This window comes from Streptomyces sp. NPDC007983, from assembly GCF_042958345.1.
In the GTDB taxonomy this organism is placed as follows: Bacteria; Actinomycetota; Actinomycetes; order Streptomycetales; family Streptomycetaceae; genus Streptomyces.
In genome coordinates this window covers 720,008-777,678 of record NZ_JBIBJI010000004.1, presented here as the reverse complement: position 1 = coordinate 777,678, position 57,671 = coordinate 720,008, and the positions used below count along the sequence as shown (strand labels likewise).

24 protein-coding genes (2 of these 24 running past the window's edge) are annotated in these 57,671 nt (G+C 73.5%); 11 read left to right on the top strand and 13 right to left on the bottom strand.

The genetic code is table 11. The features are described from left to right. Both ACFZCY_RS16915 and ACFZCY_RS16910 read left to right on the top strand, forming a co-directional pair. Window positions 1-437: the 3' portion of a DUF4442 domain-containing protein gene (locus ACFZCY_RS16915; protein ID WP_391173594.1), read on the top strand. It extends 16 nt beyond the left edge of the window; only the last 437 of its 453 coding nucleotides appear in the window; the start codon falls outside the window, past its left edge; the stop codon is at window positions 435-437. A gap of 193 nt (window positions 438-630) precedes the next feature. After that, window positions 631-1,335 (top strand): VTT domain-containing protein, encoded by a 705-nt coding sequence (locus ACFZCY_RS16910; protein WP_391173591.1) that lies wholly within the window; start codon window positions 631-633, stop codon window positions 1,333-1,335. Between the two features lie 10 nt (window positions 1,336-1,345). On the opposite strand, the gene ACFZCY_RS16905 is transcribed toward ACFZCY_RS16910, so the two are convergent. Both ACFZCY_RS16905 and ACFZCY_RS16900 read right to left on the bottom strand, forming a co-directional pair. Continuing rightward, entirely contained in the window at window positions 1,346-1,894 is a 549-nt protein-coding gene (locus ACFZCY_RS16905; RefSeq protein WP_391173588.1) for a DapH/DapD/GlmU-related protein, read from the bottom strand. A 42-nt stretch (window positions 1,895-1,936) separates the two neighbouring features. Next, the gene (locus tag ACFZCY_RS16900; protein ID WP_391173586.1) at window positions 1,937-2,803 is read right to left on the bottom strand and encodes an EamA family transporter; all 867 of its coding nucleotides are present in this window, start codon (window positions 2,801-2,803) and stop codon (window positions 1,937-1,939) included. Window positions 2,804-2,900: 97 nt separating this feature from the next. On the opposite strand from ACFZCY_RS16900, the gene ACFZCY_RS16895 reads away from it, so the two are divergent. Both ACFZCY_RS16895 and ACFZCY_RS16890 read left to right on the top strand, forming a co-directional pair. Further along, window positions 2,901-3,473 (top strand): cupin domain-containing protein, encoded by a 573-nt coding sequence (locus ACFZCY_RS16895; RefSeq protein WP_391173584.1) that lies wholly within the window; start codon window positions 2,901-2,903, stop codon window positions 3,471-3,473. A 41-nt stretch (window positions 3,474-3,514) separates the two neighbouring features. Continuing rightward, a complete protein-coding gene (locus ACFZCY_RS16890) occupies window positions 3,515-4,069 on the top strand; it encodes a YbaK/EbsC family protein (protein WP_391173582.1) in 555 nt (184 codons plus the stop codon). Window positions 4,070-4,072: 3 nt separating this feature from the next. Here the strand turns inward: ACFZCY_RS16890 and ACFZCY_RS16885 are convergent, their stop codons facing one another. From ACFZCY_RS16885 to ACFZCY_RS16845, 9 genes are all read right to left on the bottom strand, one after another. Beyond that, window positions 4,073-4,558, bottom strand: a complete 486-nt coding sequence (locus ACFZCY_RS16885; RefSeq protein WP_391173579.1) for a GNAT family N-acetyltransferase — start codon at window positions 4,556-4,558, stop codon at window positions 4,073-4,075. Between the two features lie 31 nt (window positions 4,559-4,589). Continuing rightward, window positions 4,590-5,027, bottom strand: a complete 438-nt coding sequence (locus ACFZCY_RS16880) for a CoA-binding protein (RefSeq protein ID WP_391173577.1) — start codon at window positions 5,025-5,027, stop codon at window positions 4,590-4,592. A gap of 95 nt (window positions 5,028-5,122) precedes the next feature. Beyond that, a complete protein-coding gene (locus ACFZCY_RS16875) occupies window positions 5,123-5,326 on the bottom strand; it encodes an MbtH family NRPS accessory protein (RefSeq protein ID WP_391173574.1) in 204 nt (67 codons plus the stop codon). Window positions 5,327-5,372: 46 nt separating this feature from the next. Then, complete coding sequence (locus ACFZCY_RS16870) at window positions 5,373-6,671, bottom strand: MFS transporter (protein WP_391173570.1); 1,299 nt, start codon at window positions 6,669-6,671, stop codon at window positions 5,373-5,375. Further along, complete coding sequence (locus ACFZCY_RS16865; protein WP_391173566.1) at window positions 6,668-26,626, bottom strand: non-ribosomal peptide synthase/polyketide synthase; 19,959 nt, start codon at window positions 26,624-26,626, stop codon at window positions 6,668-6,670. Before ACFZCY_RS16865 ends, ACFZCY_RS16870 begins: the two co-directional genes overlap by 4 nt. An 11-nt stretch (window positions 26,627-26,637) precedes the next feature. Further along, a complete protein-coding gene (locus ACFZCY_RS16860) occupies window positions 26,638-45,300 on the bottom strand; it encodes a non-ribosomal peptide synthase/polyketide synthase (RefSeq protein WP_391173562.1) in 18,663 nt (6,220 codons plus the stop codon). A gap of 114 nt (window positions 45,301-45,414) precedes the next feature. Next, complete coding sequence (locus tag ACFZCY_RS16855; protein ID WP_391173559.1) at window positions 45,415-46,800, bottom strand: serine hydrolase; 1,386 nt, start codon at window positions 46,798-46,800, stop codon at window positions 45,415-45,417. Window positions 46,801-46,855: 55 nt separating this feature from the next. Further along, entirely contained in the window at window positions 46,856-48,055 is a 1,200-nt protein-coding gene (locus tag ACFZCY_RS16850) for a copper amine oxidase (RefSeq protein ID WP_391173557.1), read from the bottom strand. Window positions 48,056-48,069: 14 nt separating this feature from the next. Continuing rightward, window positions 48,070-48,840, bottom strand: coding sequence for a hypothetical protein (locus tag ACFZCY_RS16845; RefSeq protein WP_391173554.1), 771 nt, complete (start codon window positions 48,838-48,840; stop codon window positions 48,070-48,072). 482 nt (window positions 48,841-49,322) lie between these two features. Between ACFZCY_RS16845 and ACFZCY_RS16840 the strand changes: the two genes are divergently transcribed. The 3 genes from ACFZCY_RS16840 (at window position 49,323) to ACFZCY_RS16830 (ending at window position 50,810) form a co-directional block, all read left to right on the top strand. Further along, window positions 49,323-49,730 carry a helix-hairpin-helix domain-containing protein gene (locus ACFZCY_RS16840; protein ID WP_391173551.1) on the top strand — a complete coding sequence of 136 codons (408 nt, stop codon included), beginning with the start codon at window positions 49,323-49,325 and terminating at the stop codon, window positions 49,728-49,730. 123 nt (window positions 49,731-49,853) lie between these two features. Then, entirely contained in the window at window positions 49,854-50,171 is a 318-nt protein-coding gene (locus tag ACFZCY_RS16835; RefSeq protein WP_391173548.1) for a hypothetical protein, read from the top strand. Between the two features lie 9 nt (window positions 50,172-50,180). Then, window positions 50,181-50,810, top strand: a complete 630-nt coding sequence (locus tag ACFZCY_RS16830) for a YigZ family protein (RefSeq protein ID WP_391173545.1) — start codon at window positions 50,181-50,183, stop codon at window positions 50,808-50,810. Window positions 50,811-50,817: 7 nt separating this feature from the next. On the opposite strand, the gene ACFZCY_RS16825 is transcribed toward ACFZCY_RS16830, so the two are convergent. Together ACFZCY_RS16825 and ACFZCY_RS16820 are read right to left on the bottom strand one after the other, a co-directional pair. Beyond that, entirely contained in the window at window positions 50,818-52,311 is a 1,494-nt protein-coding gene (locus tag ACFZCY_RS16825) for an ATP-binding protein (RefSeq protein ID WP_391173542.1), read from the bottom strand. Next, entirely contained in the window at window positions 52,308-53,096 is a 789-nt protein-coding gene (locus tag ACFZCY_RS16820; RefSeq protein ID WP_391173539.1) for a winged helix-turn-helix domain-containing protein, read from the bottom strand. The genes ACFZCY_RS16825 and ACFZCY_RS16820 overlap by 4 nt, the downstream gene beginning before the upstream one ends. A gap of 175 nt (window positions 53,097-53,271) precedes the next feature. Here ACFZCY_RS16820 and ACFZCY_RS16815 point away from each other — a divergent pair, with 175 nt between their 5' ends. The 4 genes from ACFZCY_RS16815 to ACFZCY_RS16800 all read left to right on the top strand — a co-directional run. Then, a complete protein-coding gene (locus ACFZCY_RS16815) occupies window positions 53,272-53,874 on the top strand; it encodes a carbonic anhydrase (protein ID WP_391173692.1) in 603 nt (200 codons plus the stop codon). Window positions 53,875-54,044: 170 nt separating this feature from the next. Continuing rightward, on the top strand, window positions 54,045-55,904 hold the full coding sequence (locus ACFZCY_RS16810; RefSeq protein ID WP_391173537.1) for a SulP family inorganic anion transporter: 1,860 nt from the start codon (window positions 54,045-54,047) through the stop codon (window positions 55,902-55,904). Between the two features lie 142 nt (window positions 55,905-56,046). After that, window positions 56,047-57,207 (top strand): exonuclease SbcCD subunit D C-terminal domain-containing protein, encoded by a 1,161-nt coding sequence (locus ACFZCY_RS16805; RefSeq protein WP_391173535.1) that lies wholly within the window; start codon window positions 56,047-56,049, stop codon window positions 57,205-57,207. Beyond that, window positions 57,204-57,671 carry the beginning of an AAA family ATPase gene (locus ACFZCY_RS16800; protein ID WP_391173532.1) on the top strand. 3,246 nt of this gene lie beyond the right edge of the window, so 468 of the gene's 3,714 nt are visible here — the first part of the coding sequence; it begins with the start codon at window positions 57,204-57,206; its stop codon lies beyond the right edge, outside the window. Before ACFZCY_RS16805 ends, ACFZCY_RS16800 begins: the two co-directional genes overlap by 4 nt.

Genomic DNA, 57,671 nt, shown 5'->3' with positions numbered 1-57,671 from the left:
CGTCCATCGGCGACATGCTCGCGGCCACCGTGCCCATGGTGCGCACCCTGAACCTGGAGTTCGTCGAGGCGTCGGCCGAACGCGCCGTGGTGCGCCTGCCCGACCAGCCCGATCTGCACAACCACGTCGGCGGACCGCACGCGGGGGCGATGTTCACCCTGGCCGAATCAGCGTCCGGCGCGGTCGTCCTCGCCGCCTTCGGCGACCAGCTCCAGCGCGCCGTACCGCTGGCCGTGCGCGCCGAGATCGAGTACAAGAAGCTCGCCAAGGGGCCGGTCACCGCCACCGCCCGGCTCGGCCGGCCGGTGGCCGAGGTGGTGGCCGGACTCGACGCGGGCGAGCGCCCCGAATTCCCCGTAAAGATCGAGATCACACGCGAGGACGGAGCGGTCACCGGGGAGATGTCCGTCACCTGGACGCTGCGGCCGCAGGACTGAGCGGCGGCCTCCCTCCCCGCACGGGCCGCTCGTACGGGGGTGTCTCCCCCTCGTACGGGGCCGCCCGGCGCGCCGATGTGGCCGGGACCACGCATCGTGGAATGTGGCGGACGCGCCGATTGAGTACGCTTCCCGAAGTGCGCTCGATCGGGCGTGCGCCGACCATGGATCGGCATACGGGAGGGAACCGGCGTTGCACATCGAGGAATGGCTCGACACCGTACCCGCGATCAGTGTGTATCTGCTCGTCGGCCTGGTCATCGGCCTCGAAAGCCTGGGCATCCCGCTCCCCGGAGAGATCATCCTCGTCAGCGCCTCGCTGCTGGCGGCCTCCCAGGACCACATCAACCCCTACATCCTCGGTGGCTGCGCCATCGCGGGGGCGGTGATCGGCGACTCGATCGGCTATCTGATCGGCCGCAAGGGCGGTAAGCCCCTGCTCGCCTGGCTGGGCCGTAAATTCCCCAAGCACTTCGGCGCCGATCATGTGGCGTCCGCCGAGCGGTCCTTCCAGAAGTGGGGCATGTGGGCGGTCTTCGTGGGCCGCTTCATCGCGCTGCTGCGCATCTTCGCGGGCCCGCTGGCCGGGGTGCTGCGCATGCCGTACTGGAAGTTCGCCATCGCCAACGTGCTCGGCGGCATCGTCTGGGCGGGCGGCACCACCGCGGTCATCTACTCCGTCGGGAAGGTCGCCGAGGACTGGCTCAAGCGCTTCTCCTACCTCGGGCTCGTGGCCGCGCTGTGCTTCGGCCTCGGCTCGATGCTGGTGATGAAGTGGCGTACGAAGAAGGCGCAGGAGAAGGCTCGGCGGCGGGCCGCCGAGCAGTCGGTCGCGGCCGGCGGTTCCGGAGCCGGAGCGGAGGCGGCCGAGCCGGAGCCCGTCCCAGCCGCCGAGTAGCCGCTTGGCGTCACTCCGCCTCGCCGGCCCGCCCCTCCGCCGCAGCGCGGTGATGGCGGGCCAGTTCCACATAGCCCTCGGCGTTCAGCCGGACGTGCTCCCGCTCCTCCTCGGTCAGCTCGCGCCTGACCTTCGCCGGAACGCCCGCCACCAGCGAGCCCGGCGGCACCCGCATCCCCTGCGGCACCAGTGCCTGGGCGGCGATCAGTGAGCCCGCGCCGATGTGCGCGCCGTTCAGCACCGTGGCGCCCATGCCGACCAGGACGTCGTCCTCGACGGTGCAGCCGTGCAGCACCGCGTTGTGGCCCACCGTGACCCGCTCGCCGACGGTGGCCGGGAAGCCGGGGTCGGCGTGCACGGTGCAGTTGTCCTGGATGTTGCTGTGCGCGCCCACGCTGATCGACTCGGCGTCGCCGCGCAGCACGGCGTGGTACCAGACGCTCGCTCCCGCGGCCACCGACACATCGCCGATCACCACGGAGGTCGGGGCGGTGAACGCCTCCGGATCGACCTTCGGCTCCTTGCCGCCCACTCCCGCGATCAGCGCCCGCTCCGCCACTGCCGTCTCCTTCGGTCCGCGTTTCCTGCCGTTCCCGGCACGTTAGCCCGTCGTCAGCAGCACCGTGCCCACCAGGGCGAGCCCGGCGCCGGTCGCCTGCACCGCGCGCAGCCGCTCGCCCAGCAGCCCGCGGGCGGCGAGCGCGGTCACCACCGGGTACAGCGAGGCGAGCACGGCGGCGATGGTGACCGGCCCGTGGTGGGCGGCCAGGTTGTAGGTGCCGTTGGCGGCGACGTCGGCCAGGCCCACGAAGGCGAGCGCGGGCAGGGTCGCCGCGACGGCGCGCAGGCCGCCCTCGGGCAGCGCGCGGGCGCCGCGCCGTACGGAGACCAGCAGCGCGGTGCCGCCGACCACCACGTTGCACACCCGCTGCACGAACAGCGCGAGGAAGAGCCCGGTCAGGGTGGAGGACGCCTCGGCGATCAGCGCCATCACCGAGCCGAAGCCCAGCGCGGCGACCAGGGTGAGCAGCAGGGTCTGCCGCTGTACGGGGGCGCCGCCGGTCTGCGGCCCGCCGGCCAGGACCACCCCGGCCACCGCCACCACGACCCCGGCCAGCTGGAGCAGCCCGGGCCGCTCGCCGAGTACGATCGCGACCGCGAGCGGCACCATGACCCCGCCCAGGGCGCCGAGCGGGGAGACGACACCCATCGGGCCGAGCGCGAGCGCCCGGTAGAAGCAGAGCATGGCGGCCGGGCCCACCACGCCCGCCGCCGCGGCGAACCACAGCTGCGGCCCGGCCTCGGACCAGCCGCCGGTGGCGACCACGATCGCGCCGAGCACGGTCACCGCGATGATCTGCGAGACGACGACCACCGTGAGCGCGGGGGTGCGCCGGGTGAGCAGCCCTCCGCCGAAGTCGGCCAGCCCCCACATGAGGCTGGTGGCCAGAGCGAAGAGTGCGGACATGGGGAAACCTCGCCGTACAGTGAGATGGACGCTGGAGTACACCCCACCGTAGTTCAATCTGTTCGACTATGCCATTTACAATATTGGACTGGAATCCGTGACGGACCTCGATCAGCTCACACAGTCGCTCGCCCGCAATCTCAAGCGCTGGCGCAACGAACGCGCCTACACCCTGGACGCCCTCGCCACCCGCGCCGGGGTCAGCCGGGGCATGATCATCCAGATCGAGCAGGCCCGTACGAACCCGAGCGTCGGCACCACCGTGAAGCTCGCCGATGCGCTCGGCGTGAGCATCACCACCCTGCTCGACTACGAGCAGGAAGCGCGGGTGCGGCTCGTGCCGCCCGAGCAGGCGGTGCGGATGTGGTCCACGGAGGCGGGCAGCCACACCGTGCTGCTCGTCGGTACGGAGGCGCGGGGGCCGCTGGAGCTGTGGGACTGGCGGCTGATGCCGGGCGACGGCAGCGACTCGGATCCGCACCCGCCCGGCACCGTCGAGATGCTGCACGTCCGCGACGGTGAGCTCACGCTCGTGGTCGACGACCAGGAGTACGCCGTGCCCGCCGGCACCTCGGCGATCTTCGAGTCGAACGTGCCGCACGCCTACCGCAACGACGGCGAGGGGGCCGTCACCATGACCCTGGCGGTGTCCATCCCGCCCCCGCGCTGAGCGGGCCCGCCCCGGCCCCGTACGGCTGTTACGTTGTCGCCATGAGTACCCCGATGGACGCCTTCGACGATATCCGACCCGCCGTGGAGCGCCTCGATCTGCTGACCGCCCCCGTCGCCGGCGCGCTGCGCGCGTGGAGCGGTTCGGCCCCCGTGGAGCAGATCCTCTACGTGGACACCGACCCGGACAAGGCCGACACCGCCGTGCTCGTCGAGAACTACGGCTCCTGGCTGCTGGAGCAGTCCGCCAACTGCGTGGTGGTGGCCGGGAAGCGGGGCGGTGAGGTCACGCTCGCCGCGTGCCTGGTCCTCGCCCACACCCGCGCGGACGTCAACGGGGTCGTACGGCGCCATCTGGGCGCCCGTAAGGCGTCGTTCGCGCCGATCGAAACGGCGACAGGCGAGAGCGGCATGGAGTTCGGCGGCATCACCCCGATCGGGCTGCCCGACGGCTGGCCGCTGCTGCTGGACGCCGCCGTCGCCGACATCCCGTACGCGCTCATCGGCAGCGGCAGCCGCCGGGGCAAGCTCATCGTGCCGGGCAAGGTGCTCGCCGGGCTGCCGGGCGCGGTCGTGCTGGAGGGGCTCGGCGTATAGCCGTCACGCACGACGCCGGGACAGATCCAGCGACAGCGGGATGGAGTGCTCGGCGAAGCCCAGGCTCCGGTACAGGTGCTCGGCGTCCTCCGTGGCGTGCAGGTCGACGCGGGTGACGTCCCGCGCGGCGAACCAGTCGAGCAGGGCCTCCGTCGTCGCGCGAGCGAAGCCCCGGCCTCGGTAGCGGGGGTCGGTGCACACGTTGAAGACGAACCCGAAGCGTCCCGTGGGGTGGGCGGGCGCGGGCAGCCGCTCCTCCACCCGCCCCACCGCGCACGCCGCCAGACGCGAGTCCCCGGGCTCGTCCCCGTCCACGACGAACGCGCCGAGCACGGGCTCCGGTTCGCTCAGCTGCCGCCGCACGGCCTCCTCGGCGCTCGCCTCCCAGGGGCCCGGCTCGTCCGTGCCGTGCATCGCGTGGAACATCAGCCGCCGCAGCCGGACCAGTTCGGCGGCGTCGTCGGGGCGGGCGGCGCGTATCGGGATCATCACATGACGCTACCCGGTGGAGCGCACCGGCTCACAGCGGGTTTCCCGCCCCGGTGCTCCCCCGGCCCAGCCGGGGGATCTCGATGGCGGGGCAGCGGTCCATCACCATCTCAAGACCCGCCGCGCGGGTCCGCTCGTACGCCGCCGGATCGACGACGCCGAGCTGGAACCACACCGCCTTGGCGCCGATCTCCACCGCCTGGTCCGCGACCGGCCCGGCCAGCTCGGAATTGACGAACACATCGACCACGTCGACCGGGAACGGGATCTCGGCGAGGGTGGCGTAGCCGGGCTCGCCGAGCACCGTCTCGGCCTTCGGGTGCACGGGCACGACGCGCTTGCCGTGGCGCTGGAGCACCCCGGCCACGCCGTAGGCCGCGCGGGCCTGGTTGGAGGACAGGCCGACGACCGCCCAGGTGTCGCCCAGCTCGCCCAGGATCGTGCGGATCGTCGCTTCGTCGCCGTACATGATTGCCTCCTGCGGGTGCGGTGTCCGTCCGGCCTCCTCGGGCGGAAACGGACACCGCGCCCCGGAGATTCCCCGGCGGGCGCCGGGGCGTCGCTTCAGGAACCCGACTCGGCCATGCGCTCGCGCAGACTGCGGGGCCGCATGTCGGTCCACACCTCGTCGACGTACGCGGAGCACTCGTCCTTGGTGCCCTCCTTGCCGACGGTCTGCCAGCCGTCGGGTACGTCGAGGTCGGCGGGCCACAGGGAGTACTGGTCCTCATCGTTGCGGAGCACCTGGTAGCGGGCGTTGTCGTCCATGAGCTGTTCTCCTCCATCGTTTTGTACGGAACTTGCGTGGATGTGGTCAGGCCGCCGCCGGCCGGTTGCCGGGCGGGGGGTTCGGGGACAGCCCGCGCAGGGTCGGGCTGGCGGTGGCGAGTACGGCCGCGGCGGCCATTCCGGCCGAGCACACCAGGATCGCCCGGTCGCCCGGCAGGGCCTGGGTGAGCAGGCCGCCCAGCGCGGGGCCCGCCGCGCCCGCGGCCCCGCAGGCCAGGGCGAGGACGCTGGTGAGCCTGCCGCGCAGCTCGTCGGGGGTGCGCAGCAGCTGCTCCGTCATGATCGCGGTGTTCGCGGTGGGCGGGAACAGCGCCATCAGGGCGAACAGCACCCCGGTGAGATAGCCGCTGTGCACGAGGGCGGCGACCGGGGTGAGCACGGTCAGCGCCCAGAACACCGCCACGATGGCGCGGTAGGCGCCGAGGCGGCCGTGGAGTACGGGCGCGGCGAGCGCGCCGGCGACCCCGCCCACCCCGAGCATGGCCGCCATCACCCCGACCTCCCCCGACGGCACCCCTCGGGTTCCGGCGAGCACGATGACGACGAGGTAGAAGGCGCTGAAGAACAGGTTCAGCACGACCGCGCACAGGATGGTGACCCGGATCCGGCGCTCCTGCCACACCCACCGCAGACCGGCCAGCATCTCGTGGCCGAGCCTGCCGGGCGGGGCGGCGGGCCGCTCCCGCTTCGGCAGCCGCAGGAAGAGCAGCGCGACGAACGACAGGGTGTGCATGACGGCATCGGCCAGGAAGGGGACGAAGCGCCCCACGGCGAACAGGAACCCGCCGGTCGCGGTGCCCGAGAGCTGGCCCATCGACGCCCGCGCCGTGTTCATCGAGACCGCCGCGGGCAGCTGGGCGATGTCCACCAGCAGCGGCAGCGCGGCGTTCTCGGCCGGTTCGAAGAGGGCCGCGGCGGCGCCGAACACCGCGGCGACGGCGACCATGTGCGGCACGGTGGCCGCGTCGCTCCACACCGCGATCACCAGACTGATGGCGGACACCGCCTGGGCCGCCTCGCAGCCGAGCATGAGCGCCTTGCGGTCGTACCGGTCCACCAGAACACCCGCCGGGAGCCCGGCCACCATCTGCGCGGCGGCGATCGTGCCCATCACCAGGCCGGAGGCGGCACCGGAACCGGTGAGCGCCAGGACCAGCAGCGGAAACGCGATCATCGACGCGTGGAAGCCGAACTCCGAGAGCGCCTGGCTGCCCCACAGCAGCCGGTAGCCGCGGTTGCGCGCCAGGGGCACGGGCGGAGCGGCGCGGTCGTCGGTCGCCACGCCCGCCTCGCCGCGCGCCACTTCTCCCCGCTCCTCGCTCATGCGGCACCGCCCCGGCAGTCCTGGGCGATGCGGCGCAGCGCGTCCGCGAAGTCCGCGGCCACCGCGGCCACGGTCGACTCCTCGTGGACATCGGGACGGTAGTACCAGGTGAAGCCGAGCCGCCCGTTCTGCACCGCGCCCACGACCTCCAGCAGATGCGATCCGCCCTCGCGGGGGTCGTGGTCCTGGCCGAAGGAGCCGTGTTCGGCGTGGACGAGGCCGTCCTTGGCCTCGGCCGACCGGGCGTCCCACTGGCCGAGGTAGTTGAACACCACCTGCGGCCCGTCGCCGGTGCCGGTCAGCCGCTCCCGTACCGCGTCCGTGCCGAAGGTCCGCAGCGCCCCGAAGCCGAAGCCGTTGCCGGGGACGGCCCGCAGCCGCCGCCTGACCGACTTGACCAGGCCGCGCCAGTCGACGGACGGGGAATCCCCGGTGGCGGGCAGGTCGAAGGAGACCGGGTACATCGTGGTGAACCAGCCCACCGTACGGGAGAGATCGGCGCCCTCGATGACGTCCTCGCGCCCGTGGCCCTCCAGTTCGACGGAGACCCGCTCCCGGCCGGTCCAGCGCGACAGCGCCAGCGCGAGGGCGGCCAGCAGCACGTCGTTGATGCGGGTGCGGTACGCGGTGGGGGCCGCACGCAGCAGCGCCTCGGTGTCCGCCTCGTCGATCTCCACCGGAACCGCCCGGGTCTCGGCGCCCGGGGCGGCCGACGCGCGGTCGACCGGCAGCGGCCGCGCGTCCAGCGCCGAGGCCCAGTGGTCGACCTCGTGGTCCAGGGCGCCGTCGGCGACCTGTTCGGCGAGCTGCCGGGCCCAGTCCCGGAACGAGGTCGTCTTGGGGCCGAGGTCGACCGCCTCGCCCCGCAGGCTCTGCTGGTACGCGGTGTCCAGGTCGTCCAGCACGATCCGCCAGGACACCCCGTCGATGACCAGATGGTGGGCGGTCAGGAAGAGGAACGGCCGCCGGTCGTCGCCGAAGCGGAACAGCGCGGCCTTCAGCAGCGGTCCGCTGCCGAGGTCGAAGCCCGCGTGCAGGGCGTCGGCCGCCTTCTCCATCGCCGCGTCCGCCTCCTGCTCCGGCAGCCCGGACAGGTCGTACCGGGCGAGGACTTCCGCCGCCTCGGGTTCCGGGTTGTACTGCCGCCACTGCCCGCCGTCTTCGGTGAACCGCATCCGCAGCGCGTCATGGTGGACGAGGAGCGCGGCCAGCGCCCCCTCCAGCGCCGCTTCGTCCAGCTTCTGATCCAGCTCCAGCAGGGTGGACTGGTTGAAGTGGTGCGGGTTGACGGTGTGGGTGGCGAAGAACCAGCGCTGGATCGGGGTGAGCGGAAGGTCTCCGGTCACCGGTTCCGCCCCGCCCTCGTCGTCCCGTTCGGCCGTGACCACGGCGGCCAGGGCGGCCACCGACTGATGGGTGAAGAGGTCCTTGGTGGACAGCCGCAGCCCCGACTGGCGGGCGCGGGAGACGACCTGGATGCTCAGGATGGAATCCCCGCCGAGGTCGAAGAAGTTGTCGTTCACACCGACCCGGTCCAGGCCGAGGACATCCGCCCAGATCGCCGCGATCCGGCTCTCCATCGGGGTGCGCGGCGCGACATGGTCCGCGCCCGGGGCCGGTGCGGGATCCGGATCGGGCAGGGCGCGGCGGTCGACCTTGCCGTTGGGCGTGAGCGGCAGCTCCTCCAGGGTGGCGAACGCCGACGGCACCATGTGGGGCGGCAGGGTGCGGCCCAGGAAGTCGCGCAGCGAGGCGGTCGTCGGCGTGCCGCCGAGTGCCGGAACCACGTAGCCGACCAGGCGCTTCAGCCCGGACGGATGCTCGGCCGTGGGCCCGGTGTCCCGTACGGCCACCACCGCCTCGCCCACCTCGGGGCTGCGCCGCAGGGCGCTCTCCACCTCGCCCGGCTCGATCCGGAAGCCCCGGACCTTGACCTGGTCGTCGGCCCGGCCGACGAACCGCAGCTCGCCGTCGGCGGTCCAGCGCACCACATCGCCCGTGCGGTACATCCGCCCGCCCGCGGGACCGAACGGATCGGCCAGGAAACGGGAGGCGGTGAGCCCCGGCCGGCCCAGATAGCCGCGGGCCAGTCCGGCCCCGGCCACGTACAGCTCCCCGGCCACGCCCACCGGAACCGGGCGCAGCGCGGAGTCCAGCACATAGGCCCGGGTGTTACGGATCGGCCCGCCGATCGGCGGCGCACCCGTACCGGCGGTCAGCGGCCCGGACCAGGTGCTCACCACGGTCGCCTCGGTCGGACCGTACGAGTTGATCATCCGGCGTCCCGGGGCCCAGCGGTCCACCAGTTCGGCGGAGCACGCGTCGCCGCCGACGATCAGCGTGCGCAGCTCCGGCAGGCCCGTCTCCCGCGCCGTCTCCGGCACGGTGGCCAGCGCCGCCGGGGGGATGAGCGCATGGGTGATCCGCTGTTCCGTCAGCACCTGGGCCAGCCGCTCGCCCAGCAGTGGACCCTCCTCCACGACGACGAGCGCGGCCCCCCTCGGCAGGGATACGCACAGCTCCAGCACGGAGGCGTCGAAGCTCGGCGAGGCGAACTGCAGGACCCGGTCCCCGGCCCGGACGTCGTAGCGTGCCGCGGCGGCGGCCGAGAAGCTCGCCAGCCCCGCGTGGGTGACCATGACCGCCTTGGGAACCCCGGTGGACCCGGAGGTGTAGATGACGTACGCCGGATGGTCCGGTGTCAGCCCCCGGACGGACGGCGGGTCCGCGGGGCCGTCCCCGGCCCACGCCGACGCCACGTCGTCGAGGACGACCAGGGGCTCGGCGTCCCGCAGCATGAACGCCACCCGCTCCGCCGGATAGTGGGGGTCGACCGGCAGGAACGCGCCGCCCGCCTTCACCACCGCCAGCTGCGCCACCACCATCTCCACCGACCGCGGCAGCACCAGCGCCACCAGCTTCTCCGGGCCCACACCGCGCCCGATCAGCTCGTGCGCCAGCCGGTTGGCCGCCGTCTCCAGCTCGGCGAAGGTGAGCGCGCCCGCCCCGGACACCACGGCCGTGGCGTCCGGGGACACCGCCGCCTGCCGTTCGAACAGCTCGGCCAGCGTGGCCGGTGGTACGGGGTGCCCGGTGGCGTTCCACTCCACGAGGGTGCGGCGCAGCTCGGCCGGGGTGGCGAGCGGCAGCGCGCCCACCGCCCGCTCGGGGTCGTCGGCGATGCCGGTGAGGAGCGAACGCAGGGCCGCGCCCATCCGCTCGGCCGTCGGCGCGTCGAACAGATCGGTGCTGTAGCTGATCAGCCCGCGCAGCGCGCCCCCGTCGGCCTCGGCGAACTCCAGCGTGAGGTCGAAGCTCGCGGTGCTGGTCTCGGGGGCGATGTCCTCCAGCGCGAGTCCGGGCAGGTCCAGTGGCCCGCCGGGGATGTTCTGCAGCACCACCATCGCCTGGAACAGCGGTGTCCGGCTGGTGTCCCGGACGGGCTGCACCTCGTCCACCACTCGCTCGAACGGCACGCTCTGGTGGGCGAAGGCGTCCAGGACGGTGCCGCGCACATCGGCCAGGAAGTCGGTGAAGCCGCGCTCGGGGTCGACCGAGGAGCGCAGCACCAGCGTGTTGACGAAGAAGCCGATCAGACGCTCCGTCTCGGCGCGCTCCCGCCCCGAGGTGACCGTCCCCACGGCGATGTCCTGCCGGCCCGACAGCCGGGCCAGCAGCACCTGGGCCGCCGCCACCAGCGTCATGAAGAGGGTGGTGCCACGGGCCCGGCCGTACTCCTTGAGGCGCCGGTTCACCGCGGCGGGCACCTCGAACTCCGCCGTCGCGCCGTGTCCGCTGCGCACCGCCGGACGGGGCCGGTCGGTGGGCAGCTCCAGCGGCTCCACGTCGCGCAACTGCCGCGTCCAGTACGCCAGTTGATCCTCGGCGGACGGGCCGGACAGCTCGTTTCGCTGCCAGGCCGCGAAGTCGGCGTAACCCACGGGGAGCGGTGGCAGCGCCGCCGTGTCACCGTGCAGCGCCGCCCGGTACAGCTCGCGCAGATCGCCGAGGAGCACACCGGTGGACCAGCCGTCGGTGATGATGTGGTGCAGCGTCAGGGTGAGCGCGTGGTCATCGGCCCCCAGCCGGATCAGCCCGGCCCGCAGCAGCGGGCCGCGCCGCAGGTCGAAGGGGCGCTCCCGCTCCCGCGTCAGCAGCTCCGTCAGCTCCGCCTCCCGCCGGTCGGCGGGAAGGCCCGACAGATCGTGCCGGATGAGGCGCACCGGAGCGGGCTCGTGCACGATCTGCGTCCCGCGTCCGTCCACCGCGTCGAAGGTGGTGCGCAGCGACTCGTGCCGGGCCACCAGCGCGGTCAGCGCGTCCTCCAGCGCCCGGACATCGAGGGTGCCGCGCATCCGCAGCGCCAGCGGGGTGATGTATTCGGTGCTGTCCGGTGCGAAGGAGTCCAGGAACCACAGTCGCTGCTGGGGATACGAAAGCGGCAGCTCCGCGTCCCGGGGCACCGGTGTGATCGGCGCAGGGCCCCCTTCCGTACGGCCGCTCGCCCCGGTGAGGGCCGTGGCGAGGGCGGCCACGGTGGAGTGGGTGAACACCAGCCGGGGCGACACCTCCGCGCCGAAGGCCTCCCGCAGCCGCGAGGTGAGCCGGATGCTGAGGATGGAGTCACCGCCGAGGACGAAGAAGTCGTCCTCGGCGCCGACCCGTTCGGCCCCCAGCACCTCGGCCAGGATCCGCGCCACGCGCCGCTCGGCCTCGTCGCGCGGGGCCACATAGGCGGCCCGGTCGGGGCCGGAATCCGGGGCGGGCAGCGCCGTACGGTCCAGCTTGCCGTTGCGGCTCAGCGGCAGCGCGTCCAGCGGGACCACCGCGGAGGGCACCATGTAGTCCGGGAGCCCGGCCGCCACATGGGCGCACAACTCCGCGCCGTCCACGGCCCCGTCGCCGCCCGGCACCACATAGGCCACCAGCCGCTTCACCCCCGGGCGGTCCTCCCGGGCCACCACCGCGGCGTCCGCCACCCCGGGGTGGGCGGTCAGTACGTTCTCCACCTCGCCCGGCTCGATCCGGAAGCCCCGGACCTTCACCTGCTGGTCGGCGCGGCCGACGAACTCCACCGTGCCGTCCGGCCGCCGCCGCGCCAGGTCGCCGGTGCGGTACATCCGCTCCCCGGCGGGCCCGTACGGATCGGCGAGGAAGGCCGCCGCCGTCGCACCCGGGCGGCCCAGATAGCCGCGGGCCACGCCCTCACCGGCGACGAAGAGTTCACCGACGACACCCGGCGGGACGGTCCGCAGCCGCGCGTCCAGGACGTACACCCGCATGTTGTCCAGCGGCCCGCCGATCGGCACCACTTCGGGCACCCCGTCGGCCTCGGCCATCGGGAAGGCGGTGGCGAACGTCGTCGTCTCGGTCGGCCCGTAGCCGTCCACGACGGTCAGCCCGGGGCAGGCCGCCAGCACCCGGCGCACGGCCGCCGCGGGCACCACATCGCCACCGGTCCACACCTCGCGCAGCCCCGCGAAGCACTCCGGGTCGTCCTGCGCCAGCAGCCGGAACAGCCCGGCGGTCAGCCACAGTCCCGTCACCCCGTGCCCGGCCACCAGCCGCCGCACACCCGCCGCGTCCAGCTCGCCCGGCGGGGCCACCACCACCCGGCCGCCGCGCAGCAGCGGCACCCACACCTCGTAGGTGGCGGCGTCGAACGCCACCGGGGAGTGCAGCGGCACCCGGGCGTGGCCGCCGCTCGCGAAGGCCCGGTGGAAGGCGAGCGCCGCCACATCGCGGTGGCGCACCCCCACGGCCTTCGGCACCCCGGTCGACCCGGAGGTGAACATCACGTACGCCAGGTTGTCCCGGTCCACCGGCCCGGCGGGTGGCGTCCGCTCGCCGTCGCGCGCGGCGGCCACGTCGTCCGCCGTCAGCACGACCTTCGCGCCCGTCCGCTCCAGCAGCTCCCGCTGCCGTGCGCGCGGCGCGCGGGTGTCCACCGGTATGTACACCCCACCGGCCCTGACCACCGCGAGCTGTGCCACGACGAGTGCGGCGGACCGGTCCATGAGCAGCGCCACCGGGTCCTCGGCGCGCACCCCCGACTCGGCCAGGACCGCCGCCAGCCGGCCCGACCACGCGTCGAGGTCGCGGTAGCCGAGGGCGGTGTCGCCGTCGGTGACGGCGATGGCGTCCGGGGTCCGCGCGGCCTGCTCGGCGAACAGCTCCGCGAGGGAGCCCGTGGGCAGCGGCCGGTCGGTGTCGTTCCACTCCCGCGCCGCCAGGCGCTCCTCGGCCCCGGTCAGCAGCCGTAGATCGTCCAGGGTGCGCCCGGCGCCGTCCGCGATGCCGGTGAGGAGTGTCCCCAGGTGGCGCGCCGCCCGCTCCGCCGTCGCCGCGTCGAACAGCGCGGGATCGTAGGCGATGTCGAAGCCGAGCCGGTCGCCGAGATAGGCGCGGCAGACCAGGGGGAAGTTCGTGGCGTCCTCGGCCCGCACCTCCCGGATGGCGATCCCGGCGCCGGCCGCCGACTTCTCGTCGAAGGGATAGTTCTCGAAGACCACCATGGAGTCGAACAGCCCCTCGGCGGCGGGCAGTTCGCTCAAGGCCTGGATGCGTGAGAGGGAGAGGAAGTCGAAGCGGCGGGACTCGCTCTGCTGCTCCTGGAGTTCCCGCAGCCAGTCCGCCACATCGCGGCCGCCGTCGGCCACGGCCCGGGTGGGGACCGTGTTGATGAACATGCCGATCATCGTCTCCACCCCCGGCAGCCCGTCCGGGCGGCCCGAGGCGGTGGTGCCGAACACCACGTCCGGCTCGCCGCTGTACCGGGACAGCAGCAGCGCCCAGGCGCCCTGCACCACCGTGTTCACGGTCAGCCCACGGCTCCGGGCCGTCTCGCGCAGCCGCGCGGACACCTCCCCGGTCAGCTCCAGCCGGGTCAGCGCGCCGGAGGTGGCGCGGTGCGCCTCCCTCGGCGGCCGGTCGTACGGCAGCGGGGTCCGGGAGGTGAAGCCCGCCAGGACGTCACGCCAGTGCCGCTCGGCCCGCTCCTGGTCCTGCTCCCGCAGCCAGCGCAGGAAGTCCCGGAACGGGCGGCGCGCGGGCGGGTTCAGGTTGCGGCCCTCGGTGAGCGCCGCGTAGTGCTCGCACACCTCGGCGAAGATCTGCCCGGTGGACCAGCCGTCCAGCATCAGATGGTGCGAGGTCCACACCAGCATGATCTCGTCGTCGGTCAGCCGCGCCACCGCGATCCGGGTCAGCGGGGCCGCCGTCAGCTCCATCCCGGCCGCCCGGTCCTCGGCGAGCAGCCGCTCCAGCGCGGCCTGTTGCCCGTCCGGCCGCAGCTCCCGCCAGTCGTGCCGGGCGGTGGGCAGTACGGCATGGCGGCGCACCACCTGGACGGGCTCCTCCAGCCCCTCCCAGCGGACCTCGCTGCGCAGCACCGGTGTCCGGTCCACGACCCGCTGCCAGGCGGCGGCGAAGGCGTCCGGGTCGGCGATGCCGCCGATGCGCAGCGCGATCTGGTCGAAGTAGGCGCCGCCGGTGTCGACCAGGCCGTGGAAGAGCATGCCCGCCTGCAACGGGGTCAGCGGATAGATGTCCTCCACGTCCCTGCCGTCGCCCGCGATCAGATCCACCTGGCGCTGGTCGAGCCGGGCGAGCGGGAAGTCGGAGGGGCTGCGGCCGCCCGCGCCGGGCTCCGCGCAGTGCGCGACGATCTCCCGCAGCGCGGCGAGCACGTCCTCGGCGAGGCGGCGCACGGTCGCCTCGTCGTACATCAGCGCCGGATAGCTCCAGCCCAGCTCCAGCCGGCCGCCCTGGACCGCTCCGGTGACCTCCAGCAGGTACGTACGGGTCTCGTCGTCCGGCGCGTCCTGGCCGGTGGTGGGCAGGGCGGCCCGGTAGAGGCCAGTGGCCTCGTCGGCCGCGGCGACATCCCACTGGCCGTGGTAGTTGAACCCGATCTGCGGGGCCGGACCGCCCCGCAGCCGCTCGCCCGCGGTGGGGGAGAGGTGGCGCAGCGCCCCGTGGCTCAGCCCGCGGTGCGGGACGGCGTGCAGCTGCTCTTTGACGGACCTGAGCGTGTCCCGCCAGTCCGCGCCCGGCGCTACGGTCAGCGCGAGCGGGAACTCGGCGGTGAACCAGCCCACCGTACGGGAGAGGTCCAGCTCCTCGAACAGGTCCTCGCGGCCGTGCCCCTCCACCCCGATCAGCACGGTGTCGCCGCCGGTCCAGCGGGCCAGGCTCCGGCCGAGGGCGCTGAGCAGCACATCGTTGATCTGGGTGCGGTAGACGTCCGGGACGTCCCGCAGCAGCGCCTCGGTCTCGGCGCGGCCGAGGGCGACGGTCACCGTGGCCGCCGTCTCCTGGGTGTTGGCGCCTTGGCGGTCGACGGGCAGCGGCGCGGGCGTGGCGCGCGCGGTGCGCGTCCAGTACTCCAGGTCGCCGTCGAGCCCGCCGGAGCGCACGTGTTCCGCCAGCCGGGCCGCCCAGTGTGCGTAGGCGCTGCTCGCCGGGGGCAGAGCGGGCGCGGCTCCGGACACGGCCTGCTCGTACGCGGTCTCCAGATCGCCGAGCAGGACGCGCCAGGAGACGCCGTCGACCACCAGATGGTGGACGGTGACGACCAACTCGGGCGCCTGATGCGGACCGTAGGTGAACAGCAGGGCCTTCAGCACCGCGCCCTCGGCGATGTCCAGCCCGGTCTGCGCCGCGACCGTGGCCTCCCGTACGGCGTGTTCCGATGCCACCTCATCGAGGCCGGACAGATCGTGCCGTTCGACAACCGGCCCCGGCGCGGCGGGCAGAACCTCCTGCGCCCACTCACCGTCGATGACGAGGAACCGGGTGCGCAGCGCCGCGTGGTGCGCCACGAGGGCGTCCACCGCCCGCCGCAGCGCGGCCTCGTCGAGGTCGTCGGCGAGCCGCAGCCGGTGGGTCATGGTGAAGTGGTGCGGATCGCCGGGCCGCCGCCCGCCCAGGTACCAGTGCTGGATCGGGGTCAGCGGCGCCGGGCCCGTCGGCGGACCGGCCGGAGCCGGGTCCCGCTCCGGGGCGGACCCGATGCTCAAGCCGAGCTCCGCGATGGTCTGGTGGCGGAAGACGTCCTTGGAGGTGATCCGCAGCCCCGCCTGGCGGGCGCGGGAGACGATCTGGATGCTGAGGATCGAATCACCGCCCAGGGCGAAGAAGTTGTCCTCCACACCGATCCGCGGGGCGCGGAGGACCTCGGACCACACGCGGGCGAGCACGGTTTCGGTCTCGCTGCGGGGCGCCACATACGCGGTCTCCGCCTGCGGTTGCGCGGGCGGCGCGGGCAGCGCCCGCCGGTCGACCTTTCCGGCGTCGGTGCGGGGCATCCGGTCCAGCGGCACGAAGGCCGCCGGGACCATGTAGTCGGGCAGGGTCTCCTTGAGGCGGGTGCGCAGCTCCGCCGCGCCGGGCGCGGCCTCCGCCCCCGTGGCCACGAGGTAGCACACCAGCCGCCGGTGGCCGGTGTCCTCCCGGACCACCACCACGGCGTCCTCGACCGCCGGATGGTCCAGCACGGCGGCCTCGATCTCACCGGGCTCGACGCGGAAGCCACGGATCTTGACCTGCTCGTCGGTGCGGCCGAGGAATTCGAGCACCCCGTCCGCCGTCCAGCGGGCCCGGTCGCCGGTGCGGTACATCCGGGAGCCGGGCGGGCCGTACGGGTCGGGGACGAAGTGGCGCGCGGTCAGCCCCGGCCGGCCGAGATAGCCGCGCACGACCTGCGCACCGGCCAGGTGCAGTTCGCCGGGCACCCCCGGCGGCACCGGCCGCAGCGCCCCGTCCAGGACGTACGCCCGCAGGTTGTGGCCGGGGCGCCCGATGAGCGGACGGTCCCCGAGGTCGGTGAGGCGCCCGTACACCGCGTCGACGGCGCACTCGGTGGGCCCGTAGAAGTTGTACGCCGCCACCCCGGGCACCGCGCGCAGCTCCCGCCACAGCGCGGCCCCCAGCGCCTCGCCGCCCACCATGACGATCCGGGGCCGGTGGCGGCCGTCGAACAGCCCGGCGGCCATCAGCTCGTGCAGATACGAGGGGGTGAGGTCGAGGAAGTCCAGCCCCCGGGCGCGGATCAGCTCCACCAGGGCGGCCGGGTCGAGCCGTACCGCGTCGTCGATCAGATGCACCTCCTGGCCCGCGGCCAGGAACACGGCGCCCTCCCAGGAGGTGTCGAAGGAGAACGCCGCGGTCAGCGCCGCGCGCAGCGGTCGGCCCGCCTCGGCGGCGTGCGGCCCGATGAGCGAGGCCCGGTGGTCGTGGCAGAGGTTGACCAGCTGGCGGTGCTCGACGGCGACCCCCTTGGGGCGGCCGGTGGAACCCGAGGTGTAGTTGATGTACGCGGTGTTCGCGGGCCGCAGCGGGGAGCGCCGGTCCCGGTCGGTGGGGTCGGTGGCGGGCAGGTCGCCCAGCGGCGCGTCGCGCAGCGCCTCGGGGGTGAGGACGACCGCGGGCGCCGCGTCCTCCAGCAGGAACGTGACGCGCTCGGCGGGCAGTTCCGGATCGACGTACAGATACGTGCCGCCCGCCTTGAGGACGGCGAGCTGGGCCACCATCAGCTCGGCGGTGCGCGGCAGCCGGACCGCCACCACCGTCTCGGGACCGGCCCCGAGCGCGATCAGCTGGTGGGCCAGCCGGTTGGCGCGGGCGTTCAGCTCCGCGAAGTCGTAGGTGGCGTCGGCGGCGACCAGCGCGGTGGCGTGCGGGGTGCGGGCCGCCCGCTCCTCGAAGAGGCGCGGGAAGGTGGTGTCCGCCACCGGGAGCGCGGTGTCGTTCCACTCCTCCAGCACCGTGTGCCGCTCCCGCGCGGTCAGCAGCGGGAGTTCGCCCACCGTGCGTCCCGGGTCGTCCGCCACCGCCTCCAGCAGCAGCCGCAGCTGGTGGACCATCCGCCGTACGGTCGCGGCGTCGAACAGATCGGTGTTGTACTCCACGAAGCCGGTCAGGGCGCCCTGGTGTTCCACGAAGTCGAAGCCGAGGTCGAAGGCGGCCGTGCGGCTCGGGATGCGCACGGCCTCCACGGCGAGCCCGGGCAGGCTCGGCACCTCGCTGCCCAGGTTGTGCAGCGCCACCATCACCTGGAACAGCGGGGTGCGGCTGGTGTCCCGCTCCGGCTGGAGCGTGTCGACGATCCGCTCGAACGGCACGTCCTGGTGGGCGAAGGCGTCCGATACGGTGTCGCGCACCTCCTGGAGCAGTTCGCCGAACGGGCGGTCCGCGCGCACCCGGCCGCGCAGCACGAGCGTGTTCACGAACATCCCGACCAGGCGCTCCAGCTCCGGCCGCTCCCGGCCGGAGGTCACGGTGCCCACCGCGATGTCCTCCTGCCCCGACCAGCGCGCCAGCAGCACCTGGCAGGTGGCGAGCAGGGTCATGAAGAGGGTGCCGTCGCTCTGCCGCCCGGTCGCGCGGAGCCGGTCCACCAGCTCCGCGTCGAGGGTGAAGTCCAGCAGCGCCCCGTTCCTGGTCTGCACCGCCGGGCGCGGCCGGTCGGTCGGCAGCTCCAGCGGGGCCAGGCCGGCCAGGGTCTTCCGCCAGCGCTCCAGCTGCGGTTCCACCGTGGCGGCCCCGCCGTCCGGGTCGCGCTGCCAGGCCGCGTAGTCGGCGTACCCCAGCGGCAGCGGGGGCAGTTCGGGGCTGCGGCCCGCCACCGCCGCGGCGTACAACTCGCTCAGATCGTCGCTGAGGACGGCGGTGGACCAGCCGTCGGTGACGATGTGATGCATCGTGAGGGTGAGGACGTGTTCCTCGTCGTCCAGCCGGATCAGGGAGGCGCGCAGCAGCGGACCCGTGCCGAGGTCGAAGGCCGTGGCACCCTCTCGTACGAGCAGCCGCTCCAGCTCCCGTTCGCGCTCCTCGGCGGGGAAGGCGGTGAGGTCGTGGCGCGGCAGCTCGACCCGGTACGGGTCGTGGATCCGCTGCACACCGTGGCCGTCCACCTCGGCGAACGTGGTGCGCAGCGGCTCGTGCCGGGCCACCAGGCCGTCGAGCGCGGTGCGCAGGGCGGCGGTGTCGAGCCGCCCGCGCAGCCGCAGCGCGAACGGGGTCACGTACTCGGTGTCGCGGTCGTCGAAGCCGTCCAGGAACCACAGGCGCTGTTGCGCGTACGACAGCGGCAGGTCGCCACCCCGCTCCACGGCCGGGATCACACCGCGCGGCGCGGCGCCGTCCGGGGTGCTCAAGGCGGCGGCCAGTGCGGCGACGGTGGCATGGGTGAACAGGGTGCGTGGCGAGACGTCCGTGCCGAATGCGGTACGCAGCCGGGAGGCCACCCGGATGGCGAGGATCGAATCGCCGCCCAGGGCGAAGAAGTTGTCCTCGGCCCCCGCCTCCTCGACCCCCAGGACCTCGGCCCACACCCGGGCCACCGTGCGTTCCGCCTCGGTGCGCGGGGCGATCCGCTCGGCGCTCGTGGCGAGGCCGTCCGCGCCCGGGGCGGGCAGCGCGGCCCGGTCCAGCTTGCCGTTGACGGTCAGCGGCAGGGTGTCCAGCGGGACGTAGGCGGCCGGAATCATGTGCTCGGGCAGGGCCCGCCCGAGGAATTCCCGCAAGCATGCGGCGGACGGCGGCTCGGCCGTGGCACTGGCCACGGTGTAGGCGACCAGCCGCCGCACCCCGGGGCGGTCCTCGCGCGCGGTCACCACGGCGTGTGCCACTCCCGGATGCGCGGTCAGGGCGGCCTCGATCTCGCCGGGTTCGATCCGGAAACCGCGGATCTTGACCTGGTCGTCGGCGCGGCCCAGATACTCCAGCTCGCCGTCCGCGCTCCACCGGGCCCGGTCGCCGGTGCGGTACATCCGGCTGCCCGGCGGGCCGAACGGGTCGGCGACGAAACGGGACGCGGTCAGCCCCGGGCGGCGCAGATAGCCACGGGCCAGTCCCGCGCCCGCCACGTACAGCTCGCCGACCGCGCCCGGCGGCACCGGTTCGAGGGCGCCGTCGAGGACGTAGATCCGCAGGTCGGGGATGCCGGTGCCGATGCCGCTGCCGGTGGCGCGGGCCGCGGTGGCGCGGTCCAGGGCGGTGTGGGTGACGTGCACGGTGGTCTCGGTGATCCCGTACATGTTGACCAGCACGGGCGCGGTGTCCGCGTGCCGTGCGTACCAGCCCTCCAGGCGGCGCGGGTCGAGCGCCTCACCGCCGAAGATCACCCGGCGCAGCGAAAGCCGCGCCCCGGGGTTCTCGGCGTTTTCCTCGTCCGCGCGCATCAGCGCGTAGAAGGCCGACGGCGTCTGGTTGAGCACCGTCACCCGCTCGTCCGCCAGCAGCCGCAGGAACTCCTCCGGGGAGCGCGAGACCGCGTACGGGACGACCACGAGGCGGCCGCCGTGCAGCAGCGGCCCCCAGATCTCCCAGACGGAGAAGTCGAAGGCGTAACTGTGGAACAGCGTCCACACGTCCGAGGCGTCGAAGGAGAACCACTGACGGGTCTGCGAGAACAGCCGCACCACATTGGCGTGCGGGATGACCACGCCCTTGGGGCTACCGGTCGACCCCGAGGTGTAGATGGCGTAGGCCGGGCTGTCCGGCAGCGGCCGGGCAGCGGCCGGGAGGGTGGCCGGGCGCTGCCGCAGATCGGCGGCCACGGCCGGGTCGTCCAGGCACAGCCGGGGCACGGCGGTGTCCGCCGCGATCCGCTCGTCCAGGCCGGCGGTGGTCAGCAGCAGTACGGGTTCGGTGTCGGCGAGCATATGGGCGATCCGCCCGGCCGGCTGGTCCGGATCGATCGGCAGATACGCCGCCCCGGTCTTCAGCACGGCCACGATCGCCACGATCATGTCGAGCGAGCGGGGCAGGGCGAGTGCCACATACCCCTCCCGCGCCGCGCCCCCGGCGGCGAGCCGGTGGGCCAACCGGCCCGCACGCGCGTCGAGTTCCGCGTACGACAGCGACTCCGCGCCGCAGGTGACGGCGGTGGCGTCCGGGGTGCGGGCGGCCTGCTCCTCGAACAGGTCCACCACGGTCCGCTCCGGCACCTCCTCCGCCGAGCCGTTCCACTCCACCAGGATCCGCCGCCGCTCCTCGGCCGTCGTCCACGGCAGGGCCCGCAGTGGACGGTCGGGGTCGGCCGCGATGCCGGTCAGCAGCCGGCACAGCCGGTCGACGAGGGCTTCCGCGGTCCCGGCGTCGAACAGCTCCGGGTCGTAGCCGAGGTCGAAGCCGAGCCGGTCGGAGAGATGGGCCCGCAGGCTCAGCGGGAAGTTCGTAGCGTCCGTCGACTGGACGTCGAGGATCCGCAGCCCCGCCTCGCGCGCCGAGGAGTCGTCGAAGGGGTAGTTCTCGAAGGCCACCATGCTGTCGAACAGCGGCGTACCGGCCGGGACCTCGCTCCACGCCGACAGCTGAGCCAGCGACACGGATTCGAACCCCCGCGCCCGCGCCTGTGCCATCTGGAGTTCCCGCAGCCACTCGGCGGCGTTCCGGGCGCCGTCGACCCGTACCCGGGTGGGCAGGGTGTTGATGAACATGCCCACCATGGACTCGACCCCGGCCAGCTCGGCCGGGCGGCCCGAGACGGTGGTGCCGAACACCACGTCCGGCTCGCCGCTGTACCGGGACAGCAGCAGCGCCCACGCGCCCTGCACGATCGTGTTGACGGTCAGGCCGTGGCGCCGGGCGGCCGCGCGCAGCTCCGCCGAGACACCGGTCCCCAGCGCCACCGCCACCGTCGCCGAGGAACCGGCCCGGTGCGACTCCAGGGGCTTGCGGTCGTACGGCAGCGGAGTCGGCGCGGCGACCCCCGCGAGCAGCGCCCGCCAGTACTCCTCGGCCTCCCGCCCGTCCTGGCGGTCCAGCCAGTGCAGATAGTCGCGGAAGGGCCGCCGGGCGGTCAGCGCCGGGCGATCTCCCCGGGCCGCCGCGGCGTACCGCTCGCACACCTCGGAGAACACCTGGGCCAGGCTCCAGCCGTCCAGGATCAGATGGTGTGAGGTCCAGATCAGCTCCACCCGGTCGCCGGGCAGCCGCACGATGGTCAGCCGCATCAGCGGCGGCTCCGTCAGATCCAGGCCGAGCGCCAGGTCCCGCTCCCGCAGCCGGTCCAGCTCGGCCGCGCGCCGCTCCTCCGGCAGCTCCCGCCAGTCCACCTGGGTGATGGGCACGGCGGCCCGGTGGCGTACGAACTGCACGGGCCGCTCGACGTCCTCCCACACCACGCCGCTGCGCAGCACCGGCGTGCGGTCGACCGTCCGCTGCCAGGCGAGGGCGAGCGCCTCCGGGTCGCTCACCCCGGCCAGGGTCAGGGTGGCCTGGTCCAGATAGACGTCCGTCCCGTCGCCCACCAGGCGGTGGAAGAGCATGCCCTCCTGGAGCGGGGTCAGCGGATAGACGTCCTCGATTCCGCGCCCGTCGCCCACCAGGCGGTCCACGCCCGCCTGGTCCAGCCGGGCGAGCGGGAAGTCCGACGGCGTACGTCCGCCCGCGCCCGGCTCGGCGCAGTGGCCGACGATCTCCCGCAGCGCCGCCAGCATCCCGTCCGCGAGCCGCCGCACCGTGGCCCCGTCGTGCACGCGGTCGGAGTACAGCCAGGTCAGCTGCAGCTCCCCGGCGGCCACCACGCCCGACACATCGAGCGGATACGTCGAGGGCTCGTCGGCGGCGAGGTCCTGCCCCAGGGTCTCCCCGGTGAGGGTGAACGCGTCGTCGCCCGGTACGGAATCCCACTGGCCGTGGTAGTTGAAGCAGATGCCCGGCAGCGGGGCGTCGCGCAGCGCGCGGGCGGCGGAGCCGGGCGCGCTCAAGTGGGCCAGCGCCTCGTAGCTCAGCCCCTTGCGGGGCAGCGCCCGCAGCTGCTCCTTCACCGACTTCAAAACCGGGCCCCAGCCACCGTCGGGCAGGGTGAGTGCCACCGGGTACTGGGTGGTGAACCAGCCGACGGTCCGCGACAGTTCGACGGTGTCGTCGATCTCCTCCCGGCCGTGGCCCTCCATCGCCACCAGCACCCGGTCGGTGTGCGTCCAGTCGGCGAGCACCCGGCCGAGCGCGCTCATCAGGACGTCGTTGATCTGCGTCCGGTACACCCCGGGCACCCGGCGCAGCAGCGCGTCGGTCGTGTCGCGGTCCAGCCGCACCCGGACCGTGCGGGTGGTGCCGGCGGTGGCCCGGCCCGGGCGGTCCACCGGCAGGTCCGCGCCGCCCGCGCGCGCCACGCCCTCCCAGTACGGCAAATCGCCGTCCAGGTCGCCGGCCAGCACATGGTCGCTCAGCCGGTGGGCCCAGCGGGTGAAGGGGGTGCCGACCGGGTCCAGCTTGACGGTGTCCCCGGCCACCGCCTGCCGGTAGGCGGTCTCCAGGTCGCCGAGCAGGATGCGCCAGGAGACGCTGTCCACGGCCAGGTGGTGTGCGGTCAGGAACAGCCGCGGCCGGGTCCCGGCGCCGCGCAGGATCAGAGCGGCGCGCAGCAACGCGCCCGTGGTCAGGTCGAGTTCGGCGCGGGCGGCCCCGGCGGCCGCCTCGGCCGCGGCGTGCAGCGCGTCGCCGTCGAGCCCGGACAGGTCGTGGCGGCGGATCAGCGGCCCGGCCGCGGGAGCGTCGGCGTGCTGGCGCCACTCGCCGCTCTCGTTCACGAACCGGGTGCGCAGCGCCGGGTGGTGGGCGGCCACCGACTCCAGGGCGGTGTTCAGCGCGGTCTCGTCCACGTCGTACGGCAGGTCCACGACCATCGACATGGTGAAGTGGCGCAGCGGGCCGTGGGTGGCGAAGAACCAGTGCTGGATCGGGGTCAGCGGCGCCGGGCCCGTCGGCTCGGCGGCGGTGTCGTCGTCCGTACCGGGCGCGGCGCGCGGGGTGATGGCGGCGGCCAGGTCGGCGATGGTCTGGTGCAGGAACACATCCCGGGAGCTGAGCCGCAGCCCGGCCTGGCGCGCCCGGGAGACGGCCTGGATGCTGAGGATGGAGTCGCCGCCGAGCTCGAAGAAGTTGTCCGTCACACCGACCGTCCCGGCGCCCAGCACCTCGGCCCAGATCCGGGCCAGCTCCTCCTCCACCGGGGTGCGCGGCGCGGTGTAGGCGTGGTCCCGGCGGTCGGCGTCGGGGCGCGGGGCGGGCAGCGCGCGCCGGTCGAGCTTGCCGCTCGTGGTGAGCGGCATGGCGTCCAGGGCGACGAACGCGCCGGGCACCATGTGGCCCGGCAGCGTGCGCTTCAGGGCCGCCCGCAGCTCCTGCGCGGTGGGCGGTTCGGCGGAGGCGGCCGGTACGTAGTAGGCGGCCAGCCGCGCGTGGTCGCGGTCGTCGGTCACGGCGACCACGGCCGCCTCGGCGACGGACGGCAGGTCGAGCAACGCGGCCTCGATCTCGCCCGGTTCGACGCGGTGGCCCCGGATCTTCACCTGGTCATCGGCGCGGCCCAGGTAGTCCAGCTCCCCGGCGGCGGTCCAGCGGGCCACATCACCGGTGCGGTACATCCGGCCGCCCGCGGGCCCGAACGGATCGGCCACGAACCGCTCGGCCGTGAGGCCCGGGCGGTGCGGATAACCGCGCGCGAGCTGGTCACCGGCCAGATACAGCTCTCCCGCGACCCCGGCCGGGACCGGCTGGAGCCGGGCGTCGAGCACATAGGCGCGCAGATTGCCCAGCGGCCGCCCCACCACCGGACGCCCGCCACCGCCGATGCGGGCGGCGAGCGCGTCGATGGTGCATTCGGTCGGGCCGTAGAAGTTGTACGCCGTGGTGCCGGGGACTTCCGCCAGCTGCCGCCACAGCGACTGGCCGATGGCCTCACCGCCCAGCATCAGCACCCGGGGCCGGTGCCGGGGGTCGGTGAGCAGCCCGGCCGGGAGGAGCTGCCGCAGATACGACGGGGTGAGGTCGAGGAAGTCGATCCGGTGTCCGGCGATGTGGTCCACCAGCGCCGCCGGGTCGAGCCGGGTGGTCTCGTCGATGAGGTGCAGCTCATGGCCGTCGGCCAGCAGCAGCAGCCCCTCCAGCGAGGTGTCGAAGGAGAACGACGCGGTCAGCGCGGCGCGCAGCGGACCGCCGCCCGCCTCGGCCACGAAACCGTGGCGGTGGCCCACCAGCAGGTTCACCATGGCCCGGTGTGTCACGGCCACCCCCTTGGGGCGGCCGGTGGAGCCGGAGGTGTAGATGATGTACGCCGCGCTGTCCGGGTGCGGCGTGCCGGTCCGGTCGGCGTCGGTGGGGTCGGTCGCAGGCAGCGTGGCGGGGACCGCGCGTACGGCCTCCTCGTCCAGCACCAGCATCGGCCGGGCGTCGTCCAGGAGGAACGCGACGCGCTCCTGCGGCAGTTCGGGGTCGATGGGCAGATACACACCGCCCGCCTTGAGGACGGCGAGGATCGCCACGACCATGTCGGCGGTGCGCGGCAGCTTCACCCCGACGATCCGCTCGGGGCCCACGCCCAGCCCGATCAGCCGGTGCGCCAGCCGGTTGGCGGCCGCGTTGAGCGCCGCGAAGTCGTACGTCTCCTCCCCGGCGACCAGCGCCGTCGCCGCCGGGGTACGGGCCGCCCGCGCCTCGAACACGGCGGGGAACGTCGTCGGCTCCACGTCCAGCGCGGGACCGTGGCCCCACGCCGCCACCTGCCGCCGCTCCTCCCGCGTCAGCAGCGGAAGTTCCCGCACCGGCCGGTCCGGTTCGGCGCTCGCCGCGTCGAGCAGCACCAGCAGATGCCCCGCCATCCGCTCGGCGGTCTCCGCGTCGAACAGCTCGGTGCTGTACTCCAGCAGCCCCCGCAGCTCCTCCCCGTCCTCCACGAACTCCACGCTGAGGTCGAACGTCGAGGACTGCCGGGGCACATCGACGCCCGCCGCCGTCAGACCGGCCGGGCGCGGCGCGCCGCGCGGGGTGCTGTGGAGCAGCACCATCACGTCGAACAGCGGGTTCCGCCCGGCGTCCCGGCGTGCCCCCACGGCCTCCACCAGCCGCTCGAACGGCGTCTCGTCGTGCGCGAAGGCGTCGAGGACCGTCGTACCGGCCTCGTCGATCAGCTCGCGGTACGAACGCGCGACGTCGACCCCGGAGCGCAGCACCACGGTGTTCACGAAGAACCCGACGGCGCGCTCCAGTTCGGTGCGGCCACGGCCGGAGGTGACGGTGCCCAGCGCGATGTCGTCCTGCCCCGACCAGCGGGCGAACAGCCCCTTGCACGCGGCGACCAGCACGGTGAACAGGGTGGTGCGCCGCTCCGCCGCCAGCTCCTTCAGTCGCGCCGCGACCGCACGGTCCACGGTGAACTCGTGCACCGCGCCCGCCGAGGTGCGCACCGAGGGCCGGGGGTGGTCGGTGGGCAGCTCCAGCGGGACGGTGTCCGCGAGCCGCCCCTTCCAGTAGTCGAGCTGCTTGTCCAGGGTGGCCCCGGAAAGCCGCTCGCGCTGCCACACCGCGAAGTCCGGGTACTGCACCGGCACCGGCGGCAGCGCGTCCAGTCCCGCCCCGTCCGGCCCGGCGCCGTACAGCGCGCACAGCTCGTCCTGCAGGATGCCCATGGACCAGCCGTCGGTGACGATGTGATGGGCGGTGAGCAGCAGGACGTGCTCCTCGTCGGCCAGCCGCACCAGCAGTGCCCGCAGCAGGGGCCCGGTGCGCAGGTCGAACGGGCGGGAGTACTCGGCGAGCAGCGTGTCGTCCAGCGCCCCGGGGCCGCCGGTGAGGTCGGCCACCGGCAGCGGAACCGCGGTGGCCTCGCGCACCACCTGCGACGGCTGCCCGTCACCGTCCTCGAAGACGGTCCGCAGCGCCTCGTGGCGCTCCACCAGGGCGTCGAGCGCCCGGGAGAGCGCGGCGGTGTCCAGGGCGCCGGTCAGCCGCAGGGCGACCGCGCTGTTGTAGCCCGCCTCGTCCGGCTGGAGGGTGTGCAGGAACCACAGCCGCGCTTGCGCGAACGACAGCGGAAGGGGCCGCGTACGGTCCGCGCGGGGGATCCCGGTCCCGGAGCGTCCGGCCTTGCCCGCGAGCCGGCGGCGCAGGGCTTCCCGCATCTCCTCGGGCAGGGCGGAGGCGCGGCTGTTCCTCGAAGACGTCATGTTGTCTGTCCTCACCGTTCGTCGTGGTCGCTGCCGCCCGAAGCGGCGTCTTCGAGTTCGCGCAGGATGTATTCCTCGACCAGCTCGGCGAGGGAGGAGACCGTGTGCGCGGTCATGATGTCCCGCGGTGTCAGGTCGAGGCCGAACGCCTCACCCGCCCGGGAGGCGATCAGCAGGCTGCGGACCGAGTCACCGCCCAGGGCGAAGAAGTCGTCCTCGGCGCCGACCGGATCCACCCCCAGGACCTCGGACCAGATCTCCGCGATGACCTCCTCGGTGGGGGTGCGCGGCTCGACATGGCCGGCGGCCGGTGCCGCGGTGGCCGGGCCGGGCGCGGGCAGCGCCGCACGGTCCGTCTTGCCGTTCTCGGTGAGCGGGAGGCGGTCCAGGACGGCGAACGCCGACGGCACCATGTAGCCGGGCAGGGTACGGCCCAGCTCGGCGCGCAGCTCGGCGTCGGCCGGGGCGGTGGCACCGGGGGCGAGCACGAGATGCGCCACCAGCCTGCGGACACCGGGCTCGTCCTCCCGGACCGTCACCACGGCCTCGGCGACCGAGGGGTGGCCGACCAGGGCCGTCTCCACCTCACCGGCCTCGATGCGGTAGCCGTGCAGCTTGATCTGGTGGTCGGTGCGGCCCACGTGGTGGATCCGGCCTTCGGCGTCGTAGCGGGCCAGGTCGCCGGTGCGGTACATCCGCGATCCGGCGGGCCCGAACGGGTCCGCGAGGAAGCGGGACGCGGTCAGCCCGGGGCGGTTCAGATAGCCGCGGGCCAGCGACGGACCGCTGATCCACAGTTCGCCGGGCACCCCGGGGGGCACCGGGCGCAGCCGCGCGTCGAGCAGATACACCCGGGTGTTGGGGACGGGCCGCCCGATGGGCGGCGGGGCCCCGTCCGCGACGAGCGGGTCGGACCAGGTGGCGACCACGGTGGCCTCGGTGGGCCCATAGGAGTTGATCATGCGGTGGTGGGTGGCCCACCGGGTCGTCAGCTCCGTGCCGCAGGCGTCCCCGCCCACGATCAGCGTGCGCAGTTCGGGCAGCTCCTTCTCGGTTCCGGCGGGCAGCGTGGCCAGCGCGGCGGGCGGGATGAGGGTGTGGGTGACGCGCCGCTCGCGCAGCACGCGCGCCAAGTGCTCGCCCAGCAGCGGCCCGGGTTCCGGCACCACGAGCGCGGCGCCGGTGGGCAGTGCCATGCACAGCTCCAGTACGGAGGCGTCGAAGCTGGGTGAGGCGAACTGCAGGACGCGGTCGCCCTCCCGTACCTCGTAGTGCTCGGCCTCGGCGGCGGCGAGGTTCCCGATCCCGCGGTGGGTGACCACCACGCCCTTGGGGGTGCCGGTGGACCCGGAGGTGTAGATCACATAGGCCGGGTCGTCGGGGTCGACGGGACGCGACCGGTCCCGGTCGGTGGGCCGGTGCGCGGGGCCACCGGTGTCCTCGCCGATGTCGCGGAGGGTGAGGTGCGGGGCGGAGTCCTCCAGCATCAGGGCGACGCGCTCGGCGGGATAGCCGGGGTCGACGGGCAGATGGGCGCCGCCCGCCTTGGCCACCGCGAGCTGGGCGACGACGATCTCCACCGACCGGGGCAGCACCAGGGCGACGATCCGCCCGGGGCCCACACCTTGCGCGATGAGGCGGTGGGCGAGGCGGTTGGCCCGGGCGTCCAGCTCCGCGTAGGACAGCTCGGCCCCGGGGGCGAGGACCGCGGGCGCGTCGGGGTGACGGTCCGCGGCGGCCTCGAAGAGTTCCGCCAGGGTCGTCTGCGCGGCGGGCCGGGCGGTGTCGTTCCAGTCCACCAGAAGCCGCTCGCGCATCGCGGCGGGCAGGGTGCCGATCCGGTCCAGCGGCTGATCGTCGGGTGCCGCGGCGAGGGCGCCGAGGACGTGCGTCAGCTGGGCGGCCAGCCCCTGGGCGGTGGTCTCCTCGAAGAGCCGGGGGTCGTAGCCGAGTTCGACGGACAGCTCGGAGCCGGGCGAGACGACCACGGTCAGCGCGTAGTTGGTGGACTCCAGGGCCTGGAGTTCACGCACCCGCAGCCCGTGTTCGGCGGCGGCGGAGCTGTTGATCGGATAGTTCTCGAAGACCACCAGGCTCTCGAAGAGGTCCGCCCCGCCCGGCACCTCGCTCCAGCCCTGGAGCTGGGACAGCGGGACATGGCCGAAGCCGCGCGCGTCCGCCTGGTCGGACTGGAGCCCGCGCAGCCACGGGACCGTGAGGGCGCCCTCCGCGCCTTCGTCGGCATCGGCTACGCGCAGCCGCACCGGAAGGGTGTTGATGAAGATGCCGGTGATGCTGTCGGCGCCGGGCAGTTCGGTCGGACGTCCCGAGACGGTCGCCCCGAAGCAGACGTCCGACTCTCCGCTCAAGCGAGATACGAGCAATCCCCAAGCACCTTGGACGATCGTATTGAGAGTGAGCCGGTGCCGCCGGGCGAAGTCCTCCAGGGCTGCGGTCTCCTGCTCACCGAGCCGCTGCGACAGCCACTGCGAGGACCGGGTGGCGGCCTCCGCGGTCGGCTTGCGGTCGTAGGGGAGGGGAGTGGGTGTGGTGAACCCCGTCAATGTCTTGCGCCAGTGCGCCTCGGCCTGGGCGCGGTCCTGCCGGCCGAGCCAGGCGACATAGTCCGCGAACGGCCTGCGGGCCTGGAGCCGGGGCTGTTCACCCCCGGCCAGGGCGGCATGGGCCGTGAAGACGTCGGTCAGGACCTGGAAGACGCTCCAGCCGTCGAGCAGCACATGGTGGAAGGTCCACAGCACCTGCACCTCGGTCGGTGAGAGCCGCGCCAGGGTGACGCGGAGCAGCGGCGCCGTGGCGAGATCGAGCCCCCGCTCGCGGTCCTGGTCGAGCAGCCGCTCCAGCGCGGTCCGGCGCTCGTCCTCCGACAGTTCGCTCCAGTCCAGCTCCTCGACCGGTACGGCCGCGCCGCGGCGCACGAGCTGCAGCGGCTCGGGCACCCCCTGCATCACGACCTCGCTGCGCAGCACCGGGGTGCGGTCGACGACGTGCTGCCAGGCGGCGGCGAGGACCCGGGAGTCCCGGACGCCGTCCAGGATGAAGGTCGCCTGCTCCACATAGAGCCCCTGGCCCCGCTGGGCCAGCCCGTGGAAGACCAGCCCGCTCTGGGTGGGCGTCAGCGGATAGATGTCGGCCACGTCCCGGCCGTCGCCCGCCAGCCGGTCGACGGTCTCCTGGTCCAGGGCGGCCAGCGGGAAGTCCGAGGGCGTGCGGCCGCCCGCCTCCCCCTCCGCGCACAGCCGCATGATCGCGCGCAGCTCGTCCAGGGTCTCCTCGGCGAGCCGGAGCACCGTGTCGCGCTGGTGCCGGTCCCGCGAGTAGGACCAGGTGAGTTCCAGCTTCTTGTGCTCCACCCGGCCGACCACGTCGAGGAGATGCGGCCGGGGCGCCTCCGGGCTCATATCGCCCTCCAGCCCGCTGCGCAGGGAGTGCAGCAGCCCGCCGTCCGGCAGGTCCCAGTCGAGCTGGCCGAGGTAGTTGAAGCTGATCTGCGGGTCCTCGGTGAGATCCGGCGCGGCCGCGCCGGACAGATGGCGCAGCGCCCCGTAGCCCAGCCCGTTCCCGGGGATGGCCCGCAGCCGCTCCTTGACGGTCTTCAGCGCATCCTCGAGACCGGTTCCGGCGCCGCCGTCCAGGGCGACGGGGAACATGCTGGTGAACCAGCCGACCGTACGGGACAGATCGGTGCCCTCGAAGATCTCCTCGCGGCCGTGCCCCTCCAGGGCGACCAGCACCCGGTCCTGACCGGTCCAGCGGCTCAGCACCCGGCCCAGCGCGCACAGCAGCACGTCGTTGATCCGGGTCAGATAGGCGCCCGGCACATCCTGGAGCAGGACCCGGGTCTCCTCGGTGTCCAGCCGGACCGTCACCGTCTCCTCACTGGCGGCGGTGTTGGGGCCCTCGGCGTCCGTGGGGAGGTCCGGGCAGCCGTGCGCGGCGGTCCAGTGGCCGAGTTCGTTGTCGAAGCCCCCGGCGACGGTGTGTTCGCTCAACCGCCGCGACCACGCGCGGAACGAGGTGGTCTTCCGGCCCAGGCTTCCGGGCCGCCCGGCGCCGATCAGCCGGTAGGCGGTGTCCAGGTCCTCCAGCAGGATCCGCCAGGAGACCGCGTCCACCACCAGGTGGTGGGCGATCAGGCTGAGGACCGGGCGCTGCCCGTCGCCCCGCAGGAACAGCACGGCCTTGAACAACGGCCCCTGCTCCAGCCGGAATCCGGTGCGGACGCGCATTTCCGCATCCCGCATGGCCGCCTCTTGCGGCCCGGGGCCGGTGGCGGACAGGTCGTGGACGTCGAGCACCGGCCCGTCGCCGCCCGGCGGGACGCTGTGCTGGCGCCAGTGGCCGTTCCCGGTGGGCTCGAAGCGCAGCCGCAGCGCGTCGTGGTGGTCGAGCAGCGTGTCCAGGGCGGCGCGCAGCGCGGCCTCGTCCACCGGCCCGGCCAGCTCGGCGGAGACCGACTGGGTGAAGTGGCCGGGGCTGTCCGGGAGGGTTTCGAACAGCCAGTGCTGGACGGGGGTGAGCGGCACCTCGCCGACGACCGGCCCCTGTTCGGCCGCGACCGCCGTGGCCGGGACGTCCCGGGCGGCGGCGGCCAGGTCCGCGACGGTCTGGTGGACGAACAGATGGCGCGGGGTCAGCTCGATCCCCGCCCGGCGGGCGGAGGAGACGATCTGGATGCTGAGGATGGAGTCCCCGCCGAGGGTGAAGTAGTTGTCGTCGACGCCGACCCGCTCCACCCCCAGGACCTCGGCCCAGATCCCGGCGAGGGCCTTCTCGGTCTCCGTACGGGGCGGCACATGGCCGGCGGCGGGGGCGGCCCAGTCCGGGGCGGGCAGCGCCCGCCGGTCGAGCTTGCCGCTGGTGCCCAGCGGCAGCCGCTCCAGGGTGACGACGGCCGCGGGAACCATGTGGTCCGGCAGGCTCGTCGCGAGGAACGCGCGCATCGCGGCGGGATCGACCGCCGCCGTCCCGGGTGCCGGGACGACATAGCCCACCAGCCGTTTGTGGCCGTCGGTCTCGACCACCGCCGCGGCCGCCTCGGCGACCTCGGGGTGGCGCGCCAGCGCGGCCTCGACCTCGCCCAGTTCGATGCGGAAGCCCCGCACCTTGACCTGGTCGTCGGTCCTGCCCAGGTACTCCAGCTGCCCGTCCGCGTCCCACCGCACCAGGTCGCCGGTGCGGTACATCCGGCCGCCCGCGGGCCCGAAGGGGTCGGCCGTGAAGCGGTCCGCGGTCAGCCCGGGACGGCCGGAGTACCCCCGGGCCAGGCCCGGACCGGCCAGGTACAGCTCGCCGGGCACTCCGACGGGCACCGGCCGCAGCCGCGCGTCCAGCGCGTAGGCCCGGGTGGCGGCGACCGGGGAACCGATCGGCGGGGTCCGGCCGGGGTCGGCGGGGTCGCAACTCCAGGCGGTGGCGTAGACGGTGGCCTCGGTGGGCCCGTAGATGTTGGCCACCCGGCAGCCCGGGATGGCGTCGCGGACCTCCTGGACCGTACGGGCCGCCAGCCCCTCGCCCGCCAGCACCACCGTGTCGGCCGTGACGGAGACGCCGCCCTTGCCGAGGACCTGCGCGAGGGCCGAGGGCACGGCGCTGATCAGGGACGCCGTCCAGGGCTCCGGCCGCTCGGCCAGGGCGAGCAGATCCGCCACGATCTCCAGGGAGCCGCCGGTCAGCAGCGGGCAGATGATCTCGAAGACCGACACATCGAAGTTCAGCGAGGTGGACGCCACGACATGGGAGAGCCCCACCGCGCCGAACTCCTCCGCCGCCCAGGCGGCCAGCGCCGCCACGCCCTGGTGGGTGGCGACGACGCCCTTGGGCGTACCGGTCGACCCGGAAGTGTGGATGACGTACGCCGGATGGCCGGCGACCAGCGGCGCGACGCGCTCGGCGTCGCCGACGTCCTGGGCGGACTGTCCGGCCAGCGCACGGCCGGTCTCCGCGTCGTCCAGCAGGATCCGGTGACCCGGCCCGGCCGGGATCCGGGGAGCCGTCTCCCGCGTGGTCAGGACGATGTCCGGGGCGATGTCGCCGATCATGAACGCGATGCGCTCCGCCGGGTAGGCGGGGTCGACCGGGAGGTATCCGGCGCCGCTCTTGAGCACCGCCAGCAGCGCCACCACCAGCTCCGGCGTACGCGGCAGCGACAGCGCCACGAAGCGCTCGGGACCGGCTCCCGCGCCGATGAGCAGCCGGGCGAGCCGGTTGGCGCGCTCGTTCAGCTCCCGGTAGGTCAGCTGCGTCCCCGCGCCCCGCACGGCCACCGCGTCCGGGGTACGGGCCGCCTGCGCCTCGAACAGCTCCGGCAGGACCGCGCCCGGCGCCGGGGCGACGCGACCGCTGAACTCGTCCAGGATCCGGCGGGTTTCCGCCGCGCCGATCAGCGGCAGCTCCTCCAGCCGCCGTTCCGGATCGGCCGCCATCTCGGTCAGCAGCCCGTGCAGGCAACCGCCCAGCCGCTCGACCGTGGCGGCGTCGAAGACGGCCGGGTCGTAGTCCAGCGAGATCGACAGCCGCTCCTCGGGCGCCACCACGACGCTGAGCGCGTAGTTCGTCGGTTCGAGGTCCCGCTCCTGGTGGATGCCGAGGCCGTGCGCGGCGATGGCGTCGCTGTCGAAGGGGTAGTTCTCGAACACCACGATGCTGTCGAAGAGGCCGACCCCGCCGGGCACCTCGCTCCAGCTCTGCAGCTGCGCCAGGGACACGAACTCGAAGCGCCGGGACTCCGACTGGGCCGTCTGGAGTTCCCGCAGCCAGCTCAGCAGCGGGCTCCGGCCGTCCACCCGGACCCGGGTGGGAATGGTGTTGATGAACACCCCGACCATCGACTCGACCCCCGGCAGCGCGGCGGGCCGCCCCGAGACGGTGGTTCCGAACGCCACGTCGTCCGCCCCGCCGTAGCGGGACAGCAGCAGCCCCCAGGCGCCCTGCACCACCGTGTTCATCGTCAGCCCGTTGCGCTGGGCGACGGTACGGAGCAGCGCGGACTCCTCGGCGCCGAGCGTGACCCGGTGGGTGCCCGAGGACGCCGTACGGTGCGCCTCGGCCGCGGGCCGGTCGCGGGGCAGCTCGGTCGGGGCGGTGAAGCCCGCCAGCGCCTCGCGCCAGAACCGCTCGGCCTCCGCCGTGTCCTGCTCCCCGAGCCAGCCCAGGTACTCGCGGAAGGGCCGCCTGGCCGTCACGACGGCGCCGCGCCCGGTGGTGAGCGCCGCGTACCGCTCGCACACCTCGTCGAAGACCTGCGCCGCGCTCCAGCCGTCGAGCAGCACATGGTGGAACGTCCAGATCAGCCGCACCTCGTCGGCCGACAGCCGGATCAGGGCCAGCCGGGTCAGCGGCGCGCTGCCGAGGTCGATCCCCTCGGCCCGGTCATCGGCGAGCAGCCTGTTCAGCTCGGCCTCGCGCCACTCCCCGGACCGTCCGGTCCAGTCGTGGTGGGCGATCCGCAGGGTGGCCCGGCGCCGTACGACCTGAAGGGGTTCGGGGGTGTCCGCCCAGACCAGGTGGGTGCGCAGGATCGGGTTGGCGACCGTGGTCCGCTGCCACGCCGTGGCCAGCGCCCGCGGGTCCGTCACCCCGGTCAGCCGCAGCTGCACCTGGTTGAAGTAGGCGTCGGACGCCGGGTCCACGAGGCTGTGGAACAGCATCCCGGCCTGCATCGGGGTCAGCGGATAGATGTCCTCCACCGACCGCCCGTCGGCGGCCACCCGGTCCACCGCGGCCTGGTCCAGCCGGGCCAGCGGGAAGTCCGACGGGGTACGGCCGCCCGCGGCGGGGTCGGCGCAGTGGGCGACGATGTCCTCCAGGGCGCGGAGCATGTCCCCGGCCAGCCGGGCCACCGTCTCCTCGGAGTGCGTCCCGGAGCCGTAGTACCACGTGATCTCCAGGCGGCGCCCCTCGACCCGGCCCACGATGTCGAGCAGATGAGCCCGGAGCGACTCCGGTGCGGCGTCGCCCCCCAGACCGCCCCGCACGGTGCGGACCAGGGAGGCGGCGCTCGTCCCGCCCGCGTCCGACCAGTCGAACTGGCCGAGGTAGTTGAAGCTGATGTCGGGCTCCGCCGCGTCCGCGAGCGGCGAGTCCGGGGCCAGATGGCGCAGCGCGCCGTAGCCGATGCCCCGGGCGGGCACCGCCCGCAGCTGCTCCTTGACGGATTTCAGCGTCTCGCCCCAGCCGCCGCCCGGGACCTCCGGGATGTCCAGCGCGACCGGGAACATGGTGGTGAACCAGCCGACGGTACGGGACAGGTCCACACCGTCGAGGAGGTGTTCCTCCCGGCCGTGGCCCTCCAGGTCGACCGCGACCCGCCGCCGCCCGGTCCACTCGGCCAGCACCCGGCCCAGCGCCGAGAGCAGCACGTCGTCCACGCGGGTGCGGTAGACCTCGGGCACCTGCTGCAGCAGGGCCGTGGTCCGCTCCCGGTCCAGCGCTACGGTCACCGACCGCATGCCCGCGACGGTGTTCTCGCCCTCGCCGTCCACGGGGATCGGGACCGCGCAGTCGGCGGCCACCGCCGTCCAGTGCGGGAGTTCGGCGTCGAAGCCGCCCGCCGTGGTGTGCTCGGTGAGCCGCCGGGACCAGTCCCGTACGGAGGTGGTGCGCGCGCCGAGGCCGGCCGGGGCGGCCTCGAGCGCCTGGCGGTAGGCGGTTTCCAGGTCCTCCAGCAGCACGCGCCAGGAGACGCCGTCGACCACCAGGTGGTGCACGGTCAGGAAGAGCGTCGGCCGCAAGCCCTGGCCCGGGCGCAGCAGCCGGGCGGCCAGCAGCGGCCCGGTGTCCAGGGCGAACCCGGCGTTCGCCTCGGCCATGGCCGCCTCCTCGGCGGCCCGCCGCTCCGGCTCCGCGAGCCCGGACAGGTCCACCTCCCGCAGCGGGTCCGGGCCGGTCTCGTCCGGCGGCGGGCAGTACTGCCGTACGGTGCCGTCCGCCCGGTGCTCGTAGCGCATCCGCAGCGCGTCGTGGTGGACCAGCAGCGCCCGCAGGGCCTGACGGAGCGCCCGGGGGTCGGGGTCCCGGTCGAGCTCGACCAGGACCGACTGGTTGAAGTGCTCGGGCCGGGGGCTGCCCGTACCGAGGAACCAGTGCTGGATCGGTGTGAGCGGCACCTCGCCGCTGACCGGCCCCGCGTCGGCGGCGGGCCGGGCGGTGGCGGTGGCGACGGTGGCGAGCGAGGCGATGGTGGGGTGCCGGAACAGTTCCCTGGGCGTCACCGAAAGGCCCGCCTGCCGGGCGCGCGAGGCGACCTGGATGCTGAGGATCGAGTCCCCGCCGAGCATGAAGAAGTTGTCCTCGACGCCGATCCGCTCCCGGCCCAGCAGCGGACCCATGACCTCCGCGAGGATCCGCTCGGTGTCGGTGCGGGGCGCCACGTACTCCGCGCCGGTCGTGGCCGCCGCCCAGTCGGGCGCCGGAAGCCGGCGGCGGTCCACCTTGTCGTTGGCGGTGAGCGGCAGTTCGTCCAGGGCGATGAAGACCGCGGGCACCATGTAGCCGGGCAGCGTCCGGCCCAGCAGGGACCGCAGCTCCTCGGGTTCGGGCACCGCCTCGCCGCGCACCGGGACCAGATAGGCGGCCAGGAGCTTCCGTTCCCCGTCCCGCGCGAGGGCGACGACGGCCTCGGCGACGGACGGGTGGCGGGTGAGCGCGGCCTCGATCTCGCCGGGTTCGATGCGGAAGCCGCGGATCTTCATCTGGTCGTCCGAGCGGCCCACGAAGGCGAGTTCGCCGTCGGCGGTCCAGGACACCAGGTCCCCGGTGCGGTACATCCGGGAGCCGGGAGGCCCGAAGGGGTCGGCGACATAGCGCTCGGCCGTGGGGCCCGGCCGGTTCCGGTAGCCACGGGCGAGCCCGGCGCCCGCGATGTACAACTCGCCGGGGATGCCCGGCGGCTGCGGCTGGAGCGCGCCGTCCAGGACGTACACGCGGGTGTTGTCCATCGGGCGTCCGATGGGCAGGGTGCCGGGCAGGTCCTCACCGGCGCGGAAGAAGCGCCGGGTGGCGAAGGTCGTGGTCTCGGTGGGCCCGTAGCCGTCGACGACCATCAGGTCGGGGCAGGCGTCGAGCACCCGGCGCACCGCCGCGGGCGGCACCGCCTCGCCGCCGGTCCACACCTCCCGGGCGCCGCGCAGGCAGTCCGGCGCCTCCTGCGCCAGCAGCCGGAACAGACCGGCGGTCAGCCACAGGCAGCTCACCCCGTGCCCGGCGATCGCGTGGCGTACGGCGTCGGCGTCCACGTCGCCCACCGGCGCCAGGACGGCCGTGCCGCCGCGCAGCAGCGGCACCCACACCTCGTAGGTGGAGGCGTCGAACGCCTGCGGGGAGTGCACCAGCACCCGGTCGTGGCGCGCGAAGGCGCGGTCCTGGGCGAGGGCGGTCACATCGCGGTGCCGGACCGCGACGCCCTTGGGCCGTCCCGTGGAGCCCGAAGTGAACATCAGATAGGCCGTGTTGTCGGGGAAGATCTCCACCGCGGGCGGCCCGGACGGCTCGTCGCCGCCCTGGGCACCGGGTGCCACCAGCAGGGTGCGCCCGCCGTGCCCGAGGTCCGCGGCGGTCCGCTCCCAGGCGCGGTCGGTCAGCAGGACGTCCGCCGTCGCCTCTGCCAGCACCACCCGGAGCCGGTCCTCGGGCGCACGGGTGTCCAGCGGTACGTACACCCCGCCCGCCTTGACGATGGCCAGCTGGGCGACCACCAGCTCCACGGACCGGTCCATCAGCACGGCCACCGGCCGCTCCGGCCCGGTCCCGAGCCCGATGAGCCGGTGGGCCAGCCGGTTGGCGCGCGCGTCCAGCTCGCGGTAGCTCACCGGGCCGCCGTCCCCGTCCAGGGCGGGCGCGTCCGGCGTCCGCCGCACCTGGGCGGCGAACAGATCGGCCACCGACCCCTCGGACAGCGGGGCCGTGGTGTCGTTCCACTCCCGCAGCACCTGGGCGCGCCGGGCGTCGCCGAGCACCGGAAGGCGCGCGGGCGCCCGGTCTGCGCCGGTGGCCATGTTCGTCAGCAGCACCGACAGGTACTCGGCCATGCGCCGAATCGTCGCCGCGTCGAACAGGGACGGGTCGTAGCCGAGCCGCAGCGCCATCTCCTCGCCGGGGTAGACCACCAGGCTCAGCGGGTAGTTCGTCGTCTCGACGCCGTCGAGGTCCCGCAGCGCCAGCCCGTGCGCGGCGGCGAGGTCCCCGCCGACGGGGTAGTTCTCGAACACCACGATGCTGTCGAAGAGGTTCACCCGCTCTTCGAGCCGGGTCATGGACTGCAGCCGGGTCAGCGGTACGAAGTCGAACCGCCGGTCCTCGGTCTGCCGCTCCTGCACCTCCCGCAGCCACGACAGCAGGCTGCCGCCCGTGGGGACCGGCAGCCGGGTCGGCACGGTGGTGATGAACAGACCGGCCATCGCCAGGGCGCCCGGCAGCTCCGGCGGACGGCCCGAGACCGTGGTCCCGAAGACCACGTCCGCGCGGCCGGTGTACCGGGACAGCAGCAGCGTCCAGGCGCCCTGGAGCAGGGTGTTCATGGTGAGCCCCGCGCCCCTGGCCAGCTCCGCCAGCCCGCGCGACGCGTCCGCGGGCAGCGTGACCCGCACCTCGGCGGTGGACTCAGCGTGATGGGTCCCGGTGGGCTCCCGGTCGAAGGGCAGCGAAGTGGGCTCGGACAGATCGCCGAGCCGGGCGCGCCAGTGCTCCTCGGCCTCCGCCCAGTCGCGGTCACCCAGCCAGGCCACATAGTCGCGGAACGGGCGGCGGCTGGGCAGCGCGGCCCCCGCCCCGGCCGCATGGCAGGCGAAGACGTCGGACAGCACCTGGAACAGGCTCCAGCCGTCCAGGATCAGATGGTGGAACGTCCACACCACCTGGACCTCGGTGTCGGAGAGCCGGGCGATCGCCAGCCGCATCAGCGGCGCGACGGCCAGGTCCAGACCCCGCTCCCGGTCCTCGGCGAGGAACCGCCGCGCCTCCTCCCGGCGCTCCGCCTCCGACAGCCCGCGCCAGTCGAGCTGGGTGACCGGCACCCGGACCCCGCGCTCCACCACCTGCAGCGGCTCGGGGACCCCGTCCCACTCGGTGCGGCTGCGCAGCACCGGCGTGCGGTCGGTGACCCTCTGCCAGGCGTCGGCCAGCGCCCGGGGGTCGGACACCCCGTCGAGGACGAAGGTGAGCTGCTGGAAGTAGGCGCGCCGGTCGTCCTGGGACAGCCCGTGGAACAGCATGCCCGCCTGGGTGGGGGTGAGCGGGTAGATGTCCTCCACCGCGCCGCCGTCCCCGGCCAGCCGGTCCACCGTGGCCTGGTCGAGGGAGGCGAGCGGGAAGTCGGACGGGGTGCGGCCGCCCGCGCCGGGCGCGGCGGCGTGCCGGGCGATGGCGCGCAGCGCCCGCAGGAACTCCCCGGCCAGCTCGCCGACGGTCTCCTCCCGGTGCAGGTTCGCGGAGTAGAACCAGGTGAACGCGAGCCGCTGGTCCTCGACCCGGCCGACCACCTCCAGCGGATGCGGCCGCAAGGCCTCCGGGTCGGCGTCCAGGGCCAGTTCGCGGTGGAGGCCGCGGAAGAGCCCGTCGCCGTCGCCCGGCAGCTCGAACTGACCCAGGTAGTTGAAGCTGACCCCGGCCGTGGGACCGGCCGGAAGGCCCTCGGGGCGGGCCAGATGGCGCAGCGCCCCGTACCCCAGGCCGCGCTGCGCCACGGCCCGCAACTGCTCCTTGACGGACTTGAGTACGTCTCCCCAGGCGTCTTCCGGCAGGTCGCCCCGGCCGCTTTCGGGAAGGTCGAGCGCCACCGGGAAGCGGGTGGTGAACCAGCCGACCGTACGGGACAGATCCACCTCCTCGAAGATCTCCTCGCGGCCGTGGCCCTCCAGGTCCACCGGCACCCGGGCGCGCCCGGTCCACTGGCCCAGCACCCGGGCCAGCGCGCTCAGCAGCACGTCGTTGACCTGCGTGCGGTAGACCTCGGGCAGCGTCTGGAGCAGGGCGGTGGTCTCGTCCTGGTCGAGGGTGACGGTGACCGACCGGGCCGAGGCGTAGGTGTTCGCCCCGTCCAGATCCACCGGCAGCGACGGATCGCAGGCACCGGCCAGCTCGGTCCAGTACGCGGTCTCGGCGTCGAACCCACCGGTCCGCGCGTGGTCGTTCAGCCGCCGGGCCCACCCGCGCAGCGGGGAGGACGCGGCGGGCAGCGCCAGGCCGCGGTACGCGCTGTCCAGGTCCTCCAGCAGGATGCGCCAGGAGACCCCGTCCACGATGGCGTGGTGCACGGTGAGGTGCAGCACCGGCCGCCCCTCGGGCCCGGCGTCCGCGTCGAGCACCGCGCGCAGCAGCGGTCCGGCCGTCAGGTCGAAGCCGCCGAGGTGCGGCTCGCCGCCGCCGGTGTGGCGGTGGAGCAGGTCCGCGCTCCCGCCGCCGTCGATGCGCTGGTGCCGGCCGCCGTCCTCGCGGGGGAACCGGGAGCGCAGGGCGTCGTGGTGGGCCACGACCGTCTCCAGGGCGCCGCGCAGCGCGTCCTCGTCCACGTCCTCGGGCAGGACGAGGGAGATCGTCTGGTTGAAGTGCCCGGCCCGCTCGGGGTCGTGCTCGAACAGCCAGTGCTGGATGGGCGTCAGCGGCAGATCCCCGGTGGCCGCTTCGCCCTCCGTGGCGCCGGCTTGCGGAGCCGCGGCCGCGGTGTCCAGGTGCAGGGCGAGGGCGGCGATCGTCTGGTGGCGGTAGACATCGCGGGAGGTGACGGAGAGCCCGGCCTGCCGTGCCTGGGAGACCACCTGGATGCTGAGGATCGAATCCCCGCCGAGCGAGAAGAAGTTGTCCTCCACCCCGATGCGTTCCACATGGAGGATCCGGGCCCAGACGGCGGCGAGGGTCCGCTCGGTCGCGGTGCGCGGCGCCACGTAGCCCGGCGCCGCCGACTGGGACCAGTCCGGGTCGGGGAGACGGCCCCGGTCCAGCTTGCCGTTGGGGTTGAGCGGCATCCGCTCCATGACCAGGACCGAGGCGGGCACCATGTAGTCGGGCAGGCTGCCCTGGAGGAACGCGCGCAGCGCGGCCGGGTCCGGTGTGGCGCCCGGCGCGGGCACCACGTAGGCGATGAGCCGCTTGTGGCCGCCGGTCTCCTTCGCGACGGCGGCGGCCTCGGCGACGCCGGGGTGGCGCAGCAACGCCGTCTCGACCTCGCCCAGTTCGATGCGGAAACCGCGGATCTTCACCTGGTCATCGGCCCGGCCCATGTACTCCAGCTGGCCGTCGCCGCCCCAGCGCACCAGGTCGCCGGTGCGGTACATCCGGCTGCCGGGCGCCCCGAAGGGGTCCGCGAGAAAGCGGTCGGCGGTCAGCCCGGGCCGGTTGAGATAGCCCCGGGCGAGGCCCTGGCCGCCGAGGTACAGCTCGCCGGTCACCCCGGGCGGCACCAGCCGCAGCGTCGGGTCCAGGACGTAGGCGCGGGTGTCGGCGACGGGCCGCCCGATCGGCGGCGCCTGCCGCGGGAGCGGGCCCGAGGCGAACCAGGCGGTGGCGTACACGGTCGCCTCGGTCGGCCCGTACATGTTGACGATGCGGCAGGAGGGCAGCGTCGCCCTGATGTCCCGTACGGTCTGGGCGGGCAGGGCCTCGCCCGCCAGGACGACGGTCCCGGCGTCGATGCGCCCCGCGTCGATGTACCCGGCGTCGGTCTGCCCGGCGTCCCCGCTCAGGAGCCGGGCGAACACCGACGGCACGCCGCTGATCAGCCCGGTCGCGCGCGGCCGGTTCGCGGGGTCGGCGAGGGCCAGCAGATCCTGGACGACCTCGATGCTGCCGCCGGCCAGCAGCGGGCACAGGATCTCGAACACGGATACGTCGAAGTTGAGCGAGGTGGAGGCCACCACCCCGGTCAGCCGCTCCCGCCCCAACTCGACCTCGGCCCAGGCGGCCAGGCCCGCCACGCTCCGATGGGCGACCACCACGCCCTTGGGCGTACCGGTGGACCCGGAGGTGTAGATGACGTAGGCGGGGTGGGCCGGGTCCAGCGGTCCGGTGCGCTCGGCGTCGGTGACGTCGCCGTCCGCCCGCCGTCCCAGCTCGGCGCGGACCGCCGCGCCGTCCAGCACCAGCGGTTCGGCCCCGGCGGGCAGGCTGCCCGCCGTGTCACCGGTGGCGAGGATGGTCGAGGGTGCGGCGTCGTCCAGCATGAACGCGATGCGCTCGGCCGGGTATCCGGGGTCCACCGGCAGATAACCGGCGCCCGCCTTGAGCACCGCCAGCAGGACGACGACGAGGTCGGCCGAGCGCGGCAGGGCCAGCGCCACCAGCCCCTCTGGGCCGACGCCACGGTCGATCAGCAGCCGGGCGAGCCGGTTGGCGCGCCGGTTCACCTCGTCGTAGGAGAGCCGGGTCTCCCCGCAGGTCACGGCGGTCGCCCGCGGCTGTGAGGCCGCCCGCGCGGCGAAGAGTTCGGGCAGCGTCGCCTCGGTGGCGGCCTGGCCCGCGCCGTTCCAGGCGTCGAGCAGCTGGTGCCACTCGGCGTCGCTCAGCATCTGCAGCTCGATCAGGGTGGTGCCGGGGTCGGCCACCATCCGGGTCAGCAGCCGGTGCAGATGCCCGGCCATCTGTTCCATCGTCCGGGCGTCGAACAGATCGGAGTTGTACTCGACGGTGAGCCCCAGCGAACCGTCGTCCCGGGGCAGGAACTCCAGCACCAGGTCGAACCGCGCGGCGGGCCGCGGCAGGGAGTGCTCGGCGATCGTCAGGCCCCCGGCCTCCCGGGCGGGCACCATGGCGCTCTGCTGGACGACCAGTGCCTGCACCAGCGGGTTGCGGCTGGCGTCGCGCCCCGGCGCCAGCTCCTCGACGACGCGCTCGAACGGCAGCCGGTCGTGGCTGAAGGCATCCAGCACCGTCTCGCGCATCGCGTCCACGAACTGCTCGACGGTGCTGTCCCCGTCGACGTCGGCGCGCAGCACCAGCGTATTGACGAAGAACCCGGCGACCGACTCCAGCTCCTTGCGGTGGCGTCCGCTGGTGACGGTGCCGAAGGCCACGTCCCGCTGGCCCGAGTAGCGCGAGAACAGGACCGCGACGGACGACGCGAGCAGAGTGAACAGCGTGGTGTTCCGCTCCCGGCCGAGCCGGCCGAGGGCGGCCACCAGATCGGCGGGCAGCTCACGCCGGTGCACCGCCCCGGCGGTGGTGCGCACCGGAGGACGCGGGCGGTCGGTGGGCAGCTCCAGGGTCTGCATCCCGGAGAGCCGGTCCCGCCAGTACTTCAGATCGGTGTCCTGCCCGGGCGGGGCGGGGCAGTTCCGCTCCCACACGGCGAAGTCCGGATACTGCAGCGCGGGCCCGGGCAGGCCGGCGTCGGCGCCGGTGACCTCCGCCTCGTACAACGCGGTCAGTTCGCGGACCAGGATCCCGACCGACCAGCCGTCGGTGACGATGTGGTGCTGGGCCAGCAGCAGTACGTGGTCGTCGTCGGCGAGCCGGATGAGCAGCGCCCTGGTCAGCGGGGACTCGGCGAGGTCATAGGGGCGGTTCAGCTCGTCGGTCAGCAGCCGGTCGACGGCGGCGTCGCGCTCCGCCGCGGGCAGCTCGCCGAGGTCGGCGTGGGCCAGCGGTACCGTGCCGTGCTCGGCGACCTGCTGCACACCGTGCCCGTCCACGGTGACGAACGTGGTGCGCAGCGCGTCGTGCCGGGCGGCCAGGGCGGCCAGCGCGCGGCGCAGGGCGCCGGTGTCGAGCGGGCCGCTCAGCCGCAGCCCGGCCCCGGTGTTGTACTCGGTGCCGCCGGAGGTCAGATCGTCCAGGAACCACAGCCGCCGCTGGGCGGCGGACAGCGGCAGCGGCCGGTCGCGGGGCGCGGGCGGAATCGGCGCCTCCGGCGCGTCGGCGGTCTCCTCCGGCAGCCGCGAGGCCAGCCGCGCCACGGTCCGGGCGTCGAGCAGTTCGCGCAGCGACAGTTCCACGCCCAGCTCCGCCCGGATCCGGGACAGCAGCCGGACCCCGAGGATGGAGTCGCCGCCGAGCCCCAGGAAGTCGTCCTCGACGCCCACGGCGTCCACCGGCAGCACCTCGGTCCACACGCGGACCAGGGCGGCCTCGGCGGGGGTGCGCGGTTCGATGTGGCGGGAGTGCCCTTCGGCGGTGGCGGACGGGGCGGGCAGCGCCTGCCGGTCGATCTTGCGGTGCGGGGTGAGGGGGAACGCGTCCAGCACGACGAAGGCGGACGGCACCATGTGGGCGGGCAGCAGCCGGGCCGCCGCGGCCCGCAGCTCCGCGGCCCGGGGCTTCGACCCCCCGGCGGCGGGCACCACATAGCCGACCAGCCGCTTCAGCCCGGGCTCGTCCTCCCGGACGGTGACGACGGCGGCCTGGACGTCCGGGTGGCGGGCGAGCGCGGCCTCCACCTCGCCCAGTTCGATACGGAAGCCGCGCACCTTGACCTGGTGGTCGGTGCGGCCGAGGAACTCCACCTCACCGTCCGGGTTCCAGCGGGCCAGGTCACCGGTGCGGTACATGCGGGCGCCGGGCGGCCCGAAGGGGACCGCGACGAAGCGCTCCGCGGTCAGCCCCGGGCGGTCGAGATAGCCACGGGCCACTCCCGCGCCGCTGATGTACAGCTCCCCGACCGAGCCCACCGGCACCGGGCGCATCGCCTCGTCCAGCACGAACACCCGGGTGTTGGGCAGCGGACGGCCGATCGGCGGGTTGCCGGAGCCCGCCCCCAGCGCGTCGGTCCAGGTGGCCACGACGGTGGCCTCGGTCGGCCCGTAGGAGTTCACCATCCGGCGGCCCGGCGCCCACAGGTCCACCAGATCGGCGGGGCACGCCTCCGCCCCCACGATCAGGGTGCGGAACTCGGGCAGTCCTTCGCGTACCTCCTCCGCGGGCACCGTCGCCAGCGCCGCCGGGGGGATCAGGGCATGGGTCACCCGGTGTTCCCGCAGCACGGCGGCGAGTTCGGCGCCCAGCAGCGGCCCCTCCGGGGGCACCACCAGCGCCGCCCCGGCGAGCAGGGAGGAGCACAGCTCCAGTACGGAGGCGTCGAAGCTCGGCGAGGAGAACTGCAGCACCCGGTCGCCCGGCCGGACCCGGTAGTGGTCGGCGGTGGCGGCGGAGAAGTTGCCCAGCCCGGCGTGCGGCACCATCACGCCCTTGGGCACCCCCGTGGACCCGGAGGTGTAGATGACGTACGCCGGGTGCTCCGGCAGCAGCGGGGCGAGCCGGTCGCCGTCGCCGGGCGTGTGCTCCGGACCGGTCACGTCCCGGATGTGCGCCGGGTCGTCGAGCACCACCACCGGCCGGGCATCCGCCAGCATCATGGCCCGGCGCTCCTCGGGGTGCGCGGGGTCCACGGGCAGGAAGGCGCCACCGGCCTTGGCGACCGCCAACTCGGCCACCACCAGTTCGGCCGAGCGCGGCAGGACCAGGGCCACCACGCGCTCGGGCACCACACCGCGCCCGATGAGGTGGTGGGCCAGGCGGTTCGCCCAGGCGTCGACCTCACCGAAGGACCACGTCCGGTCCCCGGCCACCAGCGCAGCGGCCCGTGGGGTACGGGCCGCCCAGGACGCGAACAGCTCACCCAGGGGGCTGCGGGAGGCGGCCCGGGACGTGGCGTTCCACGCCGCGGGAGGCAGGCCCGGGGCGTTTTGGGGCGAGGACGCCGGATCCGATGCGTTGTCGTAGCGGTCCATCATGTCGGTGCGGCCCTTCAGAGCGGTTGAAAGGGGTGGAACTCGGGTGATGAGGCGCCGCGCGCGGCCGTGGCAAGGCGGGGGAGACGGCCGTGGTGGGGAGTGCGGTGGTGAACCTCAGACGAGGGCGCTCTTACGGGCCATCCGGCCCGAGAGCTGAATGCGGTCGACCGCTCCGGTGCGTGGGTCGCGCACGAAGCGGCCACCGGGAATCCGGCGTCCGGAGGACGGGTCCACCAGGTCGCAGGTCAGGTCCTCGTGGCAGACGAGTGGCGCGGGGACGTCACCGTCCACGGACAGGGCGAGCGTGCCGCTGTCGCTCATCGTCACCTGGTACTCGACGTCGCCGTTGAGGTAGATCCCGGTGCACTGCGCCGTCGCGGCCGTGGGGGAGGCCGGAGGCGTCATGGGGGTGGCCGGACGCGGCCGGGCCGGTGCTCCGGGGACCGGGATGCCGGTGATCTCCTCCAGCTCGCCGGTCAGTTCGTGCCACAGGTCGGCACCGCTGTTGGAGTTGCTGGTGAAGGCGACCACGGTGCCGGTGTGCGGATCGGCCCGCAGATAGCAGGAGGTGCCCTGGGCGTTTCCGTCGTGCCCGAACCAGGTGGCCGCGTCCCGCTGGAAGAGCGCGAACCCCAGCCCCCAGCCGTCGGCGAGGACACCGGGGTCGGCACCCGGCACCGGCCGCCGCATCTCCTGCGCCAGCTCCGGCGGCAGCAACCCGCCCGGGCCGTCGTGGGTATGGGCCAGGGCCAGCGCCACCAGGTCCCGGGCACTGGCCCTCAGGGCACCGGCCGCGGCCTCCGCCGGAGCGAGGTTCTGGTGCACCGGCCGGGTCCGGCCCGACGCCTTGTTGGCCGAGTGGCCGCGAGCGGCCTGCCGCCCCGGCGTACCGGGTGCGCCGATGAACGACGGCATGGTGCCCAGCGGCTCCAGCAGGATGGACCGTACGGCCTCCTGCCAGCTCATCCCGGTGACCGTCTCGATCAGCCGGCCCGCCGCGACATAGCCCGCGTTGGAGTAGGAGAAGTCGGTCCCCGGGGCCATCACCAGCGTGCCGTCGGTGCAGTGGGTCTGCAGATAGCGCGCGGTGGTCAGCGCGGCCACATGGTCGGAGTCGGGCCCGGACGCGAGTCCGGCGGTGTGGCTGAGCACCTGCCGCACCGTGCACGGCGGCCCGGCCCGCCGCAGCTCCGGCACATGGTCGCCGAGCTGGTCGTCCAGTTCCACATCGCCGTCGGCGACCAGGAGCATGACGACGGTGGCGGTGTAGCACTTGGTGAGGGAGCCGATGGGCACCGCCGTGTCGGCGGTGAACGGCTCCCCGGTTATGGAGTCCAGCACTCCGGTGTGCACGGCGCGGGCGGTTCCGCCGCTGTGCACGGCGAGTTGGGCTCCGGGCACCTGATGGGCCCGCGCCAGGGCGTGGAGGCGGTCCTGGAGGTCGTGGCGGGCCGTGGGCCGCCGCTCGTCGCCGGACGTTCTCGTGGGCCGGTGTAACACTGGGCACTCCTTGCCGCGGATGGACGGTTGGAGGGGACGGGGCGGGCCCGGTCGGTCACGGCAGCCGGCTCGCCGCCGTGACGTCCCGGGGGACGATCCGGAAGCTCTGCCAGTGCGTGGGCATCGGGTCCTGGTCCTCGTCCCGTGGCACGTGGTGGTAGTCGACGCTCACCCAGGCGACCGGGTCGGTGACCTTCTCGCCGCCTGTGTACTTGTCGACCGAGGCGGCGCAGCCCTTCGCGGTGTTGCCGTAGGCCAGCCGCTCGCATTCCCGGTATTGGGTGACATACACGTCGTGATGCGTGAACTTCTCGATATCGCCCGGACCCCGGTACTGATCGCTGTCGTGGTTGTCGATCTCCCAGGACATGGGATGGCCGTCGTCGTTCTCGGCCGCCGGGTTCACCACCCGCCAGAAGCGGGCGGGCGCCAGATCCGCCCCCGTCTCCTTGGACAGCTCGGTGCGCTTCATGGTGCGCTTGGTCGTACCGCTGCCCTCGAAGTCGTACTGCTCCACGACGTTGTTCGACTGGCCGTTCACATCGAAGTCCAGCCGCCAGAAGATGTTGTGCGAGTGGTTCTCGCTGAACCGCTGGGAGCCCACGCCCGTCGGCCACCCGCTGGTCGCGTCGGAGAACGCGAACGGCGAGAGGGATCCGGTGGCGCCCGCTCGCGGGGTGATGGCACCGTCGTCGGAGAAGTGCCACTCCATGATGTAGTCGTACCAGCCGATCTCGGACACCGAGAACACGACCAGATCGCTCCCGTGCCGCACGCCCTTCTCCACCGCGCTCTTGTACGCGAACGGCCGCGGCTGCTCCTGACTGCACATCACCGGGGTGTCCTGGTAGTTCCAGAGCTTGCCCGTGGGGCAGTCGTCCTTCGAGAGCTTGGTGAGCGTGCCCTGCCCGAGGTCGCCGAAGCCGATGGACGACACGTCGTAGAAGCGCGGCTGGCCGCTGTCGTAGGGCACGTGCACCTCGGCGAGCGACGCGCTCTTCAGGACGCGGGTCGGGGTGCCGCGGTTGGGGGTGTACGTCACATCGCTGAGCTCCACACCGGTGCTGCGGTCGATGTTCCAGCACATCTGCCAGCGGGCGCCGTTCTTCAGCGTCTTGTCGACGCGATCGGCCTCGGGACAGGAGGGAGTCGCCGGGGCCTTCCGGGGAGCGGCGGACGCCGGACCCGGCACCCACAGCGTCAGCAGACCCACCACGGCCATGAGCACACGGGCACGCCGAAACGAACTGAACACGAACTGAGCTCCCCTCACAGGCCTATGACGGCGGTGCGCCGGGCCGAGAGATCGATGACGATCCTGCTGGTGTCGATCCACTTGCCGCCCGGGATGCGCACGAAGAGCTGTACGCACCGGTGGGTGCCGCACCGCGACACCTGCTCGGCGCCCTTGACGCCCTTGGCGCGGGACCCGAGGAACGACATGCCCTGGATCCGCAGCTGGGAGGGCGAGGTCAGCCGCTTCTTGGTCTCCGCCCGGTAGGAGGCGCGCATTCCGTCGCCGAGCCGGCGGTCGGCGAGGATGACCTTCACCGCCTGCCGGACCTCCGCCAGTGTGGGCGGCGGCTGGACGTCGTGCTGCCGGGACGAGCGCACGACCTTGCCGGAGCGCAGATCGACGAGCCGGGTGATCAGGCTGTCCGAGGCGTAGTCGTAGAGCTGGACTTCGGCCTCGCTGTCGGGGGCCGAGGCGGCGGCCGACTTGGCGCGCGGCGGACGGCGGGTGTCCAGCACCTCGGCGCCGGAACCGCCCGCGGCGTTCTTCTCCCCGCCCTCGGCGCCCTTGGCGCTCTCGCCCTTGGTGTTCTCGTCCTCGGTGTTCTTCTTCTCGCCCTGGGGTGTGGGCCGTTGCCCGGTGGCGGTGCCGACGGCGATCCGGGACGCCTCCCGGGTCTCCTCCGACGTCAGCGGCCCGGTGTGCGAGGCGACGCTCGCCGCGGGGGCCGAGTCGCCGGGCGCGGGCGATCCGGTCGCCTTCAGCGCAACGATCCCCCCGCCGGTCAGCACCGCCGCCAGGCCCACGGCCGCGGATACGCGCCATCCCCGATTCCGGTGGCCCGTCCCTTCGGCCCTACCGTCCCCAGTGGCCTTGATCGTCATCACCCAGCCGTTCCCGTTGTCGGTCAAGTGAGCCCGGGCAGGGCTCCGTGACAGCACCCGGCAGGCATCAAGGGGGTGTGACCGCTGGTGTGTGTGCGTCTCATTCGCCTCATTCACATGAATCGAGACGCTTCCTCACGCTTTCTGCACCCAGCGCGCGCATCCCCCCGGACTCTGCGCTGTCCACTGTCGGCTCACGTTTTCACCCCTCCGGGCGCGGTAACAGTCGCATTTGTAATGAAGGCACCGTGAAAAACGCATGTGCCGAAGGGCAGCAATTCGCCGAGTACCACGGTTTCGGGGGTGGGAGACGCAACATCCGGGGAATGTTGTGCGCGGCGCCGGGAGGCCGCAAAGTGACCACGCGCAAAGCCCGTTGGCGATGTGTCTGCCATCATGCTCACATGAGCCATTTGATCACCATTCGATGTGACATCTGTGGCGCCATTTGTACATCCGACGCGGCCGACAGCGTGAGCGCGGCACGAGCGGCGATGGTCCCGCTGAGCTGGGCCAGGACGCTCCGGGATGGCCGGGTGATCGATGTGTGCTCCGCGTGCCGCGTACGGGAAAAGGGGCCGGGGATGCCGGCCCGGGAGGCCGGTTGTTCATGTGAGGGCGGTGAACTCTTCGATGTTCTGGGGCATGACAGATTCGGGCATCGGCTGGCGAACACCTTGCTGCGGGCCGGTGTCGACAGCGTCGAACGGTTGTCCAGTCTCTCCGCCCGGCAGCTGCGCGGTCTGGAGGGAATCGGAGCCGCGAGCGCGCGGCGCGCGCTCAGCTGTCTCCGCTCCGAATCGGGCGGTTAGCGATCCCCTCGAACATTTCATCGGAACTGGAGTTCGGGGAGTGAGAAATCGGCCAAATGATCGAACCGTGCCTGTGTCCGTGTCCATACCCATGACTGGTACACCGATAGCCGAGAGGTAAATGTGAACGAATTCCCCGCCACCGTCTCCTCGGACACTCCCATGTACACCAGCCGGCGGCACCGCGCGCTCTGGGTCGTGGGCGTGGTGTTCTCCGCCGGGCTGCTGGCGCCGGTGCTGTTCCTCGGCGCCGCCAGGAAGGGCGTCGTGCGGCACGTGGTCCCCGCCGTCTACGCGGCGGTCATCTACCCCGTCGCACTGGGCCGGCAGTGGCTGCCCGACCCGGGCGACTGGATCTCATGGACCCTCGCCGCCGTGGTGCTCACCGCGGCGGCCCACGCCGCACTCCTGCCCGTCCCCCGCGCAGAGGCCGGGACGTAGGCTGGCCGCATGCAGGAGCAGTACCGGACGGTCGCGCGCGAAGCCGTGCACGAGGTCGAGATCAACAAGTCCCGTTTCCTCTGCACGCTCGCGCCCGCCGCGACCGAGCAGGAGGCCCAGGAGGTCATCCAGCGGATCCGCAAGGAACACCCCACCGCCAACCACAACTGCTTCGCCTACGTCATCGGCGCCGACGGCGACGTACAGAAGGCGAGCGACGACGGGGAACCGGGCGGCACCGCGGGCGTACCGATGCTGCAGATGCTGGTGCGCCGCGAGGTGCGGTACGCGGTGGCCGTGGTCACCCGCTACTTCGGGGGCGTGAAGCTCGGCGCGGGCGGGCTGATCCGCGCGTACGGCGGAGCGGTCGGCGAGGCGCTGGACGCGCTGGGCACCGTCACCCGCCGGCGGTTCCGGCTGGCGACGGTCACCGTCGACCACCAGCGGGCCGGAAAGCTGGAGAACGACCTGCGCGCGACGGGCCGGGTGGTACGGGACGTCCGGTACGCGGAGGCGGTGACCATCGAGGTGGGGCTGCCCGAGGCGGACGTGGCGGCCTTCCGCGGCTGGCTGGCGGACGCCACCGCGGGGACGGCCGGTCTCGAACTGGGCGGCGAGGCATACGAAGAGGCCCCCTGAGCAGGGGCTAGACGGAGGCATGGACGGTGGGCTCCGGGACGGATTTGCGGCGCAGCTGCATTCTGGCCGGGCGTCCCGGGCCGCCGGACCTGACCGGGGAGCGCAGCCGGACCGCGGCGTCCAGCCCACCGCCGGGAGCCGCGTTCAGCGTGGCCTCGCCGCCACTGGCGTGGGCCAGCCGCTGGACCAGGGAGAGCCCGAGGCCGGTGCCGCCCTTGGGGGAGTCGGGGGCCCGCCAGAAGCGGTCGAAGGCACGGCGGCGCTGCTCCGCGGTCATGCCCGGGCCCTGGTCGATGACGTGCACCTCGACCCAGGTGGGGCGGCCGTCCCGGTGCAGATGGCGGCGGTCCGGCCCGGGGTGGCGCAGGTCGAGGGTGACGGTGCTGCCCAGCGGCGAGGAACGCAGCGCGTTGGACAGGAGATTGTCCAGGATCTGCTCGACGGCCCCGGGCACCGCGAGGGCGTGGCCGACCGGGACGCCGCGCAGGACGAGATGGGCGTGGTGCTTCTCGAACAGCGGGGTCCAGGTGCGCAGCCGCTCCGTGCACAGCTCGTCCAGGTCGACCTGCTCCGGCGTCACGGCGCCCTCCTCCATACGGGCCATCGCCAGCAGCCCCCCGACCATCCGGGCCAGCCGCTCGGTCTCGGTCGTCGCGGCGGTGAGATGGGGACGCGCGTGCTCGGCGAGGTCGGGTTCCAGGTTGTCCAGGCGCAGCCGCAGCGCCGCGAGCGGCGTCTTGAGCTGGTGGGAGGCCTCGGCCGCGAACGCGCGCTGGGCCTCCAGCAGATGGGCGAGACGGGCCGCGGTCTGGTTGAAGGTGGCCGCCAGGCTGCGTACCTCCGGCGGCCCGGACGTCACCGGGGCGGGCGTGGGGGCCTTGCCGTCGGCCAGCCGGTGCGCGAAGCGCTCCAGCTCCACGATGGGACGGCTGGTCCAGCGGGCGAAGATCAGCGCCACCACGGCGGCCCCGGTCAGGATCACCAGCCCGGCCAGGGCCAGCAGCAGCCACGCCCGGTGCACCTTGGAGTGCACCGCGTCGGTGGGGACGATGAGCCGGACCGCACCCTGGAGCTGGTTCCCGTGGGTGACGGGAAGGGCGATGGAGAGATAGCTGACCCCGCCGATGGTGGAGGTCCGTACGTCGACCGCGTCATGACCCCCCAGCGCCGCCGCGATCTCGGGCCGGGACGTCACGTCCCGCGCTTGGTCGGCGGGCAGCGGATGGGAGGCGGCGAGCACTCCGCCGTCGGCGGCCACGATCAGCACCTCGCCGCCGATGCGCTCGGCGCAGTGCACGACCCGTGACGGGAGTTCCCGCTCCTCCCGGCCCGCCATGATGGACAGGGAGGCGAACGCGGACACCGATTCGGCCTCGTCCTCGGCCGCGGAGATGACCCGCTCCTTCTCGGACCGGCTGTAGATGTAGCCGAGCGGGATCTCGAAACACAGCAGGACCAGGACGGCGAGGCTCAGATAGCCGAGCAGCAGACGACGGGTCACGGCCGGGCGGCCTCCGGAACTCCGGTGTGCACGGCGAGCCGGAAGCCCACGCCGCGCAGGGTCTGGATCCAGGCCGGATCGCCGAGCTTGCGGCGCAGGGTGGCCACGTGCACGTCCAGGGTCTTGGTCGGCCCGTGGAAGTGCGGGTCCCACACCCGGTCGAGGATCTGCTGACGCGAGTACACGGCGCCGGGATCCTCGGTGAGCAGGGCCAGCAGCTCGAACTCCTTCGGGGTGAGGGCGACCGGGGCGCCGCCCACCCACACCTGCCGGGTCCTGCGGTCCACGATCAGCGGCTCCTGGCCCTCCAGCGTCTGGTGCTGCACCGGGGCCGGGGCCGGGGCGGGCGCCGGTTCCGGTTCGAAGACCGGCGGGGGAGGAGCGACGGTGGGCCCGGCCCCCAGGGGGACGGTGGGTGCGGGCTCGGTGCGCTGGGTGCGGCGGGTCACGGCGCGGATGCGGGCGATCAGCTCACGCATGCTGAATGGTTTCGCCAAGTAGTCGTCCGCTCCCAGCTCCAGTCCGAGTACCCGGTCGGCCTCCTCACCGCGCGCGGTGAGCATGATGATGGGTACGTCGGAGACCTGCCGGATGCCGCGGCAGACGTCGATGCCGTCCATGTCCGGCAGTCCCAGGTCGAGCAGGACGATGTCCCCGTACGGCCCTGCCAGCCCGGCGGTACCCGTACCCACGTGACTGGCCGTCAGCCCGTATCGCCGTAAACCCTCGACAAGGGGCTCGGCGATCGTCTCGTCGTCCTCGATCAGCAGTGCTCGTACGGTCATGGGGTCCTGTCTACCGCAGCGCCGGATGCCCGTCCCGGTTTTTGTAAGGTTGCGAGTGCGGTTCCGAATATTGAGGAAGAACTTGCAATGCTCTAGTGTTCGTTTAACCCTCGTCTGGCGCACGCCTCCCTACGGTGAATGGCATCCGGTGGAAAACACCCGTCAGGGAGGCATGATGCAGACTCTGCTCGAACACGCCCGCTCGTTCCGGCGCCGGGCCGATTTCGACAGCGGTGAATACCGCAAACTGGCCGACGGGCAATCTCCACAGGCCCTGTTCATCACCTGCTCGGATTCCCGCGTCATTCCGGCGCTCATCACGGGCGCCCGGCCCGGTGAGATATTCGAGCTGCGCAACGCGGGCAACATCGTTCCGCCGCACGGTATGCACCTGGTATCCGGTGAGGTCGCCACCATCGAATACGCGCTGGAGGTGCTGGGCGTCCGGGACGTCATCGTCTGCGGTCACTCGCACTGCGGCGCCATGGGGGCGCTGGCCTCCGGGGCCGATCTGTCCCAGATGCCCGGAGTCGGTGCCTGGCTCGACGTCGCCCGGCCCGGACTGGCCACACGGCTCGGCTCCACCGAAGAGGACCCGTGCCTGCGGGAATTGGCCCAGCTGAATGTCCGTAATCAGCTCGAAACACTCAAGGAATACCCGGCCGCCCGGCGCCGGTGGGAAAACGGTCAGCTGCGGCTGCACGGCTGGTTCTACCAGGTCGACAGTGCCGAGTTGTGGGAAATGGAAGCGGACGGCGATTTTCGGGTGCACTCATGACGACCGGACGCCATGCGCGAGGCCGGGCGCCCACGGGAGCGGCCGGGTCACCGATATACGTCGACGACTGGCCGGCCCAATCCCCGGCCCAATCCCCGGCCCATGCCCCGCCCCATTCACCGGATGACGCAAGCGGGCCGGGTACGGAAAGTTTCGAGACGTTACAAGGGATGGTCCAAACTCCCGGTGGCGGGGCCGGTGCCGGCCCCGCCACCGGGGCGGAACCCGGCACCCGCGCGGGTGCCGGTGCGCGGGACGGCGCCGGGGGCGGCGCCAAGGGGCGCGCCCCCAAGGGCGGCCTGTTCGCCGGGGCCAACCTCGGCACCGAGCTCGGCGCCTCGCTCGTCGTCTTCCTGGTGGCCCTGCCCCTGTGTATCGGCGTCGCCGTCGCCTCGGGCGCTCCCGCCGAACTCGGCATCATCACCGGGGTGATCGGCGGCCTCGTCGTCGGCATGACCCCGGGCAGCACCCTCCAGGTGAGCGGGCCCGCCGCCGGACTCGCCGCGCTCGTCGCGGAGACGGTGGAGGCGCAGGGCATCGCCATGCTCGGCGTGATCGTGCTGGGCGCCGGAATCCTGCAGATCGTGCTGGGGCTGATCCGCCTCGGCCGGATGTTCCAGGCCACCTCCGTCGCCGTCGTACAGGGCATGCTCGCCGGTATCGGGCTGCCGCTGATGGTCAGCCAGTCGTATCCGCTGGCCGACAACAAGGCACCCGGCACGCCCATCGAGAACATGCTCGCCTTCCCCGGGCTGATCGCCGACACCCTGGCGAACCCGCAGGCGGCCATCGCCGCCGGGCTCGGCATCGCCACGGTCGTCCTCAGCTTCGTCTGGAAGAAGGTGCCGGGGCCGGTCAAGAAGATCCCCGCCGCGCTGGTCGCGGTCGGCCTCGGCATCGTCATCGCCGCGCTCCCCGGGGTCGAGGTGAAGACGCTCCAGGTCGGCAATCTGCTGGCCGCCATCCAGGTCCCGGGCCCCGAGCAGTTCGCCGGGCTCGCCGACCCCGCGATCCTCACCGCCATCGTCACCTTCACCGTCATCGCCTCGGCGGAGAGCCTGTTCACGGCCGCCGCCGTCGACCGGATGCACGACGGCAAGCGCACCCAGTACAACAGCGAGCTGATCGCCCAGGGCGCGGGCAACACCCTCTGCGGCATCCTCGGCTCGCTCCCCATGACCGCCGTCGTCGCCCGCAGCTCGGCCAACGTCCAGTCCGGCGCCAAGACCCGGCTCTCCCGCACGCTGCACGGCCTGTGGCTGCTCGCCTTCGCCCTGCTGCTCCCCAACGTCCTCGCCCTGATCCCCATCTCGGTGCTGGCCGGTGTCCTCGTCCACAGCGGCTGGAAGCTGCTCGCCCCCGAGCAGTTCCCGAAGATGTGGCACGAGGACCGCGGCGAGTTCTTCGTGATGACCGCCACCACGCTCGCCATCGTCGCCACCGCGCTGCTCGAAGGGGTGCTGATCGGGCTCGCGGCCGGGATCGTGCTGGCCGCGCTGCGGATGTCGCAGGCTTCCGTCGAGCACGTCGTCGAGGGCGACAGCGCCAAGGTCGTCATGAAGGGCAACGCCACCTTCCTGCGGCTGCCGAAGCTCATCGACGCGCTCGAAGCCGTCGGCGCCTCCGGGAAGGGGCGGATCCGGCTCGATCTGATGGGCGTCACCCATCTGGACCACGCCTGCCGCAACCAGGTCGAGGAGTTCGTCGCGCAGAAGCGGGCCACGCCCGGGGTACGGGTGGAACTGCTGATGCCGAACGAACTGAGCGCGCCGAAGGCGGCCAAGGAACCCGCGCCGCGGCCGGACGCGGCGGCGCCCGGCGCGTGGTCCGGCGAACCGTCCGCCGGTCCGGAGGCGATGGCCGACCCGTCCGCCGGTCCCGGCCCCACGGCCGAGTGGTACTACCTCGACCCCCGCCCGCTGGACGGCCACCAGGACGACCACCACGCCTACGACACGGGCTACGGCACCGGCTACCCCGAGGGCGTCGACCTCTTCGACGACCACCGGTGGGGCGGGACGCGCAGGTAACACGGGTACAAAAGCGAGGTCCATGCGGCCCCGGGCACCGATCGCGGTTAACGTGGTCGGTGCCCGTATCGCTGATCCGGTACGGGCGCGTTGCTGACCAATGGGGTGGAGGAAGGACGAACGTGCGCGTCGGAGTCGAAACGTGAGAATTCTGCACACCTCCGACTGGCACCTCGGACGGTCCTTCCACCGCGTCAGCCTGCTCGCGGCGCAGCGGGAGTTCCTCGACCGTCTCGTCGCGACCGTACGGGAGCGGGAGGTGGACGCCGTCCTCGTCGCGGGGGACGTCTACGACCGGGCCGTACCGCCGCTGGCCGCCGTCGAGCTGTTCGACGACGCCCTGCACCGGCTCGCCGGCCTCGGCGTGCCGACCGTCATGATCTCCGGCAACCACGACTCGCCCCGGCGGCTGGGCGTCGGCGCCGGGCTCATCGAGCGGGCCGGGATCCATCTGCGCACCGACCCCGCCGGATGCGGCACCCCCGTCGTCCTCGCCGACCGCCACGGCGACGTCGCCTTCTACGGTCTGCCGTACCTCGAACCCGGCCTGGTGCGCGAGACGTTGGGCGCGCCGGCGGGGGGGCATCCGGCGGTCCTCGGCGCCGCCATGGACCGGGTGCGCGCCGACCTCGCCACCCGGCCGCCCGGCACCCGGTCCGTCGTCCTCGCCCACGCCTTCGTCACCGGCGGCGCGGTCAGCGACAGCGAACGGGACATCACGGTCGGCGGAGTCGCCTCCGTCCCCGCCGAGGTCTTCGACGGCGTCGACTATGTGGCGCTCGGCCATCTGCACGGCTGTCAGACCCTCACCGAGCGCGTCCGCTACTCGGGCTCACCGCTCGCGTACTCCTTCTCCGAGGCCGCGCACCGCAAGTCGATGTGGCTCGTCGAGCTGGCCGCCGACGGCGCGATCGGTGCCGCCGAGCGCGTCGACTGCCCCGTACCGCGCCCGCTGGCCCGCCTCCGCGGTCGCCTCGAGGACCTGCTCGCCGACCCGGACCTCGCCCGGCACGAGACGGCGTGGGTCGAGGCCACGCTGACCGATCCGGCGCGGCCGTACGAGCCGATGGCCCGGCTCGCGGAGCGCTTCCCGCACGTCCTCAGCCTGGTCTTCGACCCGGAGCGGCCCCCCGAGGACCCGCTCGCCTCCTACGCCCAGCGGCTGCGCGGCCGCACCGACCGGGAGATCGCCGAGGACTTCGTGGCCCACGTACGGGGCGGGCGGGGCCCGGACGCGCGGGAGTCCGTACTGCTCGGCGACGCCCTCGAAGCCGTCCGCGTGGAAGGGGAGGACCCGCGATGAGGCTCCACCGGCTGACCGTCACCGCCTTCGGCCCCTTCGGGGCCACCCAGCAGGTCGACTTCGACGAACTGTCGGCCGCCGGGCTCTTCCTTTTGCACGGGCCGACGGGCGCGGGCAAGACGTCCGTCCTCGACGCCGTCTGCTACGCCCTGTACGGGCAGGTGCCCGGCGCCCGGCAGGGCAGCGGGCTCTCCCTGCGCAGCGACCACGCCGATCCGCTCACCCCGACCGAGGTCGTCCTCGAACTCACCGTAGGGCAGCGCCGCCTGGAGATCACCCGGCGGCCCGAGCAGCCACGGCCCAAGAAGCGGGGCACCGGGGTGACCCGGGAGAAGGCGCAGAGCCTGCTGCGCGCCTACGACGCCGACTCCCGCACCTGGAAGGCGCTCAGCCGCTCGCACCAGGAGATCGGCGCGGAGATCGAACAGCTGCTGGGCATGAGCAGGGATCAGTTCTGCCAGGTG

What these genes read in the sequence shown, in the direction of transcription:
- ACFZCY_RS16820 (WP_391173539.1), bottom strand. Translation starts at nt 53,096, where the DNA reads ATGACCGTACGAGCACTGCTGATCGAGGACGACGAGACGATCGCCGAG.
- ACFZCY_RS16875 (WP_391173574.1), bottom strand. Translation starts at nt 5,326, where the DNA reads ATGGACGACAACGCCCGCTACCAGGTGCTCCGCAACGATGAGGACCAG.
- ACFZCY_RS16900 (WP_391173586.1), bottom strand. Translation starts at nt 2,803, where the DNA reads ATGTCCGCACTCTTCGCTCTGGCCACCAGCCTCATGTGGGGGCTGGCC.
- ACFZCY_RS16840 (WP_391173551.1), top strand. Translation starts at nt 49,323, where the DNA reads ATGAGCCATTTGATCACCATTCGATGTGACATCTGTGGCGCCATTTGT.
- ACFZCY_RS16860 (WP_391173562.1), bottom strand. Translation starts at nt 45,300, where the DNA reads ATGATGGACCGCTACGACAACGCATCGGATCCGGCGTCCTCGCCCCAA.
- ACFZCY_RS16885 (WP_391173579.1), bottom strand. Translation starts at nt 4,558, where the DNA reads ATGATCCCGATACGCGCCGCCCGCCCCGACGACGCCGCCGAACTGGTC.
- ACFZCY_RS16890 (WP_391173582.1), top strand. Translation starts at nt 3,515, where the DNA reads ATGAGTACCCCGATGGACGCCTTCGACGATATCCGACCCGCCGTGGAG.
- ACFZCY_RS16810 (WP_391173537.1), top strand. Translation starts at nt 54,045, where the DNA reads ATGGTCCAAACTCCCGGTGGCGGGGCCGGTGCCGGCCCCGCCACCGGG.
- ACFZCY_RS16830 (WP_391173545.1), top strand. Translation starts at nt 50,181, where the DNA reads ATGCAGGAGCAGTACCGGACGGTCGCGCGCGAAGCCGTGCACGAGGTC.
- ACFZCY_RS16870 (WP_391173570.1), bottom strand. Translation starts at nt 6,671, where the DNA reads ATGAGCGAGGAGCGGGGAGAAGTGGCGCGCGGCGAGGCGGGCGTGGCG.
- ACFZCY_RS16815 (WP_391173692.1), top strand. Translation starts at nt 53,272, where the DNA reads ATGCAGACTCTGCTCGAACACGCCCGCTCGTTCCGGCGCCGGGCCGAT.
- ACFZCY_RS16865 (WP_391173566.1), bottom strand. Translation starts at nt 26,626, where the DNA reads ATGACGTCTTCGAGGAACAGCCGCGCCTCCGCCCTGCCCGAGGAGATG.
- ACFZCY_RS16880 (WP_391173577.1), bottom strand. Translation starts at nt 5,027, where the DNA reads ATGTACGGCGACGAAGCGACGATCCGCACGATCCTGGGCGAGCTGGGC.